The organism is Sediminibacterium sp. FW305-C-269 (assembly GCF_058231045.1).
Genome location: NZ_JBIQXQ010000002.1, coordinates 519,045 through 576,715, shown reverse-complemented (window position 1 = coordinate 576,715; position 57,671 = coordinate 519,045). Strand labels below are relative to the sequence as shown.

Genomic DNA, 57,671 nt, shown 5'->3' with positions numbered 1-57,671 from the left:
GTTCAGTTCATCCACAAATTCAGGATCGCCATAACCGGCCAGGTAACCGGCGGCAGCTTTTACCGGCACAAAGCGGATCTCGGCCACTTCGTTCACCATTTTCAGCTGCCTTCTTTTTTCCAGGTAACTGAGCGCTTTGGGGGCCGAGAGGTCCTTGAACAGGAAATCCTCCAGGCTCAGTTTGAACGTGCTGCAGATCTGTTCCATCACTTCCAGTCGGGGTTCCGCACGTTCCTCTTCATATGCACCCACCAATGACCGTTTGATCTTGAGTTTGTTGGCAAATTCTTCCTGTGTCCAGCCGCGCAGCTTGCGCAGGTAACGGAGATTTTTTCCGGCGTATGACATAGCTAACTGATTTAGTTAGCAATTTACTAATATTTTTAGCTAACTGCCAAATTTATTTTTTCATACCCCCTGTTCCAGCTGTTCATCCAGCCCTGAGCAACACAGATGCATGCTCCTAAGTAAAGCCAAAAAAACAGAACCGCCCCACACAAAGATCGTCACAGAAACCCCTCTTTGCCATTACCCACAACCTCCGTAATTTGTTTTCGCAGACAACCGAAACTGCCCTCACCCAACAACCACGCACTTTATGAAGTATTATTTATGCATCCTCCTGGCGCTCCTGCCCTGCGGCTGCCTCCTGGCACAGGATGACAGCCTGATGGTCCGCATAGCGGAAATAGAGATCCATCCGGATCAGCTAGCCCGGTATACGGCCATCCTGAAAGAAGAGGCCAGGGCATCGATAGAACGGGAACCCGGAGTGATCACCATATTCCCCATGTTCCAGAAGGACCATCCCAACCAGGTGAGGATCCTGGAAATATATGCCAGCCGCAAAGCCTATGAGTCGCATCTGCGGTCGCCCCATTTCCTGACATACAAGACCAGCACCCAGTCCATGGTAGCTTCGCTGAAACTGCTAGATATGCAGGCAATGGATGCCGCAACAATGCCCGCCTTGTTCCGAAAGTTCGCGGATAGAAAGGAATAAGGTCCCCACTCACCCGTTTGCCCTTTTTTTTAGGCAAACCAAAGCTCTTACTGTACTTTCCTCCTCCAAAACAAACGGTTCATGAAAAAATTTCTCCTTGTTACCCTGCTTTTGACTGCCACCGGTGTATTTGCACAGTCGCAGCAGAGTTGGTCAGACGATCTGCTGATCACCCCCGAGCGTTCCAACTTCGACAAAACATCCACCTATGGCGATGTGATGAATTTTCTCAATGCCATCAAAAGCAAAAGTCCCTATATACAACTGACCACCATCGGCAAAAGTCCCATGGGGAAAGAGATCCCAATGGCCATCCTGGCCAACCCGGCCGTGAGTACGCCCGAACAGGCCAAAGCTTCCGGTAAGGCGGTGATCTATGTACAGGGCAATATCCATGGCGGCGAAGTGGAAGGCAAGGAAGTGGTGATGATGCTGATGCGCGATATCCTGCTTGGCAACAAGACACAGTTACTGCAAAACCAGGTCATTCTGTTCCTGCCGATCTATAACACGGATGGAAATGATAAAATGGCCCCGGGTCTGCGTCCCAGCCAGGAAAACAGCCCGCTGGAAACCGGCGTACGCGAGAACGGCCAGGGACTTGACCTGAACCGCGACGGTATCAAGATGGAAGCCCCCGAAACACAGGCACTGATCCAGAACGTGATCAATGCCTGGGACCCGCAACTGAGTGTGGACCTGCACACCACCAATGGTACCTGGCACGGGTATTCGCTTACCTGGGCACCCAGTTATCTCTATGCAGGTGAGCCCGCCACATACCGGTATACCAATGATGTGATGTTACCTGCCATCACCAGAAATGTGAAAGAGAAAAATGGGCTGTACTTTGGCCCCTTCGGCGATTTCAATGTGCGCGATGGCTGGCCGGTGAAAAATTTCTATACCTATAACCACCATCCCCGTTACCTCATCAACCAGTTCGGACTGCGCAACCGCATGGGCATCTTAAGTGAGTCGTTTGCGCATGAGCGTTTTTTCCAGCGCATCTATAGCACTTACACTTTCGTGACCGAAATACTGGAACATACCAACCAGCACGCCCAAGAGATCATACAGACCAACCATGACGCAGAACAGGCCGCTATCCGGAACGTACTGGAGAACGCAGGCAAAGTGAACAAGGGCGTACGTTTTAAAATGGTACCGACCGAACAACCGCTGAAAGGATTCCGCTCTTATGAGTACACCAGCTTTACCAGACCCGATGGCAGCAGGTCATGGGTGAAGAAGGGGAATATCGTTACCTACGACAATGTGAACTATTACGGTGCCTTCAAAGATACCGTGCAGAGCCTGCTGCCCCGTGGCTATATCATACCCGCAGAACAGGCGGCCATTGCAGAACACCTGGTGAAACAGGGCGCAAAACTGGAGAAGATAGAAAAAGCGGAAAAGATCAGCGTGGATGTGTTCGTGGTGGAAAGATACACCCGCGCACAGCGCAAGTTCGAGGGACACCTGATGGCTTCTGCCGAAGGACATTTTGAGCGGATCACCAAGACCCTGAAAAAAGGAGATTACAAAGTGGATATGGCACAACCGCTCACCAACCTCATCTTTTATACACTGGAACCCCAATCGGACGACGGGCTGCTGAACTGGAACTTCTTCGACAATTACCTGGACCAGAACGGCGTTGCCACCCAACCGGTGGAGTACCCGGTGTATAAATATTACAGCTGGCCTGCAACAGAAAAAGTGAAAGAGGCAAAGAAATAAATTTTGTGTGCAGAACGGGATGGCTCGGTAAAGATGACGTTGATTTTACCGTGCATTCCCGGCACGCAACCATCTTAATCGTATCTTGCAGCCATGGCAAAAGTGAAAAAGACAAAGAAAAAACAGCCGGTGATCCTGATCACCAATGATGATGGCGTAACCGCACCGGGCATACGCGCCCTGGTGGAAGCGGTAAAAGGACTGGGTAAAGTGATCGTAGTGGCGCCCGATAAACCACAGAGTGGTATGGGACACGCCATCACCATTGGCAACCCATTGCGTCTGCAGAAAGTGAATGTGTTTGAAAATGAGAATGTAGAAGCCTGGGCCTGCAGCGGTACACCGGTGGACTGTGTAAAACTGGCGGTCGATAAAGTGATCCACAGCAAACCCGATATCTGTTTGAGCGGTATCAACCATGGCGCCAATCACTCCATCAATGTGATCTATTCAGGAACCATGTCTGCCGCACTGGAAGCCGCCATTGAAAGTATTCCCAGCATCGGGTTCAGTCTGCTCGACCTGAGCATTGAAGCAGATTTCACCGCAGCGAAAAAATATGCCAGGATCCTGGTGGAACATGTACTGAACAGCGAGCCGCACGACAAACACCTCTGCCTGAACGTGAACATCCCCAAGGGCGAAGAAAAGATGATCAAGGGTATCAAGATAGCCCGCCAGGCCTACGCCAAATACGAGGAGGAGTTCGATGAAAGAAAGGACCCGCACGGCAAAAGATACTACTGGCTCACCGGTGAGTTCATCAACTTCGACAAGGGTAAGGACACAGATGTATGGGCGTTGGAGAACAATTTCGTGAGTGTGGTGCCTGTCCAGTTCGACCTGACCAACAATGAACTGAAAAAGAAACTTGAAAAATCCTGGAAATTTTGATTCTGAGTAAAGACAACCGGAAACTTGGCCTGGTGCTGGGTTTCCTTTCTCCACTGGTGGGTTTCACCGCTTATTACCTGGCCCGTTTCCGCATCTTCTCGGTGCAGGAATTCTGGCAGGTACTGATGATGCAGAAATCCCTGTTATCGGGCATCATCAGCCTGGCGCTGATCGTGAATGCGGTGGTGTTCACGCTGTACATCAACCAACGAAAGGACAAGACCGCTACGGGCATCTTCATTGCCACCTGTATCTATGCAATAGTGGCTTTGGCGTTCAAATGGTTCTTCTGAACCTGATCATTTACTGCCGGTAGGTAAAGCAGTACCGTTCACCTGTGCTTCCAGCGAAACACGGTATCTTTTTACGGCGCGGGCAATGGCTTCAGCGGTCTGCTGCTGCCCATCTTCACTGGTGATGAGTTCTTCCTCTTCCGGATGTGATAAGAAACCCACTTCTATCAGGATGGCCGGCATGGCCACGGCCTGTAATACCCAGATCCCTTTTTCATCCCGCTGTTTGGCGCCGCGGCTTACCCGTCCGGAACGTACAAATTCCTCTTCCACCGTTTCAGCCAGTTTGCGGCTGCGGTTGGCATATTCCTGTGTACGCATGGAGTTGATCATCTTCATGGCAGGATTGTTATCAAAACCATCCACCACCAGCACCGCGGTATCCGAGAAATTGTTCTCCATCAGGGCTTCTTCCTTGTCCTTGGTCTTGCCCACCCCCCAGATATAGGTCTCGGTTCCCATAGCGGGGTTCGGCGTGTACCAGGTGCGGTATTCCGGGATCTTCTTTTTGATCTTCTTGCCCTTGCGTTTAATGGTCTTGGTGGTATAACCCGTGATCTCGGTATGCCGTATGGGCGCTACATCATTACAATGGATGGAAATGAACAGGTCGCCCTTGGCGGCATTGGCCTTATTGGCCTTTACAATGGGGCTATTGAATTCATCAGTGGTACGGGTCATGATCACTTCCACATCGGGCATCTGGCTGGTGATCACATCGCGCAGTTTGAGACCGATGGCCAGGGCCACATCTTTCTCTTCCATCTTTTTACCCGATGCACCATAGAACTTACCCGCAATGGCAGAGGGACCACCATGGCCCGGATCGATCACGATCCGCTTCAGCGGGTGCTTCATGGTCTTGCCCTTATCGGCCTGTGCGTTGGCAGGCTGTGATACCAGCAAAAAAAGGAGCCATATGAGAGAAAAAAAAGGTCTTGTTTTCATCGGGGGTCGACTGTTATTGAATAACGAACGAAACAGCTTTTTAGTATCCCCAAATATAAAAAACCGACCCCTATCCGGGAGCCGGTCCTAAGCAGGTTTCAGAAAGTTTTACTTTCTGTTAAGGTTTATCTTTTTACGGATCCGTTATTTCTTCACTACCAGCGTGATCGCCTGCCGGTGCCGGTACAATACCGGCTGCCCGTTCTGCCTGGCAGGTATCCACCTGGGACCATTCTTAATGAGGCGAATGGCTTCTTCCACCGTTCTGTAACCGGGATTGTTCTCTGCCGTAACATTGCTCACGTTGCCATCTTCCCCTATCAGAAAGGATACTTGTACAGTATAGGTTCCAGGCGGTGTTCCGTTCTTTGCCAGATCGCTACGTTGGTTGCGCGCCAGGTATTTTTGAAAAGTTGCCTGTCCACCGCGAAATGCAGGAAGGTTCTCCACTTCCGTAAAGATCTTGTATCCTTTGTACACAGGTCTTGCCACCAGTTCTGTTTTCACCGCAAAGGGTCTTTTGGTAACGATCTCCACTACCCCATTGCGGGCCTCATCCCCATACCTGCTGATCGAGGCCGAATCCTTGCGCACATTAACGGTAGCGATCTCATCCGGTTGCACGGCAGCCAACGATCCCTTCACACCATCCACCAGGATCAGCACATCTTTGGGCAGGCTGTCGGTATGCGGGCGAACGGTGACACTGGTCACACCCAATTTGCGACTGTTGATCTTTGCAGGAGAGAAGTTGGCGGAAAAATTATTGACTGACACTATGCCAGAAGCATTCGTTGCTTCCTTTACAGTCACTGTTTTACTGGTGAGCAGGATCACACCGTTCCTGCCTTCTTCGCCATACAATGCGGTGGCTGATTCGTTCTTCAGAACATTCACCGACTGTATTTGTGCCGGGTTGATGCTGGCAATGGAATCATAAACGATCTTTCTGCCATCCAGAACCACCAATGGTTGCGGCAGTTTGGTTGGCTGGGTAGGGATCAGCACCACTCCGTTCTTTGCAGTAGCTAAATTTTTTCTCTCTGAACCTTTTAAGCTATCAGCTTTCACAATAACCGTGTCGATATAGGTTCTTTTGCTTTTGACCAGGTATTCATTTATCCCGTTCAAAATAGACACTGCTATTTCTTTACGGGAGCTTATCGTCTGCAACTTGGCAAGACCAACAGGATTACTCATCAAATCGGCTTCGATCACAACAGATGGACTATTCAATTGATTCAATAGATGACCTGTTGCAGTGCTGGATCGAATCCCGATAATGGGAGATTTCAGCGGGGCCATCGCAAAAGCGATCTCACTGGCCAATATCCGGCTTAACAGCGATTGTTCGGGTACAGCATCAGGAATATAAAATCTGATACCCCCAGGGAAGTTGGAAGTTTGGGTTGCGGACTTTGGCTTTATGGCAATAGCATCATTTGCATGCAACAACAGGACCAGGTCAGGATTGTATTTATTGGTCAATTCAGCCGCCTGCTTAAAGGGCATGGTCTTATCAGTTTCACGGGTCAGGATGACACGGATCTGATCATTCCCATTCATTTCTTTGATCGTTTTTGCCAATGCCAGCGTCAGTTCGGATTCCTTGGTGCCATCCGCGGCTACTACCCCTGTGTTTTCTCCTCCATGCCCCGGAATAAGCACAACAGTATACGTGCGATCAAGCACCGCAACATTGGACACATTGATATTTGTTTGTGCCTGACTGCCCGCTACAACATCCACCATATTCTCCATCACCGTAGCAACCGACAAGGGGCCTTTGGCCCTTTGTCCCGGACTTCGGAACGCGAACAGTAATACCAGCACCGCCAGCATGGGCAGTACCACTAACCGGCGCAGGTAACTGAATCTCGGGTTACGGTCATTGGTCAGCATCTGTAATCTTCTTTTGATGGGCGAGAAAAAGAAAGGGTTGGCCAGATCAAAGCGTTGTTGCGGATAGGCCGCCGTGAGCAGCATCTGTGCCAGTGCAGCAGTATCGCCATCGCCCACCGCTTTTTTATCGGCAATGAACTCATGGATCATTTCCATCTCTTTCTTCAGCAGCCAGAAGAAGGGATTGAACCAACCAGCCACCAGTACCAGTTGCAGGATCAACTTATCCAGTGAATGTTTCTGTTGCACATGCGTCAGTTCATGTTGCAGTATCTGTTTGCCGGCCTCACTGCGCAGGTCTATCTCTTCGTTCCAGAAAATATACCGGAAAAAGGAAAAGGGTGTGCCCGGTGCCTGTGTCAATATCAGGTACACATCGCCCACGTTCTTGCAGGAATGTTGTTTCAATAAACGATACAGGCGGATGAACGAGTTCACCAGTCCCGCCAGCAGCACCGATGCCACCACCAGGTACAGGATACAGGCGGCCATATCCCAGTTCCACTGGAAACCGCTGCGGGTAACGGCCGCTTCTATACGGGTATTGTTATCCGCCACCACAGAGAGCAGCTGCAGCACCTGCAGGTCATCTGTTACGGATGGGCGCTGCCACTGGATCTTCACCAGGGGCACCACCCACGACAACAGGGCCAGGGCCAGCAGGTAGAACCGGTTGTAATGGTGAAAACGCTTGTTGCGCAACACCAGCCAGTAATACCCCATCATGATGCCGCTGCAGAGTATCACCTGAACAAAGTAATAGGCGGTTGTGAACATCTGTCTATTTTTTGGCTTGTTTGTGTTTGATCTGTTGCAACAGCAGCTCTAGTTCTTTCACACTCAGGTTCTTCTGTTTCACCATAAAGGATACCGCATCCGTGAACGACCCTTCAAAATAACCGTTCACCAGCGTGCGCATGCTGCTGGAGGAATATTCCTCTTTCGATACCAGCGGGTAATACTGGTGCACCCTGCCCACAGGAGTAATGCCCACAAACCCTTTCTCTACGAGGATCTTCAAAATAGTGGCCACCGTATTCGAATGCGGCCGCGGTTCAGGCTGTGCCTCTACAATGTCTTTCAGGAAAGCTTCTTCCAGTTTCCAGATCGTCTGCATGATCTGCTCTTCTGCCTTGGTCAACGGTTTCATGGGGAGATTTTTTACATTTCAAATATAATAACTAAGTAATTAGTTTAACAACTATTTTCATAGTTAATAAATAAACATATCTAACGAGTTGTGCTATTAACCTCTTACTATGATCGGAGCCCCTCTGCGCAAACTCTGCCCCTCCTGTTCTCTGCGGTGAAAAAAAACCTCACAAAAAGGCCGGTCGCTATTGTTCGGGATGTTATTCACCGCAGAGAACAGGAGAACGGGGAGTTTGCGCAGAGGTTTTCATAATACAACACGTAATTGCCTACTTAGTTATTCCCCGTCCCATTCGAATTCGGTATTTTGCAGCCTCACCAATTTCCCTGCGGGAGATCAGGCATGAAGTATTACATCATTTCCGGCGAAGCCAGCGGCGACCTGCACGGCAGCAACCTGGTAAAACAGCTGTACCAGCTGGATGCCGGGGCAACTATCCGTTGCTGGGGCGGCGACCTGATGCAGGCCGCCGGGGCCACACTGGTGAAACATTACCGCGACCTGGCATTCATGGGTTTTGCCGAAGTGGTGAAGAACCTGCCCACCATCCTGCAGAATATCCGTTTCTGCAAACAGGATATCCTGTCCTTCCAGCCCGACACGCTGGTACTGATCGATTATCCCGGTTTCAACCTCCGCATAGCCGAATGGGCCAAACAGCAGGGGTTCAAAGTGATCTATTATATCTCCCCCCAGGTATGGGCCTGGAAGGCCAACCGCGTGAAGAAGATGAAACAGTGCATCGACAAAATGCTCTGCATCCTCCCCTTCGAAAAGAACTATTACCACGACACCTGGAACTGGAACGTGGACTATGTAGGACACCCCCTCGTAGAAGTCATCGAAGCCAAACGCGCAGAACCCACCCCCGCACCTCTGAACCTAAACAACACCCAAAACTCCCCACTCACCACTGACGACTCACGTCTGCCGACTCACAACTCAGGTCTCATCGCCCTCCTCCCCGGCAGCCGCAAACAGGAGATCCATAAAAAGCTGCCCATCATGCTGCAGGTGGCCAGGTCCTTTCCGCAATACCGTTTTGTGGTGGCCCAGGCACCCGGACTGGACGATGCTTTCTATGCCCCCTTCCTGGCAGCATACCAGAACGTGTCGGCCGTGCGCAACCAGACCTACGACCTGCTGCTGCAGTCCAGGGCCGCACTGGTGACCAGTGGTACCGCCACCCTGGAGACCGCCTTGTTCGGCGTACCCGAAGTGGTGTGTTACAAAGGAAGTAATATCAGTTACCAGATCGCCAAAAGACTGATCAAGATCAAATACATCTCGCTGGTGAACCTGATCATGGACAAACCGGTGGTCACAGAACTGATACAGAACGAACTGACCCCGGAAAACCTGGTACAAGAACTGGACAGCCTGTTGCATGATGCAAAAAGGCAAACACAGTTACAGCAAGACTACCACGCCCTCAAGGAATTGTTATCCGCCGGCGGACACGCTTCCGCCCAGGCAGCCCGCATCATCGTGGACTTTATCCGTAAATAGAACTTATTTCAGCAACGGCAGGATCACCAGCTTGAACAGGATGACCAGCACCGCGATCAGGAACATGATCAGCGAGATGCGGTTCATGCCATGCATGTATTTCATCCACTGCGTGCGGGGTTCATTGGGATCCCTTTTTTTGATGTAGAGGTATTCAGCGATTTGTTTCCAGATGCCCATGAGATGAGAGTTTATGGATTGATGCGTTCCTGGGTGCTTCACAGCTTCCCGGCACTAAAGATAACAACAGTCTACCTAATACTAAGGTATTGTGCTATTAAAACCTCTGCGAAAACTCTGCCTCTCCTGTTCTCTGCGGTGAAAAAAAACCTTACAAAAAGGCCGGTCGCTATTGTTCGGGATGTTATTCACCGCAGAGAACGTGAGAACGGGGAGTTTGCGCAGAGGGTCTCCGATCATCGTAAAGGGTCAACAGAAGCAGGCCTTACTGACGGATCAAACTTATTGTAGTTACATTTGTTTCACTCCAAAACCACTGACATGCTCATTCGTTTGCTGTTATCTCTTTGCTGTTCCTTTACCCTGCTCGGCTCCTATGCGCAGTTCGAACCTGCCAGGATCGATATCGTTCGCGACAACTGGGGCGTTCCGCATATCTTCGGAAAAACGGACCCTGATGTGGCCTATGGACTGGCCTGGGCACAGGCAGAGGATGATTTTGCCACCATCCAGCAATCACTGATGGCCGGTAAAGGAATGCTGGCCCGTTACCAGGGAAAAAAAGGAGCACAGATCGATTATATCATTCACCTGTTGCGCATACCGGAACTGGTGGAGGAAAGATATGAGTCGGACCTGAGTCCCGATTTCAAGAAATTGCTCGAGGGCTATTGTGCAGGTCTGAATGCCTTCGCAGCATCACACCCGAAAGAGATCCTGCTGAAGCACCTGTTCCCGGTCACCCCCAAGGACATGATCCGGTACTCTGTACTGCAGCTATGTGTGCTCTCAGGCGCCGATAAGGCACTAGCCTCCATCTTTAACGGCAAAGTACCCTTACTGGAGAATTTTAAAACAGCCGGCAGCAATGCCTTCGCATTCAACAGTCGCAAAACCACCGACGGACAGGTATACCTCGACATCAACGCACACCAGCCTTTGGAAGGGCCTGTGGCATTTTATGAGGCCCACCTGAACAGTGAAGAGGGATGGAATATCCTTGGCGCCAATTTTCCGGGAGCGCCCTGCATCCTGCATGGGGTAAATGAATACCTTGGATGGGCGCATACGGTGAACGACCCGGACAAACTGGACATCTACCAACTGGAGATCAATCCCGCCAATAAACTCGAATACAGGCTGGATGGCAAATGGGAACAACTGGAAGAGAAAAAAGTGCCCCTGAAAGTAAAACTCGGTGGCATCACGGTAAAGGTCAACAGGAAAGCCTACTGGAGCAAATACGGCCCCACCCTGATCACCGATCGCGGAACCTTCTCCATACGCATGCCGGCACAGATGGATATCCGTGGACTGGAACAATGGTACCGTTTCAACAAGGCCAGAAATTTCACAGAATTCAAAACTGCCCTGAACATGCTGGCCATACCGGGTTATAACATCGTGTATGCCGACAGATACGATACCATCTATTACCTGAGCAATGGCCGTATCCCCGTTCGCGATCCCAGGTACAACTGGAAGGGCACGCTGCCGGGTAATACCAGCAGCACTTTGTGGACCAGCCTGCATCCGCTGAAGGACCTGCCGCAGGTACTGCAACCCGGCAGCGGTTTCGTGTTCAACACCAACCATTCCCCCTTTCACTCCACCGAAGGTGCCGACAACCCGGTGATCAAAGACATCACCATGGGATATGAGACACTGGAGAACAACCGCAGCAAACGTTTTTCTGAGATGTTGGCCCGGTATGATAAAATATCCTATGAGCAATTCAGGAACATCAAATTTGACCGGCACTATCCCGCGCAATTCGCTTTCCCGACCGGTATCGATTCTTTGTTCCTGTTACAGGCAAGTGCCTACCCAGACATTGCAGAACTCATTGTTCAGCTGCAGCAATGGGATAAGAATGCCAATGCAGAAAGTGTGGGTGCCGGAACCTTCTTCCTGGTATACCATACCATCGTTGGATCACCCAAACTCTATAACAGGAACAGTATACTTACTTCTCAACAATGTGTTGCGGTCCTGCGCAGCGTGAAAGCGGAGATGCTGAAGAATTTTGGCCGCACCGATCTGCAGTTGGGCGATATACAGAAACTGGTACGGGGCGATCAGGAACTGCCACTGCCCGGCCTGCCCGATGTGCTGGCCCCCATGTATTCTGTACCCTACAAGAACGGGTTGTGGAAAGGCACACAGGGCGATGCCTACATAGAACTGGTACGTTTTACCAGCAATGGCCCTGTGATCGAATCGCTCAATACCTATGGGGCATCCAGCCGGAAAGAGTCACCCCATTATACGGACCAGATGGAGATGTATGTGAAACAGCAGACCAAGACCATGACCCTGAACAAGCAGGAGGTCTACCGGACGGCCAAAAGGATCTACCATCCCATGTGATGCATTCATTCGCCGGCAACATCCACCAGCCAGTCCTTCAGGAACCGGCTGATCTGTGCGGTCTCGATGATGAAACCATCATGCCCATAGGCTGAATCGATCTCAAAGAAATGTGTGTTGGGAATATGATCGGCCATGAACTGTTGTTCATCCAGCGGACAAAGGATATCGCTCCGGATACCAATGATCAATGTGGGCTGGGTGATCGATCGCAGTACCTTGATCAGGTCGCCGCCCCTGCCCCTGCCCAGGTGGTGACTGTCCATGGCTTTGGTGAGCAGCCAGTAGCTGTAGGCATTGAAACGTTTCACCAGTTTATCGCCCTGGTAATTGATATAGGAAGAGGCTTTGAAATCGTCGATCTTCTCCGGGTCGGGATCGGTCTGTTTGTCCTGGAAGGTCCCATAGTTGCGGTAAGTGAGCATCCCAATGGCCCGTGCTGCTTTCAGACCTTTGGCGCCCGCATCGGGCGACCGGTGTTGCCAGGTATGATCGGCCTCAATGGCCAACCGCTGCGCCGTATGCACCGCCACGCCCCAGGCACTCTCCGATGGCGATGTGGCGATCAGGAACAATCTCCCGATCACTTCTTTTTCCATCACGGCCCATTCCAGCGCCTGGTAACCGCCCATGCTGCCACCCATCAACAAGTGGATCTGATCGATGCCCAGGTGTTGGCGCAACAGGATGAAGGATTGCACCATATCGCGGATGGTGACCTGCGGAAAAGAGGAATAATACGGTTTGCCCGTACGCGGATCATCGCTCAAAGGCCCCGTGCTGCCATAACAGGAGCCAAGAATATTGGCGCAGACAATGAAATATTTGTCGGGATTGATGAGGCAATGCTCTCCTACCAATCCCTTCCACCAATCGGCCACATCTGAACTGGCGGTCAATGCATGACAGACCCAGATCACATTGCTCTTATCCGCATTCATCTGCCCATAGGTATGATAGGCCACACGCAGCGAAGGCAGCACCGTTCCGTTCTCTAATCTAAATTCAGCCTGTGACTCAAAAATTTTCATAAGTATTAATTCCGCATTTCAGAAGCAAAATAAGGCTAAGCTTAAATTACATTTGCATAAATCTTTGCAAAAGCCGGAACAGACAGGGAAATACTAACGTTCATTCGTATCGGAAGGTTCAATGAGTGGATGAGTGAGTGAGTGAATGAGTGGATGGTAGGGAGAAATTGTCAATGGGCAATTGTCAATTGGGGGGGACGCTTATAACAAGAGCCGGATCCGCTAATTTCTAATTGCTAACTATTTGTACTATTGAGCTCTTACTATGATCGGAGACCCTCTGCGAAAACTCCCTGTTCTCATGTTCTCTGCGGTGAATAACATTCCGAACAATAGCAAGCGGCCTTTATCGTAAGGGTTTTTTCACCGCAGAGAACATGAGGAGCAGAGTTTTCGCAGAGGTTTTAATAGACAATAGGTTAATTTCTAATTCTAATTTACAATATGATGTTCAAGCATAACCAAACCAACGCCATCCGCATCCAGACAGAACGCACGAACGAGATGGAACATTCCACGCCGATGTTTCTGACCAGCAGTTTCTGTTTCGACAATGCCGAAGAGATGCGGGCCGCTTTTGCGGATGAGTCGGATGATAATATCTACAGCCGCTTCAGCAATCCGGGGGTACAGGAGTTCGTTGACAAAATGTGCGCACTGGAAGGCGCCGAAGCAGGTTATGCCACCGCATCGGGCATGAGTGCCGTGTTCGGTTCGTTCATGGCCCTGTTGAAACAGGGGGATCACCTGCTCTCCTGCAACGCCATCTTCGGAAGCACCCATACTGTCATCGCCAAATACCTGCCCAAATACGGCATCGAATCCTCCTATGTGGGCGCCAATGCCACGGAAGCGGAATGGGAAGCTGCCATCCGTCCGAATACCAAAATGATCTACCTGGAAACACCCACCAATCCCGGACTGGATGTGCTGGACCTGGCCATGATCGGCCGCATCGCTAAAAAACACAAGATCATCCTGAACGTTGATAACTGTTTTGCCACACCCGTTAACCAGCAACCCATCGAATTCGGTGCCGACCTGGTGGTGCATTCCGCCACCAAATGGCTGGATGGACAGGGCCGCGTGCTGGGAGGTGTGGTCGTGGGCCGCAAGGACCTGATCAAAGAGATCTACCTGTTCTGCAGAAGTACCGGCCCAGCCCTGTCGCCCTTCAATGCCTGGGTACTGAGCAAGAGCCTCGAGACCCTGGACGTGCGCATGGAACGCCATGCATCCAATGCCCTGTACATTGCACAGGCGCTGGAGAAACATGCCCAGATCGCTTCGCTGCGTTATCCCTTTCTGCCCAGCCATCCGCACCATGCCATTGCCACCCAACAGATGCAGAATGGCGGCGGTATCGTATGTTTTGAACTGAAGGGCGGACTGGAAGCCGGACGAACTTTCCTGAACAGCCTGCAGATGTTGTCGCTCACGGCCAACCTCGGCGATACCCGCAGCATTGCTTCGCACCCGGCCAGTACCACCCACGCAAAACTGTCCGAAGCCGAACGCCAATCCGTCAACATCACCCCCGGCCTCATCCGCATCAGCGTAGGACTGGAACATAAGGATGATATCCTCTCAGATATCCTCCAGGCCCTGGACAAGATCAGTTAGCAATTACTAATTACTAACTATTAATTACTAACTACTAATTATCTTGTGCTCATGTCGCTCGAGCTTGAACATCCTGATATCTTTGAGCAGTTTGAACAACTGGTAGCCAAAGAGGATAAACTGGAGATCCGGGAGTTCCTGGATGACCAGAACATCAGTGATGTGGCCGAACTCATCAGCGAATACCCGGAATACGAGGCACAGATCATAGCCAATATGGCCATACACCGGGCGGCCAGCGTATTCAAGATCCTCGACATCTCGCAGCAGAAGGATATTGTGAAGGAACTGCCCTCGGCCAAGACCGCTGAACTGCTCAACGAACTGCCCGCGGATGACCGTACCGACTTTTTAGAAGAACTGCCCAAAGCCGCCATTCGCGACCTGATCAAATTACTCGACCCCGAAGAAAGAAAGATCACCCTCTCACTGCTGGGCTACCCGGAGGACAGCGTGGGCCGTTTGATGACACCCGACTACGTGTACATCTACCGCCACAATACGGTGAACGAAGTGTTCGATACCCTCCGCAAACACGCCAAGAACAGCGAGACCATCGATGTGGTCTACGTGATCAACAGCCTGGGCGAACTGATCGACGATATCCGGATCCGCGACATCATCCTGGCCTCTCCCGAAAAACGCGTGGACGAGATCATTGATGGCCGTTATGTTTCGCTCAACGTGAACGACGACCAGGAACATGCCAGCCAGGTGTTCAAGATGAACAACCGTGTGGCCCTGCCCGTGGTGGACGATAACAATATCCTGCTTGGCATCGTTACCATCGACGATATGTTATGGGTGGCCAACGAAGAGTTCAGCGAGGACATGCAGAAAATGGGTGGTACCGAAGCGCTGAACGAACCCTATCTCGATATTCCTTTACTCAAACTCTTCCGCAAACGCATTGGCTGGCTGGTGGTGCTCTTTCTCGGCGAAATGCTCACCGCCACTGCCATGGGTTATTTTGAGGATGAGATCGCCAAAGCCGTGGTGCTGGCCCTGTTCGTACCGCTCATTATTTCCAGTGGGGGTAACAGCGGCTCGCAGGCATCCACCCTCATCATTCAGGCCATGGCCGTGGGCGAGATCACCATTGCCGACTGGTGGCGCGTATTACGCCGCGAGCTGTTAAGCGGTCTGTTGCTCGGCAGCGTACTCGGCATCATCGGTTTTATCCGCGTAGGCGTATGGCACTCCATTGCACCAGGCATTTACGGTCCCAACTGGATGATGATCGGATCTACCGTTGGTTTCTCCCTCGTAGGTGTGGTACTCTGGGGCACCCTCTCCGGATCCATGTTGCCCATCTTCCTCAAAAAACTCGGCGCCGACCCGGCAGTATCTTCTGCGCCTTTTGTGGCCACGCTGGTGGATGTGACGGGGCTGATCATCTACTTCAGTTTTGCCTACCTGTTTTTGCAGGGAATTTTATTGTAAAATATTGGTTAGTTGCCAGCAATAGGTTTTCATGGCATCGGCGCTTGTGTCACTCACTGGTGCGTTCGGGCTATATGGTTTCTGAGTGTCAGGGAGTTAAAAAAGAATGAGGAAGCAAATAACATCGTTAGTTCCTGATCAAACAGTTTCAAAGTGCATACTCTTCGTCTAGTTTCACAAATCTCCTGTGCATATATTCTGCATAATTTACATTGTATTGATTAAGATAGGGTTATGAAATTATTCGTTGGAAGATGTAAGTTATCATAACAGCTTTTTAAAAGTTATAAAACTTTTCTCATATATTCAAGAGGTGGTATTGTGTTGCGTAAAGCCACGGTATTGGGCTGTATTTAATTACTAGGCTTGCGTATATTAACAAGTTGGTGGCAATTACATAAATACCTAACTGCTAAATTTTAAATATGAGCCAAAAACCAGACGACCTTTCCGCAGTCAAAGCTATCTGTGATGCTTTGGAACCGTTCGATGAAATAAATCGAGAAAGAATAATTCGTTGGGCTAGTGAAAGACTAGGGTTGAAAAATCCTATTCAAAATGCCCTACCCAGTTCTTCGGGATCCATACCACCAGCAGCATCGCAACAACCAATACATGAGCATATCACTCATACCAGAGCTAAGGATATAAAAACATTTCTGGAAGAGAAAAATCCGACCTCAGCAAATCAACTCGTCGCTGCTGTTGCATATTATCACAAATTTGAAGCACCGCCTACCGAAAGGAAAGACTCAATCACAACTGATGACCTAATGGAAGCATGTAGAAAAGCTAACCGAGAACGTCCAAAGTTTGCTGCTCAAATATTGATTAATGCGAGTTCGTTCGGTCTTGTCGACAAAGTTAGCACAGGAACTTACGAGATAAATGCCGTAGGTGAAAATTTGGTTGCTGTGTCAATGCCTACTGTGGGTCATGGCAACTCTAGTTCAAGAAAAAATAGTTCCTCTGGTAAAAAAGCTGTTTCTAAAAAAGCTGCTAAACCCAAGAAAGCTGCGGCTAAGAAAAAATAGTGTCTAATCAAAAAGCTAACCTATGAACGCTTTTATAGACACAATCGACAAAGCAACGGCTGAACTTGACCGACTAGGCAAGCTTGTGAAGAAGTCATCCACAAACCAAATACGTAGTCAGGACGAGAAAGAATACTTAAAAGCAGTTTCGCTTACATGGTTCCATACTCACCGAACTATCATTGTTACTTCATTATCCGATAGTGCCATCGCCGATATTGATACTGGCTATAGGCAAATCTTAGAAGCTTCGGATATTTCTCCTTTACGAGTTCGTTGTGTCAACCTAATAAAACAAATTAAATACAGCCTACAAAAGCTTCGAAATGAAAACATCACATTTGTAACGAAACCTGTACAAAAAAGTGTCGATACAGTCCCAAATTTATCAACATTGATAACCGACCCAGAAATGCAGCGAATTATTGCATCTAGGTGGGACGAATGTATTAAATGCATTGAAGGTAATGCTCCTTTAGCTGCAATTGTGATGATGGGAGGATTGCTTGAGACCTTGCTTTTATCGAAAGTCAACCATATGCCAAATCAGGCCCCTATTTTTATTGCTACAGCTGCCCCGAAGAATCCGAAAACAGGTCAAACATTATCACTTAACGAATGGACGCTACGGCACTATATAGATGTAGGACATGAACTGAAATGGATAACCCAGACAGGTAAAGACCTGGGTGTTGTACTAAGAGACTATCGGAACTTTATTCACCCGCATAAACAAAAGACATATAGTGTAGTTTTACAACAAAGTGATGCTAGAATTTTATGGGAGATATGTAAAAACATTGCAGGACAACTTCTATAAACTGCCACCAACATGTTGCTTGGCAAAAGTTAGCTGTTGTACTTGGCCCATCGGCTGTTTGATTTATTCTCCATAGGGTCTACTTACAAAACTATCACCAACGCAAAGTCCCCGCATGGGTCTCTCGAAGAGGACCCTGCGGCTTAGTAGCATTAAACACGCACGAAAATGACAATCACCATCAGCGCTCTAATATAATTACATAAATATCCTGCATTTCCAACTAACTGTCCGGATCGCAAACGCTGGGTCCTCTATGAGAGACCCTGCTGAGACGGCAAACACAAAGTCCCCGCATGGGTCTCTCGGAGAGGCCCCTGCGGCTTAGTAGCACTATACACGCACGAAAATGATAATCACCATCAGCGCTCTAATATCATTACGTAAATATCCTGCATTTCCAACTAACTGTCCGGATCGCAAACGCTGGGTCCTCTCCGAGAGACCCTGCTAAGACGACAAACGCAGGGTCCTCTTCATTCTTCGCATGGTCTACTTTATTCTCCGCAAGGCCTCCCTACAAAACTATCATCAACACAAAGTCCCCGCATGGGTCTCTCGCAGAGGACCCTGCGGCTTAGTAGCACCACACACTCACGAGAATGATAATCACCATCAGCGCTCTAATATCGTACATAAGTATCCTGTATTTCAACTAACTGTCCGGATCGCAAACGCAGGGTCCTCTCCGAGAGATCCTGCTAAGACGGCAAATGCAGGGTCCTCGCTGAGAGACCCTGCTAAGACGGCAAACGCAAAGTCACCGCATGGGTCTCTCGCAGAGGACCCTGCGGCTTAGTAGCACTACACATTCACGAAAAAGAAAATCACCATCAGCGCTCTAATATCATTACATAAATATCCTGCATTTCCAACTAACTGTCCGGATCGCTAACGCAGGGTCCTCTCCGAGAGACCCTGCTAAGACGGCAAACGCAGGGTCCTCTCTGAGAGACCCTGCTGAGACAGCTGGTGAAAAATACTATCACTTCCCAGCAGTAGTAAGATCAATATCCTGTAACTCCATATAGGTAATAACGGGGTATACTCCCTGCATACCCGTATAATAATATTTGGCAGAACTGTGCAAATAGTCTTCCGGCAAACGCACCAGCCCTGCTTTACATGGATTTTGGTGTATATACCCCGTTTTCTGTTTCAGAAAACGAAGACTATAGCATTCTTTCCTGTCGAACGAAGGTTCGAACACGGCATGCCTTTGTTTTTTTAACTGGTCGGTCCTGCTTACCCATCCTGCTAACGTTTCCAGAATGTCACTTCTACCCTGCTGCCCCAATTTCTTCACCAATTCATATGCCATGAATCTTTTCCCATTTGCCACCAGGGTATTGATAGGAATGCGTGTTTCACAAAAAGCTATCAATACATGCAGATGGTTAGGCATAATTACATAACCGGCAATATAATGGCCTTGTTGTTTAAGATAATCGAACCATTTGTATACTGCGTCATACCCATTTGTCATCTCAAATAAAGGCAACCAGTGCGCACAGGTAAACGTGATAAAATATACGCCATTGGTTTCCTGTATTTGTTGTCGTATGCTCATTATGTAATGCAGGGGGACTGGGATGTTAGTGCTGAGACGGAAATTATGAAGAACCGCCTTATATAGTTTTGCGGTTTATACCTGATTTTTTTGATAATTAAACTGTGCGGATGGTTAACGCAGGGTCCTCTGCGAGAGACCCTGCTAAGACCGAACGCAGGGTCCTCTGCGAGAGACCCTGCTGAGACTGGACAGCCGGCCATTTACCATGGAGGAACTGCCCTCCCTGCTCGATCAGGCCTGTCATATCGATCTGAGTACCATCTATCAAAAATGGCAGGGGCCGATCGAGTAATTCTTTTACCTTCCTTCGTCGAAGCGTCACCCAGCAGGGTCTCTTCGGAGAAAAAGACAACCACAGAAAATATCCTAGTATGTCCATCACAAAAGAAACAGAGCTGACCGGAATGAAAAAAGTAAGTGAAGCGGTCGCTCACACTTTGCGGGAAATGAAGAACCATGCCAGGCCCGGCATGACCACCAAAGAGCTTGATGAATTCGGTGCCGGTATCTTACAGGGGTTCGGCGCCAACTCAGCACCCTTTATGACCTACCGGTTTCCGGGCTGTACCTGTATCGGTGTGAACCATGAGTTCTGTCACGGCATCCCATCCGATAAAAGGGTCCTGAGAGAAGGTGACCTGATCAATATAGATGTCTCTGCGGAACTGGATGGTTTTTGGTCAGACAATGGCAACTCATTCGTATTGGGAGAAGACATCCATCAACACCAACAATTAGTGGATGCCTCAAAGGAAATATTACAAAAGGCAATAGACAATATCAAAGGTGGCGTAAAGATCGCCGACATAGGTCACCTGATGGAAACAGAGGCCAGGAAGAGAGGCTACAGGGTCATTAAGAATCTAGGCGGACACGGTATCGGCAGGGGCCTGCACGAAGAACCCGGCGAACTACTGAATTATAAGAACCGCTTTGACCAACGACGGTTCAAAAAGAATTCCGTTGTGGCCATCGAAACCTTTATTTCTACCAGTTCCTCCTACACAGTGGAACTGAATGATGGCTGGACAATGGTTGGCAACAAAGGCGGATTCATGGCACAGCACGAGCATACCATTGTGATAACTGACGGGAAACCCATGATACTGACCGCCATGAATGGGATCTGGAACTAACCAGGATCCGAACCGCTGAAAGATATCACTGTAGAATTCCGGTCTCCGCAGAGTCTCCCAACGGGGACTCTCTTATCCGTAGAGTCTCCCAACGGGGACTCTGCGGTTAGCAATCCGAATCCCAAGCGAATAAACCCAATCAATTTCTTACAAAAAACCAAGTACTGATCGATGTCGTGTGCTACTAACCGCAGAGTCCCCTGGTGGGAGACTCTGCGGAGAAGGTAAAATTGATTATCTTGATATCTGCTATTACACCGATCATCGAAATCTTATCAGCCATTTTATGAGAAAGCAATATTTTCTGACAACGGTCCTGTTGATACTATTGATCGCCTCCTGCAAAAGGAAGTCTGAACCGATCACTGTGACTGACGTAAGTATGGTAGCGGTCAAAGAGGATAGCGATCTTATCGAACCGCCGCCACCGCCGCCGCCCTCTCTGCATTTATCCAATCCGCTGACCTTACAGGAATGCTTCGTACAATTATCCAACAATGAACATCCGGAACCAGCTGATTCCGTTTTTCACCTCGGGCTCTATCAAATAAACGACCAGTATGTTGTATATTTCATTGATGCGAAACGATACCAACAGGATATGCAGGATCGGATGGAGAAAAAGACCTCTCAATACCTGAATAAATATTACCCGTTGAAAAACACCGAATTTACCGATCCAGCCTGGGAACGGGTTCAGCATAAGATCAAAACAGAACTGGCCAAATTCGCTGCCACCGATTCCTTTAAGCACTCTTCTTTAGCAAAAGCAGGATCTATCAGTATACGGTTTGAAGATGGGAGCTCTTTACGAATAAAGTAACGATCTTCTTTTTTCTAGGTATGAAAGAATTAGTACCATATATTTTATTTCTATTAATCCTGTCGTGTGCAATGGACCATGCTTGTACATCAGATATAGTAAATAAGTCAAAGAAGGATATAACTATTTTCATTGAGTATGATCGATCAACATTGGATAGTACATATCATTTCAAGAAGGAAAATTATCTAAGGCACTTACAAAATTTGAACGAGGGATCAGGGTTGCCATTTAAGTTTGACACACTTGCGCTAACCAGCCAATTTACATTACCGACCAATGTAAGACTCAGGGTCAGTTTTACAGCAGGCGGAGCGGGTGTTGTTCCAGATTATTCTTTAATCAATAAAATAAAGATTACAGATAACGAGTCAGCGAGAACTTACGATCATTCTTCGCTGGACACATTATTTAAAAGAATAAACAATGCGGTTTGGGAATTTCAAATACATTAAAAATTGTAAAAAATATCCAGACTACTACGAACATCCATATCAAATCATTTCACTTTTCCGAAGAGTCCCCCCTCAGGGGACTCTTCGGAGACCCAATATATATGCAATATGAAACAAACCATTCTCGGCGCAGGCGGATCCATTGGCATTGAACTTGCCAAAAACCTGAAGCAGTACACTTCTGACATCCGATTGGTCAGCAGGGACCCAAAAACTGTAAACCCTACAGATAAACTATTTCCTGCCGACCTTACCAAAAAAGAAGACATATTCAAGGCAATTGAAGGCTCAAGCATTACATATATAACTATCGGATTTTCTTACAACACCAAAGTATGGCAACAAACCTGGGTGCCATTTATGCAAAATGCAATCGAAGCCTGTTTGGAGCACAATTCAAAACTTGTTTTTTTCGATAATGTATATGCCATCGGCGGCGATCAGGTAAACCATATAACTGAACATTCACCGATCAGTCCAACGAGCAAAAAAGGACAGGTACGTGCAGAAGTTGACAGGCTCCTACTGGAAAATATTGAGAAGAATCATTTACAGGCAATCATAGCAAGATCACCTGATTTCTTTGGTGGCACGGCAAAGGCCAATAGCATATTAATGAATCTTGTGTACAATAACCTTGCGAAAGGCAAAAAAGCGCAATGGCTATGCAATGCAAAAATGTTGCACTCCATGGGATATGTTCCCGACCTGGCCAAGGGAACAGCTATGCTTGGTAATACCACGGAAGCTTACAACCAGATCTGGAACTTACCCGCAGACAATCAGAAAATAACAGGAGAAGGATGGATACAACTTTTTGCCTCTGCAATGGGAACAAAAAGCAGCTATACGGTTCTCCCAGACTGGCTGATAAGAACCTTGGGATGGTTCATACCGATCATGAAGGAACTATCAGAAATGAATTACCAATACGACAGAGACTACTACTTCGACAGCACTAAATTCAACAACTATTTTAATTTCACACCTACCCCCAATGCGGTAGCAGTAAAGCAGGCAATTGAACAAATGAGTGCTGAAATAAGCTAACCTATGTACAACCTCCCACATGCTCCAAGCCGCTGCGGTAAAGGGAATATCGAATAACAATTCCTGCCCTCCCTTCACCGAAGATTTCATTCTCCGCAGGGTCTACTTACAAAACTATCATCAACGCAAAGTCCCCGCCGGGTCTCTCGTAGAGGCCCCTGCGGCTTAGTAGCACTAAACACGCACGAAAATGACAGTCCCCATCAGTGCTCTGATATCGTATATAAGTGCCCTGTATTTCCAACTACCTGTCCGTATTCGCAAACGCAGGGTCCTCTGCGAGAGACCCTGCTGAGACCGAAACTTGAATCTTGAATCTTGCCCCTTGAATCTTGCTCCTTGAACCTTGCTCCTTCTCCCCTTACCCCACCGCCAGAATTTTCCCCGCCCCACAGTATTTCGTTTCCTGTATACTTTCATCAGGTCCGGGTTTACCCATCTGTATGCCTACGGCCAGGAACAGGCTATGCGTATCATTCAAAGTAACGGCTGCAGAGGTCTCTGATTGACCAGGCTCGCGTAAGCTGAGCAGGAGTTCCTCACCCGGCCGGGTTGCGGTGACCGGCAACCAGCTGGATACAGAAAGCGGACAATACGGTTTCTGCGTGGCTGCGCGATAGGTATAGTCCCTGCCATCATGTGTCAGGTCGCACATCACAAAAAAATGTACGATCAATCGGTAATAGGGTTGTTGCCAGGGAAACTGCAGATGGATGCCGGGCTGCAGGGCAGGAATCTCCATCCGGGCAGTGCCCTGTTCACGGTCAAAGATCGCCTGTAAAGGATAACGCAACACCGCATCAAAACTGTATCGCCGGTTCAGCGCAAAATTGGCCAGCAGGTAACGGTGCTGCGAGTACAGGATACAGCGTTGTCCCGGCGGATGTTCCGTATCCCGCAACTGCATGGTCTTATGCAGGGCCGAGAATGCCGCATTCAGGTTATGATCCACCAGGTTCACAAAAGGATGCAGCTCACACCGCAACAGCGAAGCCATCTTACTGCAGCTGCCAAATTCTGCATTGTTCGCACGTACCCTTTCAAAGTTCGGATGCTTTTTGATCTGCTTTTTGGTGGCGCCACCTTTGGTACGCAGAATGATCTTATCAGAGCCTTGGGGTCGAAAGGCGGATAGATTTGCCAGGCTCCCGGTAAATCCTCCATTGCCACTCAGAATTGCCATACACAGTTTATTTAAAGCGTGAACAGACTTGGGGCAGACAGATACGATATGCCTCTGCGGGAGGATACCTAAAGCTACTCTTTCCAGATCCTATTTACCAATACTTACCCCATAAATTCCCAAAATACCGTGAAAACACCCCCCATAACCCGCCCCTTTAAAGAGGCGGGTTATGGGCGGGTTATAGGCGGGTTATCTACGGGTTATCCCTCTATTAAGTACGGATCATCAATGAGTTGTGATACACTGGCGATGGAACAGGTGATCAGGGGTGATAGGCGCACCAGTGTTAATCAACTGGCTAACAACTCATTCCGTTGTTGGTCACCTGAGTACAGGTGTTCGGAACAATGAATTGTCTTTGGCATTGTTTCCCTGCCATACACTCCAGGGCATGGGTATCCGTTTATTCTCCTCAGGGTCTACTCACTAAGCCATCATCAACGCCAAGTCCCCGCTGGGTCTCTCGTAGAGGACCCTGCGGATTAGTAACACTACACATACTCGATAATGAAAATCACCATCAGTGCTCTAATATTGTTACATAATTTTCCTATATTTTCAACTAACTATCTGGATCGTAAACGCAGGGTCCTCTCCGAGAGACCCTGCTGAGACCGAAGAGCGCCTAATATCGTTACATCAATAACCTGTATTTCCAACCAACTGTCGGGTTGTATAACGTAAACGCAGGGTCCTCTCCGAGAGACCCTGCTGAGACCGAAGTTTTGGGATGTTAGTGCTGAGACGGAAATTATAAAGAACCGTCTTATATACTTTTGCGGTTTATGCCTGATTTTTTTGATAATTAAACTGTGCGGATGGTTAACGCAGGGTCCTCTGCGAGAGACCCTGCTGAGACGGGAATAATCTGCCAAATGAAATGTTAATCCGGGTTACCAACGCCTGTTTATCACATTGGTTTATTTAACTTGTTGTTTCACAAGTTGTAAGATCCGAAAACTTGTTTTAGTGCTGTTGGCTGTTGTGATCGACGATCTAACCAGTAACTATTTATTTTTAAAACCCCCACTGTCAGTCTGGACAGAGCAGGCACCCATGAATGTATTATTCCACACAACCGCAGCCATTGGTATTGTCGCAATGCTGACAGATACGAGAACTAAACCCCGTACAGCAACGCAAATGATCCTGCCGGGCATACTGGTATTCCTCGTAGGTATCGCTTCTCACGGGGCATTGGACTATATCCCCCACTGCTACCCCATTAATTCGAAGGTCGATGCCATAGTAGGACTGATCGTGATGATCACATTGACCATGATCAGTAAAAACACTTACAAGCCCATTGTCGCACTTGCCTTTCTGGGCAGTATTTTCCCAGACCTGATCGACCTGTCAATTCCGATCATCAATAAATATTTAGTTGTAAATTTGCCTGAGACACAAAAGCTTTTTCCCTGGCATTGGAAAGAATACTCAGGCTCCATTTATGTTACTGATTGTCGTATTTCGACAGTGAACCACTTCATACTGCTTGTAACCGTAACTGTGATCTGTTACTGTAGAAAAACGGATATCAAAAACATCATAACCTGCACGACTTAAAAGAGCGCGACCGTATAACCGTGCATCTACGATATGATCGAATAGGCATAGAACTCTTTAAAATTCTATTAGACTCAACGCATGAGTCATCACCGAATAAAAAAGTATATCATGAAAACCTTAGAGAACAAAGTCGCCATCATTACAGGCGCAGCAATGGGAATGGGAAGAGCCACAGCCGAACTGTTTGCAGAAGCAGGTGCCAAAGTGGTTGTTGCGGATTTCAATGCCGAGACTGGCAATGAAGTAGTGGCACATATCAAAGCCCAGGGCGGTACGGCCGCATTTGTGAAAGTGGACATCTCTGATGCCAAACAGGTGCAGGCAATGGTGCAGTTTGCCGTAGACACCTATGGCCGCCTGGACTGTGCTGTCAACAATGCCGCACTGAAACCCGACAACAACTCCTTCCAGGATCTGGATGAGGATTACTGGGACAAACTCCAGGCCGTTGACCTCAAAGGCACCGCCCTCTGTATGAAGTATGAGTTGCGCCAATTTGTGGCGCAAGGTGGCGGTGGTTCCATTGTGAACATCTCCTCCATCAACGCCTTCAAACCCACCACCGGCAACCCGGCCTACCAGGCATTCAAACACGGTGTGGAAGGTTTGACCAAAGCAGCCGCATTTGAATATGGTCCGCAGGGCATCCGCATCAATTCCGTGGCACCCGGCGCTATCCGTACGCCGATGCTTACCGCCGCATTGAAGAGTTTGGGCATCACCGAAGCCGATATCATTCCAACCATGAGCCGTCTTGGCCGCCTGGGAGAACCCCGTGAAGTGGCACAAGGTTCCCTGTTCCTCAGTTCCGACGCAGCCAGCTATGTTCATGGAACCGTATTGCATGTAGGCGGCGGCTTTGAATTGTTGTGATCCTTCTTCCAGGTTCTCCGGCAAAGCCAGAGAACCTGGAAGAATATTGAATATTGAGTCCCACCATGGCGGGAAATGATGAATGATGAAGTAAAATTATCTCTGCGTTCACTCCCCATTCTCTGCGGTGAATAGAACAGAGGAATAGATGAATGATGAGTGCTTCGAAAAGCCCAAAAACCACAAACTACAAATCACAAACTACAAATCACAAACCACAAACCACAAACCACTAATCTCCCCCTGTCGTATTCACTCACAGCTATTGTCGCAAATACCCCGTATGGCTTTGTGTATTCTTAACGATATTCGTGAAGTACTACAGTATTGACAACCATTCATTCACCTAAACAAGAAACCATGCCACTCATCAATCCACACATCAACTTCAATGGTAATGCCGAAGAGGCGTTTGAATTTTACAGATCCGTATTTGGCGGAGAGTTTGCACAGGTCATGCGCTTCAAGGACCTGGCCAGCGCCGAGTTCCCCGTATCGGAGCAGGAGGCCAATAAGATCATGCACATTGCTTTGCCCATTGGCAAAATGAATATCCTGATGGGAAACGATGTTCCCGAATTCATGGGCAAAACCAATGAGATGGAACACCGAAGCAAAATTGCCATCAGTGCCGAAAGCAAAGAAGAGGCCGACAAACTGTTCCACGGACTCTCCGCAGGAGGCACCGTTGAAATGCCCATTTCAGACAGTCCCTGGGGATCGTATTTTGGTATGTTCCGAGACAAATACGGGATCGAATGGATGGTGGATTTTGATCCGAGATACAAAGGGAAGATATAGTCTGGGGAATATTGAATATTGAACAAGGAATGTTGAATGTCTAGAAAAGATCCATGGAACAGAAGAACAAGGAATGTTGAAGTGCAGGAGGCCTCTGCGTAACCTCCGCGCTCTCCACGCCTCTGCGGTGAAAAGAGTATCAGATGTCTCGAAGAGAGATGATCTGCCAACACGCTAATGAACCAATTTTCGTAACTTTCCTGCAGTTATCATCCCCACCAAACACTGCAAGATGAAAAACAGCAGCATTCAGACCGAGATAGACGCAAGTTACCTTTACCAGAAATTAGCCGAGCACGAAGAAGACCCCACCATTGCCAATGTGTTCCGGCAGATGAGCGAGATAGAAAAAAGCCACGCAGAGGCTTTTGCCAAAAAAGAGAACCTTAGTGTAGAGAACCTGATGCAGCCCTCCTGGCGTGCCAAAACACTGAACCTGATCGGTAAGGTATTCGGCTACGATTATGTGCTGGGCTCTTTGATGGATACGGAGAAAGGACTTTCCAATGCCATCATCAGCACCAAGAAAAAGAATAACCTGGCCATCCGGGGAACAGAATCCGCCCACGTGAGCATATTGCGGGCCATTCTGGAGAAAGAGGAAAAAGTGACCGGTGCCCAGTTATCCAAGTTCGAAAAAAAACACCGTTCGGTGGGTGGCAATGCGATCCGTGCGGCCGTATTGGGCGGCAACGACGGACTGGTATCCAATTTCAGCCTGATCATGGGTATTGCCGGGGCTACCGCAGGACAGGAAGGTGTGTTACTGGCAGGACTTGCCGGCTTACTGGCAGGGGCATTGTCCATGTCGCTGGGCGAATGGATCTCTGTAAAGAGTTCACAGGAACTCTATGAGAACCAGATGCAGATAGAGATGGAAGAACTGGAGACCAACCCCGAAGGAGAACAGAAAGAACTGGCACTGATCTATATAGCCAAAGGCATACCTGAGGACCAGGCGCATGCCATGGCAGCCGATATCATGAAAGATCCCAGCCAGGCACATGAAGTGCTGGTGAAGGAAGAGCTGGGCATCAATGCAGAAGAACTGAAAGGCTCCGCCATTGAAGCTGCTGTGTATTCATTCATCATGTTTGCCATTGGCGCCATCATTCCCGTGATCCCGTTCTTCTTCATGAGCGGCATGAATGCCGTGATGGTGAGTGTGGCACTGAGCGCCGTGGGCCTGTTCCTGATCGGTGCTGCCATTACACTGTTCACCGGCAGGAACGTTTGGTATTCCGGTTTCCGTCAGGTTCTGTTCGGACTGGCCGCCGCTGCTGTTACTTTTGGCGTGGGTAAACTCATTGGGGTTTCGGTGGCCGGATAAATAACAGCTTGACCGTTCTTCCTTTTCACCACCAGGCAAACAAGCGCGATCGTATGTTTGCCCCCTGTTCTGTTGTACCCAACACAAACCTATGGCCTCGCTTTTAAAAGACCTGTATTCACCTGAGTTTTACGATCGCTTTGCAAAACCGGCAAGTGCCGTACTTCCTGCTTTCAACAAAAAGAAATTCAACCAGCTGCTCTTCGATAAGGACTGGGAAGCCAGGGAACTGAAACAACGCATGCGGCATACTGCCGAAGTGTTGCACCATTTTTTGCCCGATGATTTTGAGCAGGCCGCTGAACAGATCCTATCCCTGATCTCGCAACTGAAGAAAAACGGTTTTACGGAGAACAGTCTTGAGTTCATGTTCCTGCCCGATTATGTGGAACTGTATGGCATGGAACATTTTCGAAGTTCGGTACGATGCATGGAACAGGTGACACAATTCACCAGCTGCGAATTTGCCGTACGGGCCTTCCTGCTGCGGTACCCGGATAAAATGATGCAGCAGATGCAACGCTGGTCCTTACACAAGGACCACAAAGTGCGACGGCTGGCCAGTGAAGGAACCCGGCCCCGACTGCCCTGGGCCATGGCCATACCTGCCTTGAAAAAAGATCCCTCCCCTGTGCTGCCCATACTGGAGAACCTGAAACAGGACCCCTCGGAATGGGTGCGCCGCAGTGTGGCCAATAACCTGAACGATATTGCCAAGGACCATCCACAGATCGTAACCGCCATCGCCAAAAAATGGAAAGGCCTGGGCAAAGACACGGACGCCATCATCAAACACGGCTGCCGCACCTTATTGAAAAAGGGGCATGCTGAAATTCTCAGCTTCTATGGCCTCAGCAACAGCCAGGACATCCAGCTGACCCAAACCAGCCTGCTGACACCAGAGGTGAAGATCGGCAAGAATCTGTCCTTTGCATTTCACGTGCATAACCGATCAGGCAGATCTCAGACCGTTCGGTTGGAATACGGGATCCATTACCTGCGCCAGAACAGACAACTCTCCAAAAAAGTATTCAAGATCAGTGAGCGGGTCCTGGCACCCGATGAGCAACTGAGCATCCAGCGCAAACAAAGTTTCCGCCTGATCACTACCCGCAAATTCTATCCTGGGCAACAGCAACTTTCCATCATCATCAACGGACAGGAAAGAAAAACCATGCCTTTCATCCTTTTACCCTGACCGCATTCGTTACAACGGCTATACAATTTTGTATCTTTCCTGCATCCTGGCATCCTCACAGGCATCGGCATATGACGAATCAGACCAAAAGACAGCAACAGGCGAATATTTTACGGGTATTCCGCAAAGTGCACCGGCTTACCGGCGCCTTCCTGTTCGTGTTCTTCTTTTTCATCGCCATCACCGGTCTGCTGCTGGGATGGAAAAAACACAGCGGCAACCTGCTGCTGGCTCCCACACAAAAAGGAAGTTCTGCCAACCTGAAAGACTGGCTTCCCATGGACAGCCTGCACCAGAAAGCCTGCCAGTACCTGCACGATTCCGTATCAGCCAACATCTCACTGGAACTGGAGCGCATCGATATCCGCAAGGACAAGGGCATTGTAAAATTCGTGTTCGAAGAAGGTTTCTGGGGCCTGCAACTCGACGGTGTTACCGGCCGCCTGCTGCAGATAGACAGAAGACGCTCCGACTTCATCGAAAAGATCCACGACGGCTCCATCCTTGATCTCTACTTCGGGATCACCGGCGGCGAGATCAAACTCGTATACACCACCATCATGGGACTCGCTTTACTGGTATTCACCATCACCGGATTCTGGCTATGGTATGGACCGAAGAAAATGAGGAAGAAGAATATTGAATATTGAATCCCGCCATGGCGGGAAATGTTGAAGTGCAAGAGACCTCTGCGTAACCTCCCCGCCCTCCCCAACTCTGCGGTGAAAAAAAACGATCAGGCCCAAACCGACAACTCACTACTTACTACTTACAACCTACTCGATCACCGAACAGAAAGTGTCTCCTTCAACCAGAGCTGGCGCGAAGAGGCACCGATCATGATGCGGAAGTCGCCGGGTTCAATGACGGTATGCATTTTTTCATCAAGCATCTGCAGCATGGCTGGTGTGATGGTGAACTGCACCTGTTTGCTTTCTCCCGCACGCAGGTGAATGCGTTGAAAACCCTTCAGTTCCTGTACAGGACGGGCAACGGAAGCGAGCATGTCGCGTATGTACAGCTGCACCACTTCATCCCCATCCCTGCTGCCGGTATTGGTGATGGTGGCCTGCACGGTGACAGATTCGTTTTGTTGGATGCGCTGTTTGCTCAAACGGATATTGCTGTAGGCAAAGCTGGTATAACTCAACCCAAAGCCGAAGGGAAACAGAGGTTGTCCACTGAGGTTATAATAATCATCGCCCCTGCCCGTGGGTTTGTGGTTATATACCAGGGGCAACTGTGCTTCTGACAAAGGATACGTGATGGGCAAACGGCCGGCGGGGTTGGCATCGCCGAACAATACATCGGCCACTGCCCTGCCACCTTCTTCGCCGGGATACCAGGCATTGAGCACGGCAGGCACTTGTGGCAACCAGTTGTTCATGGTGATGGCGCTGCCACCGATCAACACCACTACCACGGGTTTACCTGTGGCGGCCACACGTTGTATCAGTTCTTCCTGTCTGCCCGGTAAAGCCAGTGAGGCTCTGTCCTGGAACTCGCCTTCATGAATACCGGCCACCAGTACTACTGCATCGGCTTGCTTTGCAGTGTTCACTGCTGCTGAAATGCTGGCTTCGCTATCGGTGACACCTGTTGCGTTCCAAACCAGCCGGATATGTGCATTGCCCTGCGGTTCATAGAACTCGATCCGGATGGCATAACTGCTGTCTTTATTGAAAGCATGATCAGCCAGGGTGGTATGATAACTTTGTTTCTGCCACTGATCCACCACCAAACGGTCATTGATGTACAAACGATACCCATCATTCCCATCCAACCCGATCCGGTAAGTGCCTGTTACGGGTGAACGCAATTGCCCCGTCCAACGAACGGAATAGTTATCTGTCGAAAGGTCCTGCTGTGGTGCATAGAGTGTCCAGTGAAGATCGATCTGTTTGTCCACGCGCTGCAGCAACGGTTGCCCCTGCAGGGTAAGGTTGTTGTAATACGATCCCTGTAAACCCTGTTCTGTTTTGCCGTTGTTCCGGCAAGACAAATATTCCGACGGCACCACCTGCCATTCCTGTGTACGGATACCCGGACCGGGCGCAAAACTGACCGCAACACCCATTCCCAGTTTTTCGCGGATCCCATCCAGGATAGAGATCTTTCCGTTGCCGGGACCACTGTATCCCCCCAGCCTGGCGGCTACGGCATCTGTACCGATCACGGCGATGCGGTTGAGTTGTTGAGAGAGTGGTAACAGGTCACCTGTATTCTTCAGCAATACCATGGACCTGATGGCAGCTTCTTTAGCGATGGTCTTATGTGCAGACCCATCCTGCGCTGTTTCCGGAACATAGGGATGTTCGAACAGTCCCAGTTCGAATTTGGCCGTCAACACCCGCGATACAGCATCATCGATCCTTGACATCGGGATCTCGCCATTTAGGAAGGGCGGGATGAACAAACGATGGTGCGCCCAATCGGTCTGGAAGATCACATCCAGTCCGTTGGTGATGGCTTTTTTACCCGCATCGGCATAATCCTTTGCCGTGAAGTGTAATACATTGGCGCCACCTACGGCGCTGGCATCGGAGATCACAAAACCTTTGAAGCCCCATTTCTTTTTCAGCAGCTGGTTCAACAAAGCATCACTGGCAGTGGCGGGACTTCCATCCACCGAATTGTATGCGGTCATCACAGAACGCGCACCGCCTTGTTGGATCGATACTTGAAAAGGAGGAAGATAGATCTCCTGCAACAACCTGTCGTTGACATGGATGGGATAACTGTCGCGGCCCCCATCGCCCACATTGGCAATAAAATGTTTGGGTGTGGTGATGATGCCCATTCTTTCAAAAGCGCCTACATACGCTACCGCCATCTGTGAAGAGAGTACAGGATCCTCTCCATAGGTCTCTTCTGTTCTTCCCCAACGTACATCGGAAGCAATGTTCACGACCGGTGTCAGTACCTGTCGTATACCACGGTGTCTTGTTTCAAGTGCGATTGCATGGGCCACCTGCCGCATCAGTGAAGTATCCCAGCTGGCGGCCAGCGCTATCGCCTGCGGAAAAGAAGTGGCGCCACCCCTGACCAGGCCATGCAACGATTCATCAAATGCGATCATGGGTATACCCAGTCGGGTCTGTTCCACAAAATAGCGTTGTATGGCATTGATCTTTTTGGCAAGTGCCAGTCCATTCTCTGCCGTACCATACTGCAACAATTGCGAAGCCGCATCCCCACCCTGCGAAGCGGCACTTACCTGTAATCCAAAAATACCATTCCGGTATTGTGAAGGGTCCTTGCCCAGGTCGCCGGGAATCATGAACAGCTGCCAGAATTTTTCTTCCGGCGTCATACGTGCCAGCAGGTCTTTCACCCTGGCAGCTATGGGCAGTTGGGGATCCCGATACGGCAACCGGCTTTGTGCTGCCACCTGCAGCGCCAGCAGACCACTTACAAAAAATAGTACGATCGATCGCATCATAACAGACAAATGAACAGGTATGACACCCGGTAAATTATAGTTGTTTTTGTAACCGCTCCTTAACCCCCTGCTCCCATTCCTGTTGCAGGATACTGAGAACGATGCTGTCTCTGCGGGTGCCATCGGGCTTGGGCATATGTTGCCGCAGCACCCCTTCTTGCACACAACCGATGCTTTTCATGGCGGCAATGCTGCGGGCATTGGAATTGTCTGCACGGAATTCCACGCGCAGCATGCCGAGTGTCTCAAATGCAAACTGCAGCAGCAAAAATTTGCAGTGCCGGTTCAATCCCGTTCCCTGGAATTGTTTACCATACCAGGTATAGCCCAGCTGCAGCGATCGGTTAGCGGGCTGGATATCATAGAAGCGTGTGCTTCCTGCATATTCGCCCGTTCGTTTATCGAACACCACAAAAGGATATTCTTTTCCCGACTCTCGGGCCGCTAAAGCGGTATCGATATAGGTCTTGAAATTCTCTTCGCCTGCTACTTCCGTAGTGGAGTACTTCCATAACTCCGGCTCATTTTGGGCATATATCAGCAGATTCCCGCAATCATCTTTCGTCAATGGACGCAACAACACGCAATCATCTTGCAGGATATAGTTTTCATAGGGATCAAATGCCTGAGACATAGTAAAATGCAATACTTTTAAATTTTGTATAATAGATATACAGCCATTGGGTCAGCCCAAAATAACGAATCTTGCCACGTAAATCACATTTAATCAAAGCATATGTGCGGAATTGTCGGTTACACAGGACACAGAGAAGCGTTTCCTGTTATTTTAAAAGGATTAAAACGGCTCGAATACCGGGGCTATGACAGCTCGGGTGTGGCGTTGCTGCATAACGGAACACTCAATGTTTTTAAAAAGAAAGGGAAAGTAGCCGAACTGGAAGAGGCGGTGATCGGTAAAGACCTGCACGCCCATATCGGCATCGGCCATACACGCTGGGCCACACACGGCGAACCCAGCGACAGGAACGCACATCCCCACCAGTCGCAGAACGGCGAACTGGCCATGATCCACAACGGCATCATCGAGAACTACACACAGATCAAACAGGAACTGCTTTCGAAAGGATACAGTTTCAAGAGCGATACCGATACCGAAGTATTGCTCAACTTCATTGAAGACATCAAGACCAACAATAACTGCACACTGGAAGAGGCCCTGCGTATTGCGCTGAAACGTGTAGTGGGCGCTTATTGCATCCTGCTCATCAGCGCAGACGACCCGGAAACCATCATTGCGGCACGGAAAGGAAGCCCGCTCGTGATCGGCATTGGCAAAGGAGAACATTTCCTGGCCAGCGATGCCTCGCCGATCATTGAATATACCAAGGAAGTGGTGTACGTGAACGATTACGAGATCGCGATCGTAAAACCGGATGAGCTGATCCTGAAGAACCTGGGTAACGAAAAACAGACACCCTTCATCACCAAACTGGACATGGAACTGGCCGCCATTGAGAAAGGCGGTTACGATCATTTCATGCTCAAAGAGATCCACGAACAACCCGATACCATATTCGACTGTTTGCGGGGAAGGCTGCTGACACAGACCGGGCAGATCATGATGGGCGGTATTGAGAACAACCTGGAAGCATTCATCAACGCGCCCCGCATCATCATTGTGGCCTGTGGCACCAGCTGGCACGCGGGCCTGATAGCCGAATACCTGATCGAGGAACTCTGCCGCATTCCGGTTGAAGTGGAATACGCATCTGAGTTCCGTTACCGCAACCCCGTCATCCACAAAGGTGATGTGATCATCGCCATCTCGCAAAGTGGTGAAACGGCCGATACGCTGGTTGCCCTGGAGAGCGCCAAGGAGAAAGGTGCTTTTATCTTTGGTGTGGTGAACGCAGTGGGCAGCAGCATTGCCAGGTTGAGTCATGCAGGTGCCTATACCCACTCCGGTCCGGAGATCGGTGTGGCCAGTACCAAAGCATTTACAGGACAGCTGGCCGTATTGGCCATGATGGCCTGTAAGATCGGCTATGCCAAGGGCACCATTGATCAGAAAAGATACCTGCAACTGCTGAACGACCTGGAAGCCGTTCCGGAGAAAGTGAAGGAGATCCTGAAAGACACCACACAGATACAACGCATTGCCAACAAATACAAGGATGCCACCGACTTCCTGTTCCTGGGCAGGGGCTATAATTTTCCTGTGGCATTGGAAGGCGCTTTAAAACTGAAAGAGATCTCTTACATACATGCGGAAGGATATCCTGCCGCTGAAATGAAACATGGTCCTATTGCCCTGGTGGATGAAAAATTACCGGTGGTGTTCGTGGCCACCAAGGATTCCTATTACGAGAAGATCGTTTCGAACGTTCAGGAGATCAAGGCCCGTAAAGGCATGGTGATAGCCGTAGCCACCGAAGGCGATGAGATCATACCGGGCATGGCGGATGACGTGATGCTGGTACCCGATGCAGACGAAGCCATTGCACCCTTATTGAGTGTGATACCGCTGCAGCTGCTCAGCTATTATGTGGGACTGGCCAAAGGACTGGATGTTGACAAACCCCGCAACCTTGCTAAAAGTGTTACGGTAGAATAAAAAAATTGTATTCCCCCGATTCTATTGTTTGACAAAATCAGCACAGATGCAACAGAACATGATCTATAAAACGCCATTGGATGCGTTGGGTTACAATTTCATCAAAGAGCCTTTTATACCCAAAGGAAAGAACGAGTATTACCTGCGGGATATGCAGATCAAGAACGGGATCCATTACCGGAAACTGTCTGCCTACGAAATTGAGATGCTGGTGCGCAACGGCAATACCAGCGATAACTGGAATAATATACTGGTATCGGACGCTTTCAATCCAGAACTGGTCAGGAACTGCAAGTTCTATGGCCTGGTCCGCATTGGTAAACTGGAGCCCTTCTGCCTGGGCTTCAGCGATCTGAAAGTGCCTGTGGGCCTGTACAATTCCACCATCATCAGCTGCGACTTCGGCGACAATGTGGTGGTAGACAATGTTCGATACCTCTCCCATTATATCATTGGCAGCGAAGCCATCATCACCAATGTGAATGAGCTGGTAACGACCAACCATGCCAAATTCGGCAACGGTATCATCAAACAGGGCGAGGAAGAGGATGTGCGTATCTGGGTGGAGCTCTGCAACGAGAATACCGGCCGCCGGGTGATGCCCTTTAACGGCATGCTGCCCGGAGATGCTTTTCTGTGGAGCCGTTTCAGGGACGACAAAGTGTTGCAGGACAAGTTCCAATCCTTCACCGAAGAGAAATTCGATGACCGCCGGGGTTATTACGGCAAGATCGGCGACAGGACCGTGATCAAGAACTGTAAGATCATCAAAGATGTGTGGGTGGGTACGGATGCCTATTTCAAAGGGGCCAACAAACTCAAGAACCTGACCGTGAACTCAGGCCCGGAAGGCCGCACACAGATCGGTGAGGGTTGCGAGATCGTGAACGGGATCATTGGTTTTGGCTGCCGCCTGTTCTATGGTGTCAAAGCCGTACGTTTCATCATGGCATCGCATTCGCAGTTGAAATATGGCGCCAGGCTCATCAACTCCTACCTGGGCAACAATGCCACCATCTCCTGCTGCGAAGTGTTGAATTCACTGATCTTTCCGGCACATGAGCAGCACCACAACAATTCCTTCCTATGCGCAGCGCTGGTGATGGGGCAAAGCAATATTGCCGCCGGCGCTACCATTGGTTCCAACCATAACAGTCGCGGAGCAGATGGTGAGATCATCATGGGCCGTGGTTTCTGGCCAGGTTTGTGCGTGAGCCTGAAACACAATTCGCGGTTCGCCAGTTTTACCATCCTCACCAAAGGAGATTATCCCGCCGAGCTGGATATTCCCTTCCCATTTGCACTGGTGAGCAATGATGTTACGCACGACAGGCTCGTGATCATGCCGGGCTACTGGTTCCTCTACAACCTGTATGCATTGGCACGCAACTCGTGGAAATATGTGGACAGGGATAAACGCAAGGAAAAGATCCAGCATATTGAATACGATTTCCTGGCACCCGACACCGTGAACGAAATGCTGGCCGCCATGAAACTGATGGAGGAGGCCGTAGGCAAAGCCTATGCCCGCAGCGGCCGGATGGAAAGAACCTTCAGCGACGATGCCGCCGCCGGCAGACACCTGTTGCAAAGTGGTAACAAGATCGTGAATGAACTGGAAGTGCTGGCTGAGAACATAGAGAACAGCAAACGCAATGTGGTACTTATCAAGGTACTGGCTGCTTATAAGATCTACGAGGAACTGGTGATCTATTACGGCACCACCCGCCTGCTGGAGTTCATCAGGCAGAACGATATCGAGTCACTGGAGGTATTGAAAGCAGCTTTACCCACCAAAAAGAACCGGGGCAACTGGATCAATGTAGGCGGACAGCTGTTACCCGAGGAAGAACTGACCAGCTTACGCGATAAGATAAAGGCCGGTAAGATCCGGTCATGGGATGCGGTACATGAGTATTATATCGCCCAGGGCGAAAAATACCCGCAACTGAAACTGCAACATGCACTGGCTGCTTTATCGGATATTACCGGCCTGAACCTGAAACGGCTGGACAGTCACCAATTCAATAACCTGCTCAACGGCTGCATTGCCACCAAGGAATGGCTGACCAAGGGTATTTATGATGCCAGGGCAAAAGACTACCATAATCCTTTCCGGAAAATGGTGTATGAAAGCGTTGGCGAAATGAATACTGTGTTAGGAAAACTGGAAGAGAACAGTTTCATCAAAGAACAGATTGCAGAACTGAAGGAATTCAAGACAGGCATTGCTGCACTGAAAAAGAAATACAAACTCAAAGCATAAAATACAAAACGCCGAACGCAGGGATATTCACCTGTGTTCAGCGTTGTATATCGCAGTAATCAGCTACTAGAACCGTAAGCCGATACCTCCCTGTATCTGCTGGTTGGTCCATTTGTCTTTGTTGTCGATATCGTTGATGTTCTGCAGACCGATATTATAGCGGCCATAGATGCGCAGGTACTTGAAGTTCAGCTGGGCACCCGCTACCAATGCAAAGTCACCATCTTTAAATGCCGATTGTCCGTTCTGCAGTAAGGTATTGTCCTTTTTCAGCAGGATACCGAACTGAGGTCCTGCATTCAGGGTAAGGATACCACCTACATTGTAACGCAACAATAAAGGGATGGTCAGGTAATCCAGTTTGATCTGCTGGTTACCATCCAGCAGGGGATTGACAGAAGTTGCATAAATAGTTTTAAAGCTGGAAGGTTTACTGGTAGACTGGCTCCAGAGTATCTCTGGCTGTAAGCCCCATTTTTTATTCAGGTCCAGTTCCAGGAAACCACCGAAATGATAAGACAGGTCAAATCCATCATTGAAAGATTGACCTGATATCTTATTCAGGTTAGCACCTGCTTTAATACCTGCCCGTACACCCTGGGCCTGCGACACAGTGACGATCGACAACAGTAACAGGGCTGAAAAAATGACTTGTTTCATAGAATTGGTTTTGTTTGATTGACTATGTTCAATGACCGTGCCAAAAAACATTTTGAAATAGATAGTTGATTGACTACTCGGTATTTATGATTTACAGATCTGGATACTTTAACTTATTGCTGTCAATTCTATCACGGTGATCTCAGGCAGGATGCCCACCCTTCCGGGGTAGCCGATAAAACCATATCCCCGGTTCACATACAGTTTCTGGTTACCTTCTTCATACAGGCCTGCCCACTGTTTGTACATCCACTGTACGGGGCTCCATTTGAAATAGGGATTTTCAAGACCGAACTGCATGCCATGGGTATGTCCCGATAACATGAGATCGATATCGCTGTATTTGGGTTTGACCTCCGCATCCCAATGGCTGGGATCATGACTCAATAATATTTTAAAAGGAATGTTCTCTGTTCCGGGATAAGCTTCCTGCATCTTACCGTATTTGGGAAAACGTCCTTTGGCACCCCAGTTCTCGATACCCAGCACAGCGATCTGCTCGCCGTCCCTGTTGAACAGCACGTGCTCATTCATCAGCAAACGCCAGCCCAGCTGGGTATGCACCTGTTTCAGCCTTTCCAGGTTAGCGGCTTTTTCCTGTTTCGAAGGCCAGGCGACATAATCGCCGTAATCGTGGTTGCCGAGCGAACTGTACACGCCCATGGGCGCTTTGAGGCGGTTGAACACATCCATATAATCGTGCATCTCATCGGCCCGGTCGTTCACCAGGTCGCCGGTGAACAGGATCATATCGGGCTTTTGCTGCAGTATCAGTTCAACGCCATGGTTCACTGCTTCCTTGTTATGGAAACTGCCGCTGTGGATATCGCTGATATGCACGATCCGCAAGCCATCAAATGCTTTGGGCAGGTTGGCAAAACCCAGTTGCATCTTTTTAACCTGGTACTTGTATTTATTGCTGAAGCCATAGAGCAAGGTACCGAACAGACCACCGCCCAGGCCCAGGCCCAGCCAGCTCAGGAAAGTGGACCTCGGGATACCGTTGCCTTCGCCCATAAAACGGGCGCCGGTATCGGGCAATATCTTCGACAACAGGAACAGGGAGCCCCTGCGCAGGTCATCGGTAAAAAAGAACAGGGATGCCACCAGTTTGGCGAAGAAAATACCCACCAGTATGGCAAATACATAGTTGCGAAACAGTTTGGAGCTTTGCAAAGCCTGTATATAGGGAAAGGAGAGCAATGCCGCCAGGGTGAACAGGGAAATTACCCAGTAACTCACATGGATCCAGGTGCGCAAACGCTCGCTGGAGTTCTGGGTAACGGTTCGTAAAGCCTGGAACACATACAGATCCAGTAACAGCATGATCAGGGCTATGATCCACCAGGTGCCTGCATTTCTCATGAATGGTCGTTTAAGGGTTTGTTCTTGTTGACGTTTGACCGGGCCTGATATTGTTTTCCGGAAAATCAGCCGTAAAGATAGGCCCACACTCCCCCGCCTGCCAATAGTCCGCTCCTCATAACAGGATTTGAAGAATATTGTTTCGGAAGATGTGCCCTAAAGTGTATTTTTGAAACTTTCAAATAAAGGATCCGCATGAAACTGACTTTTTATGGCCATTCCTGTTTCCAGGTAATGATCGGGGGTAAGAAAATACTCTTCGATCCCTTTATTACCTATAACGAACTGGCCAAAGATATTGATGTGAACCAAGTAGAAACAGATTATATTTTTCTATCACATGGTCACATCGATCATATTGCCGATGCGGTATCCATAGCACAAAGAACGGGTTGTAAAGTGGTGGCCAACTGGGAAATACATGAGTGGCTGAACAAACAGGGTGTCAGCAATACCCACCCCATGAACACGGGAGGTAAATGGACATTCGACTTTGGCACCGTAAAATGCACGGTAGCGCAGCATAGCAGCGGTTTGCCCGATGGCAGTTATGGGGGTAGTCCCATGGGCTTTCTGTTCAGCACCGGGGAAGGTGATTTTTATTACAGCGGCGATACGGCCCTGACCCTGGATATGCAGCTCATCCCTACCTGGGCCAAGCTGAATTTTGCAGTGCTGCCCATTGGTGACAATTTTACCATGGACGTGGCCGATACGGTCAAGGCGGCAGATTTTGTACAATGTTCCACGGTAGTAGGCGTACATTACAATACATTTGGTTTTATAAAGATCAACGAAGCAGAAGCCAGGGCAGCATTCGGTGCCGCCGGTAAACAGCTGCTGCTTCCGGCGATCGGCGAAACAATCGATATCTAAAACATTCATCAAAACAGCCCTTCGGGGTTTGGGGGTACATATGGCGAGAATCATCGGCGTAGCCAATCAGAAAGGCGGAGTAGGTAAAACAACATCAGCAATCAATGTAGCGGCCAGCCTGGCTGTTCTTGAATTCAAAACATTACTGGTAGATGCGGATCCGCAGGCCAACAGCACCACCGGTGTGGGCTTTGACCTGCACAACATCACCAACAGCCTGTACGACTGCATGGTGAACAATGCTCCTGCCTCAGACGTAATCCTGAAAAGCGATGTACCCAACCTGGATGTACTGCCCTCCCATATAGACCTGGTGGGTGCCGAGATAGAGATGATCAATTACCCTAACCGGGAGAATGTACTCAAGACCATACTGGATGCGGTGCGGGACAAATACGATTTCATCATCATCGACTGCTCCCCTTCCCTGGGCCTGATCACCGTGAACTCACTGGTGGCATCCGACAGCGTGGTTGTTCCGGTACAGTGCGAGTTCTTTGCGCTGGAAGGACTGGGTAAACTGTTGAACACCATCAAGATCGTGCAGAGCCGGCTTAACCCTGAACTGCAGATAGAAGGCATCCTGATGACCATGTACGATGGCCGCCTGCGTTTGTGCAACCAGGTGGTAAGCGAAGTGAGAAGACATTTCGACGATATGGTGTTTGACACCATCATACACCGGAATACCCGCCTGAGCGAAGCCCCCAGTGTGGGCAAACCCGTGATCCTGTATGATGCAGAAAGTAAAGGCGCTGTGAACTACCTGAACCTGGCCAAAGAAATTTTACAGAACAACGGCATGACAAAAATGTCGAACGAAGAAAGAATACTGGAATAAATACATTAGTAATGAGCAGCTGTTAATGCATCAGCAGTAACTGCTCACCCGCAAACCCATTGCTAATTAAGAATTATTAATTACGAATTGCCCATGACCACTCCCAAACAAAACAAAGACCTGATCGGCAAAGGCCTCCGTTCTTTGTTACAGAATATTGACCAGGACCTGAAAACCACTGCCGGCAGTTTAAAGACCGATGTGGTGGAGCAGGTTACCCATACCACCCGCATACCGCTCAGCGATATACAGATCAACCCCAAACAGCCCAGGAGGGATTTTGATGAAACGGCATTGAATGAACTGGCGGCTTCTATCAAACTGCATGATATCATCCAACCGCTTACGGTGTCCAAATTACCCAATGGCAAATACCAGCTGATTGCAGGTGAGCGCCGATTCAGGGCATCCAAGATAGCCGGTTTAAAAGATGTGCCGGCCTATGTACGCCAGGCCAATGACCAGCAATTACTGGAACTGGCCTTACTGGAGAACTTACAGCGGGAAGACCTGAATGCGGTTGAGATAGCCCTCAGTTACAAAAGGATGATGGAAGAGCTGAGCTATACACAGGAACAGGTAGCGGAAAGGATGGGTAAAGAAAGAAGTACTGTGACCAATTACCTCCGCCTGCTGAAACTGCCACCCGATATACAGCTGGCAGTGAGGAGCGGCGCATTGAGTATGGGACATGCCAGGGCATTGGTGAACATAGACACCATCGACAAACAGTTATTTGTTTATAAAGAGATCCAGGGCAAGGGCCTCAGCGTACGCCAGACCGAAGAACTGGTCCGGAACATGTACAAAGCAGAAAAACCCGGTGCTGTTAAATCTTCCGTAAAGTCTGACCTGCCTCCGGCTTACAAAAAAATTGAGGATAATTTAGCCTCTCATTTTGCCACTAAGGTTAAAATGGCTCATAATAAAAAAGGCTACGGCAGCATCACCATCGAATACTATTCACTGGAAGAACTGAATAAGATACTGGATGCGATGAATGTTTCCGTGAGTTAATCGCTGATGAAATCATATTCTTTTTTCATATGGTTACTGGTGGGCCTGTTGGGTGCCTGTGAGCTTAGTGCACAGGACGATAAAAAAACATTGGCCAACAGCAGTGCTTTCACCACTCCGGGCGATAGCGCCGTAAAACAGCAGGCAGCCGTAAAAAAAGATACGGTCAAAAAACATAACCCACGCATTGCCACCAAACGTTCTGCACTCATTCCCGGCTGGGGACAGGCCTATAACAGGGAATATTGGAAGATCCCGATCGTGTATGGCATACTCGCCATTCCTGCAAGTTTGTATTTTTACAATAACGACTACTACAAAAAAACAAAGTTCGCCTACGAAGCATTGTATAAAGCGCTGGGACCTAATAAAGATACCACCGATCTGCCCTTTATAGACCCGCAGTTAAAGAACCTGAGTATTACTTCTTTACAAAGTTACCGCAACTCCTTCCGTCGTGACCGAGACTATTCCATTCTCTGGTTTTTGCTGGCCTGGGGACTTCAGGTAGCGGATGCCACGGTGTTTGCCCACCTGAAACAGTTCGATGTAAGCAATGATCTGTCGATGGAACTGGCCCCGGTTTTTAATCCCGTTACGCGCACACCGGGCCTGGGCCTTACCCTGAACCTGAAGCCTCCGGTCAGGAAACCCGTGATAGCAAGGTAATTACCAGGTTTTCAAGAAAATATGGCAGACTCCCTTGAATTCTACCTCCGATGTATTTCCTTTGCAGAAAAGGATACAGAAGTTTCCTTCATCAAACCAGTATTATGAAAATTGCACTGATCGGCTACGGCAAAATGGGAAAAGCGATTGAAGCCATTGCCCTGGAAAAAGGCCACGAAGTGGTTCTGAAGATCGACATCAATAACGCCGCCGACCTGAATAAAGAAACTATCAGCAAGGCTGATGTGGCCATTGAATTCACAGGTCCGCACAGTGCTTTCGACAACGTGATGAAATGCCTGGAACTGGGTATTCCCCTGGTTTGCGGTTCTACCGGATGGTTGGATAAATGGAATGAAGCAAAAGCTTTTTGTGAACAACAGAACGGCACCCTGATCTATGCCAGCAACTACAGCATTGGCGTAAACCTGTTCTTTGAACTCAATACCCGGCTGGCCAAGCTGATGAGCGGTTATCCTGCATACAATGTAAGCATGGAAGAGATCCATCATACACAGAAAAAGGATGCGCCAAGCGGTACCGCCATTACATTGGCAGAACAGGTACTTGCCAATATCCCGTCCAAAAAGAGCTGGGTAAACCATACAACCGATAACCCGGCAGAGCTGGCGATTGTATCAGAAAGGATTGATCCGGCACCGGGCACACACAAGATCAGGTACTCCTCTCCCGTTGACGATATCGAGATCATTCACACTGCCCATAACCGCATCGGTTTTGCAGGTGGCGCCGTACTGGCAGCAGAATTTGCAATCGATAAAAAAGGTATCTTTGGAATGAAAGATGTACTGGGTTTATAAACACGCCCCCTGTTTATGATGCCCCTCCGATAAAACAATCCAGTATCAGCGGTAAGTCCTGCTTACGTGTATCCCTTATCATATAACTTATCCTCATGCTATCGAAGAAAACACAATATGCCCTGAAAGCGCTAACCTACATGGCCGAACGCAAAAAAGACGGTCCCATTCTGATTGCAGAGATCTCAAAAAAGAAGAAGATCCCACTTAAATTCCTCGAAAATATCCTGCTGGAATTGAAGAGGGCCGGGTTGCTCGACAGCAAAAAAGGAAAAGGCGGAGGTTATTTTTTCAAAGTCGATCCCAAGGATATCCCTTTGGCACAGGTTATGCGGTTGATTGAAGGACCTATTGCCTTATTACCCTGTGTAAGCCTGAATTTTTACCAGAAATGTAAGGACTGCGATGAAAAAAAATGCGGACTGAATACCGTAATGAAACAGGTGCGCGATAATACCCTGGTGATACTGGAGAACAAAACTGTGTACGACTTACTTGCAAAATAACAACCATCCTAAACCCACATCATGAAAAAACTACTCATTATCCTGTTATGCCTGCCTATGTTTGCCGGCGCCCAAAAGCTGATCGGCGGAAAAAATATCCTCCGTTGGAACATTGGCTCCATGGCATTAAGAAACTACCACTTTACCTATGAACGCAGTCTTACCAGGAACCTGTCTGCTTCACTCAGCTACCGTACCATGCCCAAGGGAACCCTTCCCTTCCAGGACAAGCTGGCCGATATCATCGACAGTAAAAATGTGAACTTCGGCAATTTCCAGATTGGCGGTACCGCCTGGACCCTGGAAGGCCGTGTGTACATTGGCTTGGGACGCATGAAAGGATTTTACGTGGCCCCTTATCTGCGTTTTGCGGATTTTGATATTTCTGCACCTGTCAAATACACGTATACATCCACTACCCCCCCTACCACTGGCCAGACCTTTTCCAAGGAAGCCAATTTTGTGGGTAAGATCAAATCTACCAGTCCCGGATTGTTATTGGGTTGGCAGTTCCAAATCGCTACCAAGATCGTACTTGACCTGCAGATTATTGGCGGACATTATGGTAGCGGTTCGGGCGACCTGAAATTCTTATCCACTTTAAGCAACGATGAAGTGACCGCACTGAACAATAGTATCAACGATATTAAAAACAATTCCGGCCCTTACAAATTAACCGGTAGTGCCAACAACAATGGTGCACAGATCAGGGCCGATGGCCCCTGGTTCGGGATCCGGTCCAATATTGGTATTGGGGTGCGATTTTAATTAGTAATTATTAGTTAGTAATTAGCAATAAAGAAGGGCTGTTATTTCCGGATCATTGGAAATAACAGCCCTTCTTGTATTTGATCGACACCTGCTGACAGCAAGCAATGGTTAACTACTAATTACTAATTAATCAATTAAGCATTCGTTTTCTTAAGATTAGTCAGCATATCCACCGTCATCTTGCCAAGGTCATACTCTGCTTTCCAGCCCCAGTCGCGGTTGGCTACACTGTCGTCAATGCTCTGCGGCCAGCTATCGGCAATGGCCTGGCGGTAATCGGGGGCATAACTCATGACAAAATCAGGGATATGTTTCTGTATCTCAGCCGCAATTTCCCTTGGCGCAAAACTCATACCTGAAATATTATACGAAGTACGTATCGAGATCTTATCGACTGGAGCATCCATCAGCTCCAGTGTGGCGCGGATCGCATCCGGCATGTACATCATGGGCAGGTAGGTATCTTCCTGTAAAAAACATTTGTATTTCTTACGTTCGATGGCTTCGCCATAGATCTCCACTGCATAATCAGTGGTACCTCCGCCTGGTTCCGATTTGTAGCTGATGAGTCCGGGATACCGGATACTGCGCACATCCACCCCATAACGGTTGTGGTAGTAATTACACCAGAATTCACCGGCGTATTTACTGATACCGTATACAGTGATGGGTTCTATCACGGTCTGCTGCGGACATTGCTGTTTGGGAGATGTGGGGCCGAACACCGCAATACTGCTGGGCCAGTATACTTTGTGCAGGCTCTCTTCACGCGCGATATCCAGCACATTCAGCAGGCCCTGCATATTGAGGTGCCAGGCAAGATTGGGATTTTTTTCGCCCGTGGCAGATAAGATCGCTGCTAACAGGTAGATCTGCGTGATGTTCTGTCGGATCACCTGAACATGCAGCATTTCCTTATTCATCACATCAAGGCTCACATATGGCCCGGTGCCTTTCAACAGAGGATTCTCTTCGCGCAGGTCCGAAGCAACCACATTGTTATTTCCGTATTTTTTCCGAAGGGCAAGCGTTAATTCCACCCCGATCTGGCCCGAAGCACCGATCACGAGGATCTTCTCTTTTACAATAGACATGGCAATCTTTTTATCCCGGCAAAGAAACGAATGAATATCGAATATTGAATACTGAATATGGAATGCTGAATCGTTTAACAAGCACCTGCACCATCGTTCATATTCTCCTTTCTCTATCAGGACGAAATGCCTAAATTTGCCCCACACTCAATCTATCCCCATGTTGCCAGGCTACCTTACTCAGTTATTCCAGTCACAGTCATACAACCCGGATAATTTTTTCCTGATCGCCGGCCCCTGTGTGGTGGAAAGCGAAGAACTGGTGATGGAGATTGCTGATAAGGTATCAGGCATCTGCAAGCGGCTGGAAATACCCTATGTATTCAAAGCCAGTTACCGAAAAGCCAACCGTACCAGCGCCAGTTCTTTTACCGGCATCGGGGATGACAATGGACTGAGCCTGATCAAAAAAGTGGGCACCACTTATCAATTGCCCACCACTTCCGATATCCATGCGCATGAAGAAGCGGCTATGGCCGCGCCGTATATCGATATTTTACAGATACCGGCGTTCCTTTGTCGCCAGACGGACCTGCTGGTGGCTGCCGCCGAGACCGGTAAGGTCGTGAATGTGAAAAAAGGGCAGTTCCTGAGTGGCCCGTCGATGAAATTTGCCGTAGACAAGATCAAATTGGCCGGGAACGAGCAGGTGATGCTCACAGAAAGGGGGAATACTTTTGGTTACCAGGACCTGGTAGTGGATTATCGGAACATACCCTGGATGCAGGAGAACCGGGTACCCGTGATCATGGATTGCACCCATGCCCTGCAGCAGCCGAATCAGACTTCAGGCATAACGGGAGGAAACCCACAACTGATCGGAACCATTGCCAAAGCAGCCATTGCCGCCGGCGCAGATGGTCTCTTCATAGAAACCCACCCCAACCCCGCCGTAGCCAAAAGCGATGGCGCCAACATGCTACGCCTCGAGCTGCTGGAACCCTTATTGGAAAAACTGGTAACCTTAAGAAAAGCAGTACTGTGATCCCCCGGTAAATCATTCACTCATTCACTCATTCACTCATTCACTCATTCACTCATCCACTCATTCATTCATTGAACTGCCTACCAGTTCCTGATCGGATTTCTTCTTCCTGCGAGGATATAATTCTTGATATTGATCCAGAAAGCCAGGATCATATAGACCACCAATGGGGAGCCCATGGTGAGAAAACTGATGTAAATAAACCACAACCGGATCTTGGAGGAAGCAATACCCAGTTTTTCGCCAATTTTAGAACAAACGCCAAAAGCGCTCATTTCCAGAAATTCTCTGATCTTTTGCATAACATTGGTTTGATTTGCCGGGGGTGCTGAAATCTTTATGCAAATTAGACAAATAAGGCTAATAAAAGTTCAAAAACTGTGTTAATGCCCGCCCGATTTTTCGTAAATTCGCGACTCAAAAGCGAACGCATCATTGCGTAACGCTTGACAAAGGTTCCCTTCTGTATACCTGGCGACAGGCGTCCGGCATGCAGTGTTCAGCAGCAGATATCATACAAATTCTAAATTAACACATATGGCTTTTGACATTGAAATGATCAAAAAAGTGTACGCCGGAATACCTGCCAAGGTAGACGCTGCCCGTAAGGCGCTGGGACGGCCGTTGACACTGAGCGAAAAAATATTGTTTGCCCACCTGCACGCCGACCAGAAACTGGCGGGTTTTGAAAGAGGCAAAAGTTATGTAGATTTTGCACCCGACCGCGTGGCCATGCAGGATGCGACCGCACAGATGGCATTGTTGCAGTTCATGCAGGCAGGCCGCCCCAAAGTGGCGGTTCCTTCTACCGTACACTGTGATCACCTGATCACGGCCAAAGTGGAAGCCAGGCAGGACCTGCAGGTAGCCAACACGGAGAGCAAAGAAGTATACGACTTCCTTGCATCTGTATCCAACAAATATGGTATCGGGTTCTGGAAACCCGGTGCGGGTATCATTCACCAGGTGGTACTGGAGAACTACGCATTCCCCGGCGGTATGATGATCGGAACCGATTCACACACGGTGAATGCGGGTGGTCTGGGGATGATCGCTATCGGCGTAGGTGGTGCTGATGCCTGTGATGTAATGGCGGGTCTGCCATGGGAACTGAAATGGCCCAAACTGATTGGTGTGAAACTGACCGGAAAACTGAACGGCTGGACCGCTCCGAAAGATGTGATCCTGAAAGTAGCAGGTATCCTTACCGTAAAAGGCGGAACCGGTGCTATTGTGGAATATTTTGGTGAAGGTGCCACCAGCATGAGCTGTACCGGTAAAGGAACCATCTGTAATATGGGTGCCGAGATCGGTGCCACCACTTCTACCTTCGGTTACGACGACAGCATGAGCCGTTACCTGAAAGCCACCGGCCGCGAAGAAGTTGCCAGCATGGCCGATGGAATTGCCGCTTACCTGAACGCAGATCCGGAAGTATATGCAGATCCGAAGAAATATTTCGACGAAGTGATCGAGATCAACCTGAGCGAACTGGAACCACACCTGAACGGACCATTCACTCCGGACCTGGCCACTCCTATCTCAAAAATGAAAGAAGCTGCTGCCGCCAATGGCTGGCCCACCAAAATTGAAGTGGGTCTGATCGGAAGCTGTACCAACAGTTCTTATGAAGATATCAGCCGCGCAGTAAGCCTGGCAAGACAGGTGAAAGAAAAAGGCCTCACCCTGAAAAGTGAGTTCACCATCACACCCGGTTCAGAGCAGGTACGTTTTACCGTTGAACGCGATGGTTTCCTGGATGTATTCAATAATATCGGTGCCAAAGTATTTGCCAATGCCTGCGGACCCTGTATTGGTATGTGGGACCGTGTAGGTGCCGAGAAAAAAGAAAAGAACACCATCGTTCACAGCTTCAACCGCAACTTTGCCAAACGTGCCGATGGTAACCCGAACACTTTTGCCTTTGTGGGTTCACCAGAACTGGTTACCGCATTGGCCATTGCCGGCGACCTGAACTTCAATCCTTTGACCGATACCCTGACCAACGATAAGGGCGAACAGGTAAAACTGGATGCCCCAAGCGGTTTTGAATTACCGGTAAAAGGTTTTGCCGTAGACGATCCCGGTTACCAGGCACCTGCTGCCGACGGCAGTGGCGTAACAGTGGCCGTTGCTCCGGACAGCAAACGTTTACAACTGCTCGCACCCTTTGCCGCGTGGGAAGGCACTGACCTGAAAGGTTTGAAACTGCTTATCAAAGCCAAAGGAAAATGTACCACCGACCATATCAGTATGGCAGGTCCCTGGTTGAAATTCCGCGGTCACCTCGACAATATCAGCAATAACATGCTGATCGGTGCTGTGAATTTCTACAACGAAAAAACAGACAATGTTAAGAACCAGCTTACCGGCGAATACGGTCCCGTACCTGCCACCCAGCGTGCCTACAAAGCAGCTGGCGTAGGAAGCATCGTGGTTGGTGATGAGAACTATGGTGAAGGCAGCTCACGCGAACACGCGGCTATGGAACCCCGTTTCCTGGGTGTACGTGCGATCCTGGTAAAATCATTTGCCCGTATCCACGAGACCAACCTGAAGAAACAAGGTATGCTGGCGCTCACATTTGCGGATAAAGCTGATTACGATAAGATCCAGGAAGATGATACCATCGATATCATTGGACTGACCAGCTTTACACCCGGCACACCATTGACCCTGGTATTCACACATGCAGATGGCAGCAAAGACACCATCATGGCCAACCACACGTACAACGAACAACAGATCGAGTGGTTCAAAGCCGGTGCTGCACTGAACATCATCCGCAAACAGGTAGCAGGTTAATCAGAAAAGAACTGACCATGTTCCATAAAAAAATCCCGCTGAACAGCGGGATTTTTTCTTTTGTGGCAGGCCTATTGTTTCGGGAAAGCCGGATCGGCTTTCACTTCATTGATCTGTTGCATGTGGCGGTTACTATGTGCCCCGATGAAGAGGATCATCTGGTAACTGTCGTACACACCCATCGGCAATTGATTGACGCGGTCACGCAGGTCATCATTTGTGGTGGTCACATACCCGATCAGCTTATCGCGGTCCTTACTGAATGAAGCCATCGCTTCTGCTGCAGATTTGAAAGGTGTATTCACCGGTTCCAGGGGAGCAAAGGTTTTGGCCTTGGTACTCCGGTCCTCAACATTCTTTATGACCTGCTCGTCCCTGAACTTCACTTCACTTCTTTTTTCAGGGGCAACCGGGTTCTTGAGACTTGCTTCTACCATTCCCCATAACATCTGCTCGCTCATGGCAATATGTTTGAGGCAGTCTTCCACACTCCACTTATCCGGAGCGGGTTTAAACGTAAGCTGGGCCAGGCTCAGGCCCTGGATGGCATCCCTGATACCATTTTTGGTATCGGTAAGAAAATCAGCGGCCAGTTTCCTTTCTTCTTTGGTCAGACTGGTATCTGCTGTTGAGAAAGAGAATAGCAGCACTGATGACAACAGGAAGATCATTTTTTTCATACGAATGGATTTTGGAGTGAGTATATGGTCAGAACAGGATAACAAGATAACAGGAATCATGGCAAATGTCAACAGGTACTTGATCAACGGAAAAATATACCGGTAACAATCGTCGGTACGTTTTTCCCATGTGCTGAATCACAAGTATTTATACCAGGTATTTACCACAGGCAATGAATTCTTTAGAGGGTCCGTTTATCTTACTGCTAAAAATGGAAGCAACCATTATCCAGCAAAAAATATATGAGATCAGGGGCGAAAGGGTCATGCTCGATTTTGACCTGGCCATCTTATATGCCGTTGAGACCAAAGTGCTTAACCAGGCTGTGAAAAGGAACCTTGCCCGTTTTCCGGCAGATTTCATGTTTCAGTTAACGCAGGCAGAGTACAACAACTTGAAGTCACAAATTGTTACTTCAAGTTGGGGAGGTGCCCGCAAACTGCCTTATGCATTCACCGAACATGGGGTGACCATGCTGGCAGGCACTTTACGAAGTGAGAAAGCCATTGTCATGAATATCACTATTGTAAGAGCGTTCATCGCACTCCGGCAGATGGCGATGCAATACAAGGAACTGGCAGAAAAACTGGCACAGCTGGAGAACAGTAATCACCAGCAGTTCAAAGAGATCTACCAGGCACTGAACTACCTGGTAGAACAGAAACAGCGGGAGGAGACCTTTCAGAAAAGGCAACGGATCGGTTTTATCAAATAATGGCTAATATTACAGTCTGCTATTCTTCTATGGAACATCATCCCAACGACCCGCTGCATGGCAAGACCCTGCAAATGATCCTTACCGAACTGGTGGCGCATTTTGGATGGGAGACATTGGGGCACCATATCCCCATCAATTGTTTCACCAACAACCCCAGCATGAATTCCAGTCTGAAATTTCTGCGTAAAACACCCTGGGCAAGAAAAAAAGTGGAACAGCTTTACCTGAGAATGGTGGAATGATCTGCTGATGATATCAGTAACCTTATTTTCTTGCCCGCATGTATTGTTTTGGCCAGACGATGGACTGGTTCAGTTGCGATGCCGCATGTAAAGGAAAATAAGGATCACGAAGTGATTCCCTGGCGATCAGTACCAGGTCAGCTTCTTCTCCGGCAATGATCGCATCTGCCTGCCCGGGTTCGGTAATAAGTCCTACCGCTCCGGTAAGCAAACCCGTTTCTTTTCGGATCGCTGCGGCAAATGGCACCTGGTATCCCGGACCAACGGGAATTTTTGCATGGGCAATATTGCCGCCTGAAGAACAGTCGATCAGATCGACACCTGCTTTTTGCAACCGCTGTGCAAGTGCAATGCTATCGGCTATTGTCCAGCCGCCTTCTGTCCAGTCAGTAGCAGATATACGTACAAACAATGGCAGTTCTTTGGGCCATTCGGTTTTCACCGCAGCCACCACTTCCAGTAATAAACGGATACGGTTTTCAAAGCTGCCGCCATAAGCATCGGTGCGGATATTACTCAAAGGAGAATAAAATTCATGTAAGAGGTATCCATGTGCCGCATGTATCTCCACCACTTCAAAACCGGCCTGTTTTGCCCGTTTGGCTGCTGCTGCAAAATCAAGTAGCAGTTGCTCAATAGCAGCAACGCTCATGTCTTTCGGTGCCAGGGTTCCTTCCGCAAAGGGAACAGCGCTGGGCGCCACCGTTTGCCATCCGCCCTCTTCCAAACTTAATTGCCCACCACCTTTCCAGGGTTCTGCGCAACTGGCTTTTCTTCCGGCATGCGCCAACTGGATACCCGGAACGGATCCCTGTTCTTTGATGAACCGGGTAATGCGGGCAAGGGGAGCTACCTGCTCATCCTTCCAGAGGCCAAGGTCAAAGGGAGTGATCCTTCCTTCGGGAGCCACTGCCGTAGCTTCCACGATGATCAGTCCGGCACCGCCTACAGCCCGGCTACCCAGGTGTACCAGGTGCCAGTCGTTGGCAAAACCATCTTCAGCAGAATATTCGCACATGGGCGATACGGCAATACGGTTGGGGAACGTTACGGAACGGATAGAGAGGGGATCAAACAGTCTGGACATAAGTAAATGATTGACAGTGGACAACTATCGTTAAAATTACGGAATAGCAGCCATCCCCCGGGTGTTTCGCTACACCCGTTATCTAGCAATCATTCCAGCGCAGGTCGACAGGTTCATCAAATTCCTTCCCAGGTCCTGGGGAAACGATCGGTTACATGGATCGTTCTCACGTGTTTCTGCATGTTCCAGAGATCGGCCTGTGAGAATATGGCTTCCCTTTGATGCGGCAATTCAGCCATTGGGGTTCGCATGGATGGATTGGTGGACAAATCAGCGGTCTCATTCAGAACCGGATTCGTCTTGTTTGCCGTTACACATCTTTCAGTAAGATAGTACATAACGCCTCCTTTTTTAACCACCTGATACACAGGAGGTTTACAACGCAAAGGTACCGCTCTCCCCTATCCTGCAATATGATTTTTGATGAATGGGATCGTTTTTAAAAGATTTACAAAACCTGCAATAAATGAGGCCGGTTGTTACGAAACGCGCAATCTTCCTCAGGCTTGGTTAAGTAAATCAAAGCCGTCGGGGCTCAATACTTCATTTCAGTAAATCCGGCCCGCCCGGACATATAAAAAGCCCCCGCTGTATGCGGAGGCTTTCAGGTATTTGTGCTATTTCTTTTACTTCACTTCTTCAAATTGTGCATCTTCCACCGTATCATTATTCTGGGCCTGTGAACCAGCCTGCTGATCAGCGCCGGGTTGTGCACCTGCACCTTGTGCAGACTCAGCCTGTGCTTTGTAGATCTCTTCGCTGGCTGCTGTCCAGGCAGTGTTCATCTCGGCCATGGCCGCATCAACACCCGCAATGTCCTGGTTCTTGTGTGCTTCTTTCAGCTTAGCCAGTGCCGCTTCGATCGGTGCTTTCTTATCTGCAGAGATCTTATCTCCAAACTCTTTGAATTGTTTCTCTGTCTGGAAGATCATGCTATCGGCCTGGTTCAGTTTTTCTACTTTCTCACGGGCTTCCTTATCGGCAGCTTCATTGGCTTTTGCTTCGGCCTTCATTTTCTCCACTTCTTCCTTGCTCAGACCGCTACCGGCTTCGATACGGATCTTCTGCTCTTTTCCGGTACCCTTGTCTTTGGCACTTACATGCAACATACCATTGGCATCGATATCAAAGATCACTTCGATCTGCGGAACACCGCGTGGTGCCGGTGGAATACCATCAAGGTTGAACATACCCAGGCTTTTATTCTGGTTGGCCATAGGACGCTCTCCCTGCAGTACGTGGATCTGTACACCCGGCTGGTTATCGCTGGCGGTAGAGAACACTTCTGTTTTCTTGGTGGGGATCGTAGTATTGGATGGGATCATGGTTGTCATGACACCGCCCATGGTCTCGATACCCAGGCTCAGCGGGGTAACGTCCAGCAGCAATACATCTTTTACTTCACCGGTCAATACCGCACCCTGGATAGCAGCGCCCAAGGCAACCACTTCATCCGGGTTTACCCCCTTATTGGGTTTCTTGCCGAAGAATTTCTCAACGATCTCCTGCACTTTCGGGATACGGGTTGAACCACCCACCAGGATCACTTCATCGATCTGTGATGTGCTGTAACCAGCATCTTTCAATGCTTCCTCGCAGGGTTTCAGGCAACGTGCGAATAATTTATCTGCCAGCTGCTCAAATTTGGCGCGGCTCAGTTTCAGTACCAGGTGTTTAGGCACACCATCCACTGCAGTGATATAAGGCAGGTTGATCTCTGTTTCAGAAGAAGAGCTCAACTCGATCTTTGCTTTTTCAGCAGCTTCTTTCAAACGCTGCAATGCCATCGGATCTTTACGCAGGTCAATGGCTTCCTGTGATTTGAATTCATCAGCCAGCCAGTCCATGATCACTTTATCAAAGTCATCACCACCGAGGTGTGTATCACCATTGGTTGATTTCACTTCAAACACCCCGTCGCCCAATTCCAGGATAGAGATATCGAAAGTACCACCACCCAGGTCGAACACGGCGATCTTCTGATCGGCATGTTTCTTATCGAGGCCGTAGGCCAAGGCTGCTGCAGTAGGTTCATTCACAATCCTGCGAACGGTCAATCCGGCAATCTCTCCGGCTTCTTTGGTAGCCTGACGCTGCGCATCGTTAAAATAGGCAGGAACGGTGATCACCGCTTCTGACACTTCCTGTCCCAGGTAATCTTCAGCTGTTTTCTTCATCTTCTGAAGGATCATGGCAGAGATCTCCTGTGGAGTATACAGGCGGTCTTCAATGGCCACACGAACGGTATTATTGTCACCCTTGGCAACTTTATAGCTCCAGTGGCTGATCTCTTCAGTCACTTCGTCGTAACGGCGACCCATAAAACGTTTCACACTGCTGATGGTGTTATGCGGGTTGGTGATCGCCTGCCTTTTGGCCGGATCGCCTACCTTACGCTCACCATTCTTGAGGAATGCCACTACCGAAGGGGTGGTTCTACGCCCTTCATCATTGGCGATCACTACCGGCTCATTACCTTCCATAACGGCTACACAACTGTTGGTTGTACCGAGGTCAATTCCAATTATTTTGCCCATAACTATTGAATTTCAGTTTATTAATCAGCATTTATGTGTCAATCCTCATGCCATCCCACGTAAAAATGCAAAATTGTCAGCCTCTGTACCGCCCTTCTTACAGTATTTCAGGGGCTGGGACTAACGGGGAGAAGTATTGGCAGATTGATTTTTGTGTAACAGGGAAAAACCTTAGTTTTAAGACCGTGGTTATCAGTGCCGTTGGCCGGATAACCTGACATAGCATCCAATCCTTTGTAAAACCAGGTCTGTTTGTAACCCCCGGTAAAATCCTTGTGTGAGTATAGCTGTACCCCAATTCCTGAAAGCATTCGTATGCATGAGCCTCATGTTTTGCTGCACTCTTGCACAGGGGCAGCAAAGGGGTAACCTGCGCGGTATTGTGATCAATGATTTTACCAAGGAGACCGTTCCTTTTGCCAGTATTTACTGGAAAAGGGCAGGTGCAGGAACCACTACCGACAGTGCAGGACAATTTACCCTCCGCTTAAGCCACCACCCCATTGATACCCTCGTGGTCAGTTATGTGGGTTTTGCCGACGTATACAAAAGAGTATCGAATACATATAAAGACACTGCTCACTTGGTATTGGTGATGCGTGAACTGAAGCTGGCCAATACCGTAGAGGTGAAATCCAAATTCAACAAGGGCCTGCGCTGGTGGAAAGCCATTGTGGCCAATAAAACGCGCAACAATCCATATAAATACGAGAACTACGCCTACGAGCTGTACAACAAAATGGAGCTCGACATCAACAATGTCAGCCGTCAATATTTTACCGACAAAAAACTGCTGAAGCCCTTCCTGTTCCTGCTGGACAATATAGACAGCGTTTCTGACCAGAAACCCTTCCTGCCGGTGTATATGACAGAGGCTTTGTCTGACTACTACTATTCCGTATCCCCCCACCGTGTACGAGAAGAGATCAAAGCGGCCAAAACAGACGGTATGAAAAATGAGAGCATGCTGCAATTCATCGGTGGCATGAATCAGAAGATCAATGTATACGAGAATTATACCAATGCCCTTGGCAAGGAATTCATCAGTCCGCTGAGCGATGTGGGCGATAAATACTATAACTACAAGGGTGCCGACACCCAGTACATTGGCGGACAACGCTACCTGCACTTGTTGTTCACTCCAAAAAGAGAGGGAGAGAACACATTCAGCGGGGATTGCTGGATACATGGGGGTAACTGGGGCATTTATAAGATCAACCTGAACATCTCTTCCACGGCTAATATCAATTATGTAAACCGGTTAAGTATTGTACAGGAGTTTGCATTGCGTGCCGATAGTGCCTGGATGTTTGCCAAAGACAAAGCGGTAATTGACTTTACGCCATTTGGAAAGGAAAAACTCTCTTTCATTGCCAGGAGAACCAGTACCTACCGGAATGTCCGCGTGAACGATTCCACCATTGAACGCAAGCTGGCCTCAAATAATCAGAAAGAGGAAGTGGTGGTTGCGGAAAATGCAAGGGAGAAAGACAGTAATTTCTGGGAAGAACAGCGCCATGAAGAGCTGAGCACCAATGAAAAGAAAGTTTACCGGATGATGGATACGATAAAGACCGTACCGGCTTTCATCAAGTATACCAAAGCCATCACTTTCATTTTTGATGGTCATAAAAAACTGGGAGCGGTTGAGATTGGTCCCTGGTTTAAATGGATCAGCGGAAATCAGCTGGAGAAAATACGCCTTCGTTTTGACCTGGGCACCACGGAACAATTCAGCAAATACCTGCGACTGCATGGATACCTGGCCTATGG

52 protein-coding genes (2 of these 52 cut by a window edge) are annotated in these 57,671 nt (G+C 48.8%); 34 read left to right on the top strand and 18 right to left on the bottom strand.

Going from position 1 to position 57,671, the window contains the following annotated elements; genetic code table 11:
* Nucleotides 1-348: the 5' portion of a helix-turn-helix domain-containing protein gene (locus ACH3Y6_RS07860; RefSeq protein ID WP_490835046.1), read on the bottom strand. Its footprint begins 405 nt before the window's first position; the window shows 348 of its 753 coding nt (coding positions 1-348); its start codon is at nucleotides 346-348; its stop codon lies beyond the left edge, outside the window.
* A 250-nt stretch (nucleotides 349-598) separates the two neighbouring features.
* Here ACH3Y6_RS07860 and ACH3Y6_RS07855 point away from each other — a divergent pair, with 250 nt between their 5' ends.
* The 4 genes from ACH3Y6_RS07855 to ACH3Y6_RS07840 all read left to right on the top strand — a co-directional run bounded on the left by ACH3Y6_RS07855 (nucleotide 599) and on the right by ACH3Y6_RS07840 (nucleotide 3,933).
* Nucleotides 599-1,003 (top strand): putative quinol monooxygenase, encoded by a 405-nt coding sequence (locus ACH3Y6_RS07855; protein WP_490835045.1) that lies wholly within the window; start codon nucleotides 599-601, stop codon nucleotides 1,001-1,003.
* An 81-nt stretch (nucleotides 1,004-1,084) separates the two neighbouring features.
* On the top strand, nucleotides 1,085-2,746 hold the full coding sequence (locus ACH3Y6_RS07850) for a M14 family metallopeptidase (RefSeq protein ID WP_490835044.1): 1,662 nt from the start codon (nucleotides 1,085-1,087) through the stop codon (nucleotides 2,744-2,746).
* Nucleotides 2,747-2,839: 93 nt separating this feature from the next.
* Entirely contained in the window at nucleotides 2,840-3,640 is an 801-nt protein-coding gene (gene surE / locus ACH3Y6_RS07845; protein WP_490835043.1) for a 5'/3'-nucleotidase SurE, read from the top strand.
* Complete coding sequence (locus ACH3Y6_RS07840) at nucleotides 3,637-3,933, top strand: hypothetical protein (RefSeq protein WP_490835042.1); 297 nt, start codon at nucleotides 3,637-3,639, stop codon at nucleotides 3,931-3,933. Before surE ends, ACH3Y6_RS07840 begins: the two co-directional genes overlap by 4 nt.
* 6 nt (nucleotides 3,934-3,939) lie before the next feature.
* Here the strand turns inward: ACH3Y6_RS07840 and ACH3Y6_RS07835 are convergent, their stop codons facing one another.
* From ACH3Y6_RS07835 to ACH3Y6_RS07825, 3 genes are all read right to left on the bottom strand, one after another.
* Nucleotides 3,940-4,881, bottom strand: coding sequence for an N-acetylmuramoyl-L-alanine amidase family protein (locus tag ACH3Y6_RS07835; protein WP_490835041.1), 942 nt, complete (start codon nucleotides 4,879-4,881; stop codon nucleotides 3,940-3,942).
* A 144-nt stretch (nucleotides 4,882-5,025) separates the two neighbouring features.
* Entirely contained in the window at nucleotides 5,026-7,560 is a 2,535-nt protein-coding gene (locus ACH3Y6_RS07830; RefSeq protein ID WP_490835040.1) for an N-acetylmuramoyl-L-alanine amidase, read from the bottom strand.
* A gap of 4 nt (nucleotides 7,561-7,564) precedes the next feature.
* Entirely contained in the window at nucleotides 7,565-7,933 is a 369-nt protein-coding gene (locus tag ACH3Y6_RS07825; protein WP_490835039.1) for a BlaI/MecI/CopY family transcriptional regulator, read from the bottom strand.
* A 345-nt stretch (nucleotides 7,934-8,278) separates the two neighbouring features.
* Here ACH3Y6_RS07825 and lpxB point away from each other — a divergent pair, with 345 nt between their 5' ends.
* Complete coding sequence (gene lpxB, locus ACH3Y6_RS07820; RefSeq protein WP_490835038.1) at nucleotides 8,279-9,445, top strand: lipid-A-disaccharide synthase; 1,167 nt, start codon at nucleotides 8,279-8,281, stop codon at nucleotides 9,443-9,445.
* A gap of 3 nt (nucleotides 9,446-9,448) precedes the next feature.
* On the opposite strand, the gene ACH3Y6_RS07815 is transcribed toward lpxB, so the two are convergent.
* Nucleotides 9,449-9,625 carry a DUF6728 family protein gene (locus ACH3Y6_RS07815; RefSeq protein ID WP_490835037.1) on the bottom strand — a complete coding sequence of 59 codons (177 nt, stop codon included), beginning with the start codon at nucleotides 9,623-9,625 and terminating at the stop codon, nucleotides 9,449-9,451.
* A 321-nt stretch (nucleotides 9,626-9,946) separates the two neighbouring features.
* Between ACH3Y6_RS07815 and ACH3Y6_RS07810 the strand changes: the two genes are divergently transcribed.
* Nucleotides 9,947-11,995 carry an acylase gene (locus ACH3Y6_RS07810; RefSeq protein WP_490835036.1) on the top strand — a complete coding sequence of 683 codons (2,049 nt, stop codon included), beginning with the start codon at nucleotides 9,947-9,949 and terminating at the stop codon, nucleotides 11,993-11,995.
* A 5-nt stretch (nucleotides 11,996-12,000) separates the two neighbouring features.
* On the opposite strand, the gene metX is transcribed toward ACH3Y6_RS07810, so the two are convergent.
* Entirely contained in the window at nucleotides 12,001-13,026 is a 1,026-nt protein-coding gene (gene metX / locus ACH3Y6_RS07805; protein ID WP_490835035.1) for a homoserine O-acetyltransferase MetX, read from the bottom strand.
* A gap of 444 nt (nucleotides 13,027-13,470) precedes the next feature.
* Between metX and ACH3Y6_RS07800 the strand changes: the two genes are divergently transcribed.
* From ACH3Y6_RS07800 to ACH3Y6_RS07785, 4 genes are all read left to right on the top strand, one after another.
* A complete protein-coding gene (locus ACH3Y6_RS07800; protein WP_490835034.1) occupies nucleotides 13,471-14,649 on the top strand; it encodes a trans-sulfuration enzyme family protein in 1,179 nt (392 codons plus the stop codon).
* A gap of 51 nt (nucleotides 14,650-14,700) precedes the next feature.
* On the top strand, nucleotides 14,701-16,092 hold the full coding sequence (gene mgtE / locus ACH3Y6_RS07795) for a magnesium transporter (protein WP_490835033.1): 1,392 nt from the start codon (nucleotides 14,701-14,703) through the stop codon (nucleotides 16,090-16,092).
* Nucleotides 16,093-16,517: 425 nt separating this feature from the next.
* Nucleotides 16,518-17,126 (top strand): hypothetical protein, encoded by a 609-nt coding sequence (locus ACH3Y6_RS07790; RefSeq protein WP_490835032.1) that lies wholly within the window; start codon nucleotides 16,518-16,520, stop codon nucleotides 17,124-17,126.
* 22 nt (nucleotides 17,127-17,148) lie between these two features.
* On the top strand, nucleotides 17,149-17,946 hold the full coding sequence (locus ACH3Y6_RS07785) for a hypothetical protein (RefSeq protein WP_490835031.1): 798 nt from the start codon (nucleotides 17,149-17,151) through the stop codon (nucleotides 17,944-17,946).
* A gap of 985 nt (nucleotides 17,947-18,931) precedes the next feature.
* On the opposite strand, the gene ACH3Y6_RS07780 is transcribed toward ACH3Y6_RS07785, so the two are convergent.
* Nucleotides 18,932-19,516: a transposase gene (locus ACH3Y6_RS07780; RefSeq protein ID WP_490835030.1), complete on the bottom strand. Its 585-nt coding sequence runs from the start codon at nucleotides 19,514-19,516 to the stop codon at nucleotides 18,932-18,934.
* Nucleotides 19,517-19,890: 374 nt separating this feature from the next.
* Here ACH3Y6_RS07780 and map point away from each other — a divergent pair, with 374 nt between their 5' ends.
* The 4 genes from map to ACH3Y6_RS07760 all read left to right on the top strand — a co-directional run bounded on the left by map (nucleotide 19,891) and on the right by ACH3Y6_RS07760 (nucleotide 22,983).
* The gene (gene map / locus ACH3Y6_RS07775) at nucleotides 19,891-20,655 is read left to right on the top strand and encodes a type I methionyl aminopeptidase (protein ID WP_490835029.1); all 765 of its coding nucleotides are present in this window, start codon (nucleotides 19,891-19,893) and stop codon (nucleotides 20,653-20,655) included.
* A 286-nt stretch (nucleotides 20,656-20,941) separates the two neighbouring features.
* Nucleotides 20,942-21,478: a hypothetical protein gene (locus tag ACH3Y6_RS07770; protein WP_490835028.1), complete on the top strand. Its 537-nt coding sequence runs from the start codon at nucleotides 20,942-20,944 to the stop codon at nucleotides 21,476-21,478.
* Between the two features lie 20 nt (nucleotides 21,479-21,498).
* Nucleotides 21,499-21,933 (top strand): hypothetical protein, encoded by a 435-nt coding sequence (locus tag ACH3Y6_RS07765; protein ID WP_490835027.1) that lies wholly within the window; start codon nucleotides 21,499-21,501, stop codon nucleotides 21,931-21,933.
* A 108-nt stretch (nucleotides 21,934-22,041) separates the two neighbouring features.
* Entirely contained in the window at nucleotides 22,042-22,983 is a 942-nt protein-coding gene (locus ACH3Y6_RS07760) for an NAD-dependent epimerase/dehydratase family protein (RefSeq protein WP_490835026.1), read from the top strand.
* A gap of 361 nt (nucleotides 22,984-23,344) precedes the next feature.
* On the opposite strand, the gene ACH3Y6_RS07755 is transcribed toward ACH3Y6_RS07760, so the two are convergent.
* A complete protein-coding gene (locus tag ACH3Y6_RS07755) occupies nucleotides 23,345-24,166 on the bottom strand; it encodes a hypothetical protein (RefSeq protein ID WP_490835025.1) in 822 nt (273 codons plus the stop codon).
* A 1,059-nt stretch (nucleotides 24,167-25,225) separates the two neighbouring features.
* Here ACH3Y6_RS07755 and ACH3Y6_RS07750 point away from each other — a divergent pair.
* From ACH3Y6_RS07750 to ACH3Y6_RS07725, 6 genes are all read left to right on the top strand, one after another.
* Entirely contained in the window at nucleotides 25,226-25,735 is a 510-nt protein-coding gene (locus tag ACH3Y6_RS07750) for a hypothetical protein (RefSeq protein WP_490835024.1), read from the top strand.
* A 111-nt stretch (nucleotides 25,736-25,846) separates the two neighbouring features.
* The gene (locus tag ACH3Y6_RS07745; protein ID WP_490835023.1) at nucleotides 25,847-26,611 is read left to right on the top strand and encodes an SDR family NAD(P)-dependent oxidoreductase; all 765 of its coding nucleotides are present in this window, start codon (nucleotides 25,847-25,849) and stop codon (nucleotides 26,609-26,611) included.
* A 360-nt stretch (nucleotides 26,612-26,971) separates the two neighbouring features.
* The gene (locus ACH3Y6_RS07740; protein WP_490835022.1) at nucleotides 26,972-27,412 is read left to right on the top strand and encodes a VOC family protein; all 441 of its coding nucleotides are present in this window, start codon (nucleotides 26,972-26,974) and stop codon (nucleotides 27,410-27,412) included.
* A gap of 232 nt (nucleotides 27,413-27,644) precedes the next feature.
* Complete coding sequence (locus ACH3Y6_RS07735) at nucleotides 27,645-28,742, top strand: VIT1/CCC1 transporter family protein (protein ID WP_490835021.1); 1,098 nt, start codon at nucleotides 27,645-27,647, stop codon at nucleotides 28,740-28,742.
* A gap of 91 nt (nucleotides 28,743-28,833) precedes the next feature.
* Entirely contained in the window at nucleotides 28,834-29,940 is a 1,107-nt protein-coding gene (locus ACH3Y6_RS07730) for a DNA alkylation repair protein (protein ID WP_490835020.1), read from the top strand.
* Nucleotides 29,859-30,590, top strand: a complete 732-nt coding sequence (locus tag ACH3Y6_RS07725) for a PepSY domain-containing protein (RefSeq protein WP_490835455.1) — start codon at nucleotides 29,859-29,861, stop codon at nucleotides 30,588-30,590. Before ACH3Y6_RS07730 ends, ACH3Y6_RS07725 begins: the two co-directional genes overlap by 82 nt.
* A 134-nt stretch (nucleotides 30,591-30,724) precedes the next feature.
* Here the strand turns inward: ACH3Y6_RS07725 and ACH3Y6_RS07720 are convergent, their stop codons facing one another.
* Together ACH3Y6_RS07720 and ACH3Y6_RS07715 are read right to left on the bottom strand one after the other, a co-directional pair.
* Nucleotides 30,725-33,382 carry a glycoside hydrolase family 3 C-terminal domain-containing protein gene (locus tag ACH3Y6_RS07720; RefSeq protein WP_490835019.1) on the bottom strand — a complete coding sequence of 886 codons (2,658 nt, stop codon included), beginning with the start codon at nucleotides 33,380-33,382 and terminating at the stop codon, nucleotides 30,725-30,727.
* Nucleotides 33,383-33,416: 34 nt separating this feature from the next.
* Nucleotides 33,417-34,016, bottom strand: coding sequence for a GNAT family N-acetyltransferase (locus ACH3Y6_RS07715; protein WP_490835018.1), 600 nt, complete (start codon nucleotides 34,014-34,016; stop codon nucleotides 33,417-33,419).
* Between the two features lie 102 nt (nucleotides 34,017-34,118).
* On the opposite strand from ACH3Y6_RS07715, the gene glmS reads away from it, so the two are divergent.
* Together glmS and ACH3Y6_RS07705 are read left to right on the top strand one after the other, a co-directional pair.
* Complete coding sequence (gene glmS / locus ACH3Y6_RS07710; protein ID WP_490835017.1) at nucleotides 34,119-35,957, top strand: glutamine--fructose-6-phosphate transaminase (isomerizing); 1,839 nt, start codon at nucleotides 34,119-34,121, stop codon at nucleotides 35,955-35,957.
* 46 nt (nucleotides 35,958-36,003) lie between these two features.
* Nucleotides 36,004-38,223 (top strand): DUF4954 family protein, encoded by a 2,220-nt coding sequence (locus ACH3Y6_RS07705; protein ID WP_490835016.1) that lies wholly within the window; start codon nucleotides 36,004-36,006, stop codon nucleotides 38,221-38,223.
* 66 nt (nucleotides 38,224-38,289) lie between these two features.
* Here ACH3Y6_RS07705 and ACH3Y6_RS07700 read toward each other — a convergent pair whose 3' ends face one another.
* Together ACH3Y6_RS07700 and ACH3Y6_RS07695 are read right to left on the bottom strand one after the other, a co-directional pair.
* Nucleotides 38,290-38,883: a porin family protein gene (locus tag ACH3Y6_RS07700; protein WP_490835015.1), complete on the bottom strand. Its 594-nt coding sequence runs from the start codon at nucleotides 38,881-38,883 to the stop codon at nucleotides 38,290-38,292.
* Nucleotides 38,884-38,991: 108 nt separating this feature from the next.
* Entirely contained in the window at nucleotides 38,992-40,248 is a 1,257-nt protein-coding gene (locus tag ACH3Y6_RS07695; protein WP_490835014.1) for a metallophosphoesterase, read from the bottom strand.
* A 195-nt stretch (nucleotides 40,249-40,443) separates the two neighbouring features.
* On the opposite strand from ACH3Y6_RS07695, the gene ACH3Y6_RS07690 reads away from it, so the two are divergent.
* The 7 genes from ACH3Y6_RS07690 (at nucleotide 40,444) to ACH3Y6_RS07660 (ending at nucleotide 45,746) form a co-directional block, all read left to right on the top strand.
* A complete protein-coding gene (locus ACH3Y6_RS07690; protein ID WP_490835013.1) occupies nucleotides 40,444-41,124 on the top strand; it encodes a metal-dependent hydrolase in 681 nt (226 codons plus the stop codon).
* Nucleotides 41,125-41,164: 40 nt separating this feature from the next.
* The gene (locus ACH3Y6_RS07685; protein WP_490835012.1) at nucleotides 41,165-41,965 is read left to right on the top strand and encodes a ParA family protein; all 801 of its coding nucleotides are present in this window, start codon (nucleotides 41,165-41,167) and stop codon (nucleotides 41,963-41,965) included.
* 93 nt (nucleotides 41,966-42,058) lie between these two features.
* Entirely contained in the window at nucleotides 42,059-42,982 is a 924-nt protein-coding gene (locus ACH3Y6_RS07680) for a ParB/RepB/Spo0J family partition protein (RefSeq protein WP_490835011.1), read from the top strand.
* 6 nt (nucleotides 42,983-42,988) lie between these two features.
* Nucleotides 42,989-43,651 (top strand): DUF5683 domain-containing protein, encoded by a 663-nt coding sequence (locus ACH3Y6_RS07675; RefSeq protein ID WP_490835010.1) that lies wholly within the window; start codon nucleotides 42,989-42,991, stop codon nucleotides 43,649-43,651.
* A gap of 104 nt (nucleotides 43,652-43,755) precedes the next feature.
* Nucleotides 43,756-44,472, top strand: a complete 717-nt coding sequence (gene dapB / locus ACH3Y6_RS07670) for a 4-hydroxy-tetrahydrodipicolinate reductase (RefSeq protein ID WP_490835009.1) — start codon at nucleotides 43,756-43,758, stop codon at nucleotides 44,470-44,472.
* Between the two features lie 95 nt (nucleotides 44,473-44,567).
* On the top strand, nucleotides 44,568-44,978 hold the full coding sequence (locus tag ACH3Y6_RS07665; RefSeq protein ID WP_490835008.1) for an RrF2 family transcriptional regulator: 411 nt from the start codon (nucleotides 44,568-44,570) through the stop codon (nucleotides 44,976-44,978).
* Nucleotides 44,979-44,999: 21 nt separating this feature from the next.
* The gene (locus ACH3Y6_RS07660) at nucleotides 45,000-45,746 is read left to right on the top strand and encodes a hypothetical protein (RefSeq protein ID WP_490835007.1); all 747 of its coding nucleotides are present in this window, start codon (nucleotides 45,000-45,002) and stop codon (nucleotides 45,744-45,746) included.
* Between the two features lie 137 nt (nucleotides 45,747-45,883).
* Here the strand turns inward: ACH3Y6_RS07660 and ACH3Y6_RS07655 are convergent, their stop codons facing one another.
* Nucleotides 45,884-46,843, bottom strand: coding sequence for an NAD-dependent epimerase/dehydratase family protein (locus tag ACH3Y6_RS07655; protein ID WP_490835006.1), 960 nt, complete (start codon nucleotides 46,841-46,843; stop codon nucleotides 45,884-45,886).
* A gap of 160 nt (nucleotides 46,844-47,003) precedes the next feature.
* On the opposite strand from ACH3Y6_RS07655, the gene kdsA reads away from it, so the two are divergent.
* Nucleotides 47,004-47,828, top strand: coding sequence for a 3-deoxy-8-phosphooctulonate synthase (gene kdsA / locus ACH3Y6_RS07650; protein WP_490835005.1), 825 nt, complete (start codon nucleotides 47,004-47,006; stop codon nucleotides 47,826-47,828).
* 80 nt (nucleotides 47,829-47,908) lie between these two features.
* Here the strand turns inward: kdsA and ACH3Y6_RS07645 are convergent, their stop codons facing one another.
* The gene (locus tag ACH3Y6_RS07645) at nucleotides 47,909-48,130 is read right to left on the bottom strand and encodes a PspC domain-containing protein (RefSeq protein ID WP_490835004.1); all 222 of its coding nucleotides are present in this window, start codon (nucleotides 48,128-48,130) and stop codon (nucleotides 47,909-47,911) included.
* A gap of 235 nt (nucleotides 48,131-48,365) precedes the next feature.
* On the opposite strand from ACH3Y6_RS07645, the gene ACH3Y6_RS07640 reads away from it, so the two are divergent.
* Complete coding sequence (locus ACH3Y6_RS07640; protein WP_490835003.1) at nucleotides 48,366-50,633, top strand: aconitate hydratase; 2,268 nt, start codon at nucleotides 48,366-48,368, stop codon at nucleotides 50,631-50,633.
* Between the two features lie 71 nt (nucleotides 50,634-50,704).
* Here the strand turns inward: ACH3Y6_RS07640 and ACH3Y6_RS07635 are convergent, their stop codons facing one another.
* Complete coding sequence (locus ACH3Y6_RS07635; RefSeq protein ID WP_490835002.1) at nucleotides 50,705-51,313, bottom strand: DinB family protein; 609 nt, start codon at nucleotides 51,311-51,313, stop codon at nucleotides 50,705-50,707.
* 173 nt (nucleotides 51,314-51,486) lie between these two features.
* Between ACH3Y6_RS07635 and ACH3Y6_RS07630 the strand changes: the two genes are divergently transcribed.
* Both ACH3Y6_RS07630 and ACH3Y6_RS07625 read left to right on the top strand, forming a co-directional pair.
* Nucleotides 51,487-52,029, top strand: a complete 543-nt coding sequence (locus tag ACH3Y6_RS07630) for an ORF6N domain-containing protein (RefSeq protein ID WP_490835001.1) — start codon at nucleotides 51,487-51,489, stop codon at nucleotides 52,027-52,029.
* Nucleotides 52,029-52,274, top strand: coding sequence for a VF530 family protein (locus ACH3Y6_RS07625; protein WP_490835000.1), 246 nt, complete (start codon nucleotides 52,029-52,031; stop codon nucleotides 52,272-52,274). Before ACH3Y6_RS07630 ends, ACH3Y6_RS07625 begins: the two co-directional genes overlap by 1 nt.
* 22 nt (nucleotides 52,275-52,296) lie before the next feature.
* Here ACH3Y6_RS07625 and ACH3Y6_RS07620 read toward each other — a convergent pair whose 3' ends face one another.
* The 3 genes from ACH3Y6_RS07620 to dnaK form a co-directional block, all read right to left on the bottom strand.
* The gene (locus ACH3Y6_RS07620; protein WP_490834999.1) at nucleotides 52,297-53,361 is read right to left on the bottom strand and encodes an NADH:flavin oxidoreductase/NADH oxidase; all 1,065 of its coding nucleotides are present in this window, start codon (nucleotides 53,359-53,361) and stop codon (nucleotides 52,297-52,299) included.
* Nucleotides 53,362-53,477: 116 nt separating this feature from the next.
* Nucleotides 53,478-53,699 (bottom strand): hypothetical protein, encoded by a 222-nt coding sequence (locus ACH3Y6_RS07615; RefSeq protein WP_490834998.1) that lies wholly within the window; start codon nucleotides 53,697-53,699, stop codon nucleotides 53,478-53,480.
* 288 nt (nucleotides 53,700-53,987) lie between these two features.
* Nucleotides 53,988-55,898: a molecular chaperone DnaK gene (gene dnaK, locus ACH3Y6_RS07610; RefSeq protein WP_490834997.1), complete on the bottom strand. Its 1,911-nt coding sequence runs from the start codon at nucleotides 55,896-55,898 to the stop codon at nucleotides 53,988-53,990.
* A gap of 277 nt (nucleotides 55,899-56,175) precedes the next feature.
* Here dnaK and ACH3Y6_RS07605 point away from each other — a divergent pair, with 277 nt between their 5' ends.
* A protein-coding gene (locus ACH3Y6_RS07605; RefSeq protein WP_490834996.1) for a DUF5686 and carboxypeptidase-like regulatory domain-containing protein crosses the window boundary here: on the top strand, nucleotides 56,176-57,671 show its 5' portion. 1,057 nt of this gene lie beyond the right edge of the window; only the first 1,496 of its 2,553 coding nucleotides appear in the window; it begins with the start codon at nucleotides 56,176-56,178; its stop codon lies off the right edge, out of view.

Coding starts and splice junctions, on each gene's coding strand:
- ACH3Y6_RS07660 (WP_490835007.1), top strand. CDS start 45,000: ATGAAAAAACTACTCATTATCCTGTTATGCCTGCCTATGTTTGCCGGC.
- ACH3Y6_RS07810 (WP_490835036.1), top strand. CDS start 9,947: ATGCTCATTCGTTTGCTGTTATCTCTTTGCTGTTCCTTTACCCTGCTC.
- ACH3Y6_RS07770 (WP_490835028.1), top strand. CDS start 20,942: ATGAGAAAGCAATATTTTCTGACAACGGTCCTGTTGATACTATTGATC.
- kdsA (WP_490835005.1), top strand. CDS start 47,004: ATGTTGCCAGGCTACCTTACTCAGTTATTCCAGTCACAGTCATACAAC.
- ACH3Y6_RS07715 (WP_490835018.1), bottom strand. CDS start 34,016: ATGTCTCAGGCATTTGATCCCTATGAAAACTATATCCTGCAAGATGAT.
- ACH3Y6_RS07700 (WP_490835015.1), bottom strand. CDS start 38,883: ATGAAACAAGTCATTTTTTCAGCCCTGTTACTGTTGTCGATCGTCACT.
- ACH3Y6_RS07615 (WP_490834998.1), bottom strand. CDS start 53,699: ATGTACTATCTTACTGAAAGATGTGTAACGGCAAACAAGACGAATCCG.
- ACH3Y6_RS07790 (WP_490835032.1), top strand. CDS start 16,518: ATGAGCCAAAAACCAGACGACCTTTCCGCAGTCAAAGCTATCTGTGAT.
- ACH3Y6_RS07655 (WP_490835006.1), bottom strand. CDS start 46,843: ATGTCTATTGTAAAAGAGAAGATCCTCGTGATCGGTGCTTCGGGCCAG.
- ACH3Y6_RS07815 (WP_490835037.1), bottom strand. CDS start 9,625: ATGGGCATCTGGAAACAAATCGCTGAATACCTCTACATCAAAAAAAGG.
- mgtE (WP_490835033.1), top strand. CDS start 14,701: ATGTCGCTCGAGCTTGAACATCCTGATATCTTTGAGCAGTTTGAACAA.
- ACH3Y6_RS07665 (WP_490835008.1), top strand. CDS start 44,568: ATGCTATCGAAGAAAACACAATATGCCCTGAAAGCGCTAACCTACATG.
- ACH3Y6_RS07730 (WP_490835020.1), top strand. CDS start 28,834: ATGGCCTCGCTTTTAAAAGACCTGTATTCACCTGAGTTTTACGATCGC.
- ACH3Y6_RS07680 (WP_490835011.1), top strand. CDS start 42,059: ATGACCACTCCCAAACAAAACAAAGACCTGATCGGCAAAGGCCTCCGT.
- ACH3Y6_RS07620 (WP_490834999.1), bottom strand. CDS start 53,361: ATGTCCAGACTGTTTGATCCCCTCTCTATCCGTTCCGTAACGTTCCCC.
- ACH3Y6_RS07850 (WP_490835044.1), top strand. CDS start 1,085: ATGAAAAAATTTCTCCTTGTTACCCTGCTTTTGACTGCCACCGGTGTA.
- glmS (WP_490835017.1), top strand. CDS start 34,119: ATGTGCGGAATTGTCGGTTACACAGGACACAGAGAAGCGTTTCCTGTT.
- ACH3Y6_RS07855 (WP_490835045.1), top strand. CDS start 599: ATGAAGTATTATTTATGCATCCTCCTGGCGCTCCTGCCCTGCGGCTGC.
- metX (WP_490835035.1), bottom strand. CDS start 13,026: ATGAAAATTTTTGAGTCACAGGCTGAATTTAGATTAGAGAACGGAACG.
- ACH3Y6_RS07745 (WP_490835023.1), top strand. CDS start 25,847: ATGAAAACCTTAGAGAACAAAGTCGCCATCATTACAGGCGCAGCAATG.
- ACH3Y6_RS07720 (WP_490835019.1), bottom strand. CDS start 33,382: ATGATGCGATCGATCGTACTATTTTTTGTAAGTGGTCTGCTGGCGCTG.
- ACH3Y6_RS07830 (WP_490835040.1), bottom strand. CDS start 7,560: ATGTTCACAACCGCCTATTACTTTGTTCAGGTGATACTCTGCAGCGGC.
- ACH3Y6_RS07750 (WP_490835024.1), top strand. CDS start 25,226: ATGAATGTATTATTCCACACAACCGCAGCCATTGGTATTGTCGCAATG.
- ACH3Y6_RS07735 (WP_490835021.1), top strand. CDS start 27,645: ATGAAAAACAGCAGCATTCAGACCGAGATAGACGCAAGTTACCTTTAC.
- ACH3Y6_RS07785 (WP_490835031.1), top strand. CDS start 17,149: ATGAACGCTTTTATAGACACAATCGACAAAGCAACGGCTGAACTTGAC.
- ACH3Y6_RS07685 (WP_490835012.1), top strand. CDS start 41,165: ATGGCGAGAATCATCGGCGTAGCCAATCAGAAAGGCGGAGTAGGTAAA.
- ACH3Y6_RS07760 (WP_490835026.1), top strand. CDS start 22,042: ATGAAACAAACCATTCTCGGCGCAGGCGGATCCATTGGCATTGAACTT.
- map (WP_490835029.1), top strand. CDS start 19,891: ATGTCCATCACAAAAGAAACAGAGCTGACCGGAATGAAAAAAGTAAGT.
- ACH3Y6_RS07640 (WP_490835003.1), top strand. CDS start 48,366: ATGGCTTTTGACATTGAAATGATCAAAAAAGTGTACGCCGGAATACCT.
- ACH3Y6_RS07645 (WP_490835004.1), bottom strand. CDS start 48,130: ATGCAAAAGATCAGAGAATTTCTGGAAATGAGCGCTTTTGGCGTTTGT.
- ACH3Y6_RS07825 (WP_490835039.1), bottom strand. CDS start 7,933: ATGAAACCGTTGACCAAGGCAGAAGAGCAGATCATGCAGACGATCTGG.
- ACH3Y6_RS07765 (WP_490835027.1), top strand. CDS start 21,499: ATGAAAGAATTAGTACCATATATTTTATTTCTATTAATCCTGTCGTGT.
- ACH3Y6_RS07780 (WP_490835030.1), bottom strand. CDS start 19,516: ATGAGCATACGACAACAAATACAGGAAACCAATGGCGTATATTTTATC.
- ACH3Y6_RS07800 (WP_490835034.1), top strand. CDS start 13,471: ATGATGTTCAAGCATAACCAAACCAACGCCATCCGCATCCAGACAGAA.
- ACH3Y6_RS07635 (WP_490835002.1), bottom strand. CDS start 51,313: ATGAAAAAAATGATCTTCCTGTTGTCATCAGTGCTGCTATTCTCTTTC.
- ACH3Y6_RS07690 (WP_490835013.1), top strand. CDS start 40,444: ATGAAACTGACTTTTTATGGCCATTCCTGTTTCCAGGTAATGATCGGG.
- ACH3Y6_RS07835 (WP_490835041.1), bottom strand. CDS start 4,881: ATGAAAACAAGACCTTTTTTTTCTCTCATATGGCTCCTTTTTTTGCTG.
- lpxB (WP_490835038.1), top strand. CDS start 8,279: ATGAAGTATTACATCATTTCCGGCGAAGCCAGCGGCGACCTGCACGGC.
- surE (WP_490835043.1), top strand. CDS start 2,840: ATGGCAAAAGTGAAAAAGACAAAGAAAAAACAGCCGGTGATCCTGATC.
- ACH3Y6_RS07705 (WP_490835016.1), top strand. CDS start 36,004: ATGCAACAGAACATGATCTATAAAACGCCATTGGATGCGTTGGGTTAC.
- dapB (WP_490835009.1), top strand. CDS start 43,756: ATGAAAATTGCACTGATCGGCTACGGCAAAATGGGAAAAGCGATTGAA.
- ACH3Y6_RS07625 (WP_490835000.1), top strand. CDS start 52,029: ATGGCTAATATTACAGTCTGCTATTCTTCTATGGAACATCATCCCAAC.
- ACH3Y6_RS07740 (WP_490835022.1), top strand. CDS start 26,972: ATGCCACTCATCAATCCACACATCAACTTCAATGGTAATGCCGAAGAG.
- dnaK (WP_490834997.1), bottom strand. CDS start 55,898: ATGGGCAAAATAATTGGAATTGACCTCGGTACAACCAACAGTTGTGTA.
- ACH3Y6_RS07755 (WP_490835025.1), bottom strand. CDS start 24,166: ATGGCAATTCTGAGTGGCAATGGAGGATTTACCGGGAGCCTGGCAAAT.
- ACH3Y6_RS07675 (WP_490835010.1), top strand. CDS start 42,989: ATGAAATCATATTCTTTTTTCATATGGTTACTGGTGGGCCTGTTGGGT.
- ACH3Y6_RS07630 (WP_490835001.1), top strand. CDS start 51,487: ATGAATTCTTTAGAGGGTCCGTTTATCTTACTGCTAAAAATGGAAGCA.
- ACH3Y6_RS07695 (WP_490835014.1), bottom strand. CDS start 40,248: ATGAGAAATGCAGGCACCTGGTGGATCATAGCCCTGATCATGCTGTTA.